Source organism: Terrabacter terrigena, assembly GCF_042676085.1.
Lineage (GTDB): Bacteria > Actinomycetota > Actinomycetes > Actinomycetales > Dermatophilaceae > Terrabacter > Terrabacter terrigena.
Genome location: NZ_JBHTKH010000006.1, coordinates 57672 through 115342 on the forward strand (window position 1 = coordinate 57672; position 57671 = coordinate 115342).

The 57671-nt window shown below is 72.0% G+C and carries 54 protein-coding genes, 1 tRNA gene and 1 riboswitch (2 of these 56 cut by a window edge); of the genes, 50 read left to right on the forward strand and 5 right to left on the reverse strand.

What is annotated here, in order from left to right; translation table 11 throughout:
- The 29 genes from ACFQ2V_RS10770 to ACFQ2V_RS10910 form a co-directional block, all read left to right on the forward strand.
- Positions 1-445, forward strand: partial view of a dihydroorotate dehydrogenase gene (locus ACFQ2V_RS10770; protein ID WP_386052692.1) — the 3' portion only. 506 nt of this gene lie to the left of the window's left edge; 445 of the gene's 951 nt are visible here — the last part of the coding sequence; its start codon lies beyond the left edge, outside the window; it ends in the stop codon at positions 443-445.
- Positions 446-503: 58 nt separating this feature from the next.
- A complete protein-coding gene (gene pyrF / locus ACFQ2V_RS10775; protein ID WP_386052693.1) occupies positions 504-1346 on the forward strand; it encodes an orotidine-5'-phosphate decarboxylase in 843 nt (280 codons plus the stop codon).
- Between the two features lie 127 nt (positions 1347-1473).
- A complete protein-coding gene (locus tag ACFQ2V_RS10780) occupies positions 1474-1935 on the forward strand; it encodes a hypothetical protein (protein WP_386052694.1) in 462 nt (153 codons plus the stop codon).
- Positions 1936-2001: 66 nt separating this feature from the next.
- Positions 2002-2388, forward strand: coding sequence for a hypothetical protein (locus ACFQ2V_RS10785; RefSeq protein WP_386052695.1), 387 nt, complete (start codon positions 2002-2004; stop codon positions 2386-2388).
- Positions 2389-2523: 135 nt separating this feature from the next.
- Positions 2524-2841, forward strand: coding sequence for an integration host factor, actinobacterial type (gene mihF / locus ACFQ2V_RS10790; RefSeq protein WP_386052696.1), 318 nt, complete (start codon positions 2524-2526; stop codon positions 2839-2841).
- Complete coding sequence (gene gmk / locus ACFQ2V_RS10795) at positions 2841-3524, forward strand: guanylate kinase (protein ID WP_386052697.1); 684 nt, start codon at positions 2841-2843, stop codon at positions 3522-3524. The genes mihF and gmk overlap by 1 nt, the downstream gene beginning before the upstream one ends.
- Positions 3525-3623: 99 nt before the next feature.
- Positions 3624-3887 carry a DNA-directed RNA polymerase subunit omega gene (gene rpoZ, locus ACFQ2V_RS10800; RefSeq protein WP_386052698.1) on the forward strand — a complete coding sequence of 88 codons (264 nt, stop codon included), beginning with the start codon at positions 3624-3626 and terminating at the stop codon, positions 3885-3887.
- Positions 3888-3916: 29 nt separating this feature from the next.
- The gene (gene coaBC / locus ACFQ2V_RS10805) at positions 3917-5176 is read left to right on the forward strand and encodes a bifunctional phosphopantothenoylcysteine decarboxylase/phosphopantothenate--cysteine ligase CoaBC (protein ID WP_386052699.1); all 1260 of its coding nucleotides are present in this window, start codon (positions 3917-3919) and stop codon (positions 5174-5176) included.
- 80 nt (positions 5177-5256) lie between these two features.
- A complete protein-coding gene (gene metK, locus ACFQ2V_RS10810; RefSeq protein WP_386052700.1) occupies positions 5257-6480 on the forward strand; it encodes a methionine adenosyltransferase in 1224 nt (407 codons plus the stop codon).
- 16 nt (positions 6481-6496) lie between these two features.
- Positions 6497-8530, forward strand: a complete 2034-nt coding sequence (locus ACFQ2V_RS10815) for a primosomal protein N' (protein WP_386052701.1) — start codon at positions 6497-6499, stop codon at positions 8528-8530.
- 73 nt (positions 8531-8603) lie between these two features.
- Positions 8604-9911, forward strand: a complete 1308-nt coding sequence (locus ACFQ2V_RS10820; protein ID WP_386052702.1) for a saccharopine dehydrogenase family protein — start codon at positions 8604-8606, stop codon at positions 9909-9911.
- A 1-nt stretch (position 9912) separates the two neighbouring features.
- The gene (locus tag ACFQ2V_RS10825; protein WP_386052703.1) at positions 9913-10455 is read left to right on the forward strand and encodes a dihydrofolate reductase family protein; all 543 of its coding nucleotides are present in this window, start codon (positions 9913-9915) and stop codon (positions 10453-10455) included.
- Between the two features lie 64 nt (positions 10456-10519).
- A complete protein-coding gene (locus ACFQ2V_RS10830; protein ID WP_386052704.1) occupies positions 10520-11071 on the forward strand; it encodes an ArsR/SmtB family transcription factor in 552 nt (183 codons plus the stop codon).
- On the forward strand, positions 11068-12357 hold the full coding sequence (locus ACFQ2V_RS10835; RefSeq protein ID WP_386052705.1) for an MFS transporter: 1290 nt from the start codon (positions 11068-11070) through the stop codon (positions 12355-12357). Before ACFQ2V_RS10830 ends, ACFQ2V_RS10835 begins: the two co-directional genes overlap by 4 nt.
- A gap of 43 nt (positions 12358-12400) precedes the next feature.
- On the forward strand, positions 12401-12946 hold the full coding sequence (gene def, locus ACFQ2V_RS10840) for a peptide deformylase (RefSeq protein ID WP_386052706.1): 546 nt from the start codon (positions 12401-12403) through the stop codon (positions 12944-12946).
- 1 nt (position 12947) lies between these two features.
- A complete protein-coding gene (gene fmt, locus ACFQ2V_RS10845) occupies positions 12948-13895 on the forward strand; it encodes a methionyl-tRNA formyltransferase (RefSeq protein WP_386052707.1) in 948 nt (315 codons plus the stop codon).
- A complete protein-coding gene (locus ACFQ2V_RS10850; RefSeq protein ID WP_386052708.1) occupies positions 13888-15480 on the forward strand; it encodes an RsmB/NOP family class I SAM-dependent RNA methyltransferase in 1593 nt (530 codons plus the stop codon). Before fmt ends, ACFQ2V_RS10850 begins: the two co-directional genes overlap by 8 nt.
- 48 nt (positions 15481-15528) lie before the next feature.
- Positions 15529-16305, forward strand: coding sequence for a class I SAM-dependent DNA methyltransferase (locus tag ACFQ2V_RS10855; protein ID WP_386052709.1), 777 nt, complete (start codon positions 15529-15531; stop codon positions 16303-16305).
- 193 nt (positions 16306-16498) lie between these two features.
- Positions 16499-17086 carry a hypothetical protein gene (locus ACFQ2V_RS10860; RefSeq protein ID WP_386052710.1) on the forward strand — a complete coding sequence of 196 codons (588 nt, stop codon included), beginning with the start codon at positions 16499-16501 and terminating at the stop codon, positions 17084-17086.
- Between the two features lie 35 nt (positions 17087-17121).
- Positions 17122-17778 carry a ribulose-phosphate 3-epimerase gene (gene rpe / locus ACFQ2V_RS10865; protein ID WP_386052711.1) on the forward strand — a complete coding sequence of 219 codons (657 nt, stop codon included), beginning with the start codon at positions 17122-17124 and terminating at the stop codon, positions 17776-17778.
- A 77-nt stretch (positions 17779-17855) separates the two neighbouring features.
- Positions 17856-17984: riboswitch (FMN riboswitch) on the forward strand.
- Between the two features lie 116 nt (positions 17985-18100).
- Positions 18101-18862 carry a nicotinamide mononucleotide transporter family protein gene (locus tag ACFQ2V_RS10870; protein WP_386052712.1) on the forward strand — a complete coding sequence of 254 codons (762 nt, stop codon included), beginning with the start codon at positions 18101-18103 and terminating at the stop codon, positions 18860-18862.
- Between the two features lie 2 nt (positions 18863-18864).
- Positions 18865-19959, forward strand: a complete 1095-nt coding sequence (ribD, locus tag ACFQ2V_RS10875) for a bifunctional diaminohydroxyphosphoribosylaminopyrimidine deaminase/5-amino-6-(5-phosphoribosylamino)uracil reductase RibD (RefSeq protein ID WP_386052713.1) — start codon at positions 18865-18867, stop codon at positions 19957-19959.
- A 33-nt stretch (positions 19960-19992) separates the two neighbouring features.
- Positions 19993-20598, forward strand: a complete 606-nt coding sequence (locus tag ACFQ2V_RS10880) for a riboflavin synthase (protein WP_386052714.1) — start codon at positions 19993-19995, stop codon at positions 20596-20598.
- Positions 20595-21839: a 3,4-dihydroxy-2-butanone-4-phosphate synthase gene (gene ribB, locus ACFQ2V_RS10885; RefSeq protein WP_386052715.1), complete on the forward strand. Its 1245-nt coding sequence runs from the start codon at positions 20595-20597 to the stop codon at positions 21837-21839. The genes ACFQ2V_RS10880 and ribB overlap by 4 nt, the downstream gene beginning before the upstream one ends.
- The gene (gene ribH / locus ACFQ2V_RS10890; RefSeq protein ID WP_386052716.1) at positions 21836-22321 is read left to right on the forward strand and encodes a 6,7-dimethyl-8-ribityllumazine synthase; all 486 of its coding nucleotides are present in this window, start codon (positions 21836-21838) and stop codon (positions 22319-22321) included. Before ribB ends, ribH begins: the two co-directional genes overlap by 4 nt.
- A 44-nt stretch (positions 22322-22365) precedes the next feature.
- Positions 22366-22629 carry a phosphoribosyl-ATP diphosphatase gene (locus ACFQ2V_RS10895; protein WP_028785574.1) on the forward strand — a complete coding sequence of 88 codons (264 nt, stop codon included), beginning with the start codon at positions 22366-22368 and terminating at the stop codon, positions 22627-22629.
- Positions 22630-22643: 14 nt separating this feature from the next.
- Positions 22644-23489, forward strand: a complete 846-nt coding sequence (hisG, locus tag ACFQ2V_RS10900) for an ATP phosphoribosyltransferase (RefSeq protein ID WP_386052717.1) — start codon at positions 22644-22646, stop codon at positions 23487-23489.
- Complete coding sequence (locus ACFQ2V_RS10905) at positions 23486-24049, forward strand: PH domain-containing protein (RefSeq protein WP_386052718.1); 564 nt, start codon at positions 23486-23488, stop codon at positions 24047-24049. The genes hisG and ACFQ2V_RS10905 overlap by 4 nt, the downstream gene beginning before the upstream one ends.
- A complete protein-coding gene (locus ACFQ2V_RS10910) occupies positions 24046-24585 on the forward strand; it encodes a flavin reductase family protein (protein ID WP_386052719.1) in 540 nt (179 codons plus the stop codon). Before ACFQ2V_RS10905 ends, ACFQ2V_RS10910 begins: the two co-directional genes overlap by 4 nt.
- Before the next feature lie 11 nt (positions 24586-24596).
- On the opposite strand, the gene ACFQ2V_RS10915 is transcribed toward ACFQ2V_RS10910, so the two are convergent.
- The 4 genes from ACFQ2V_RS10915 to ACFQ2V_RS10930 all read right to left on the reverse strand — a co-directional run bounded on the left by ACFQ2V_RS10915 (position 24597) and on the right by ACFQ2V_RS10930 (position 30977).
- Entirely contained in the window at positions 24597-25079 is a 483-nt protein-coding gene (locus ACFQ2V_RS10915) for a group II truncated hemoglobin (RefSeq protein WP_386052720.1), read from the reverse strand.
- 82 nt (positions 25080-25161) lie between these two features.
- The gene (locus tag ACFQ2V_RS10920) at positions 25162-29022 is read right to left on the reverse strand and encodes an IPT/TIG domain-containing protein (protein WP_386052721.1); all 3861 of its coding nucleotides are present in this window, start codon (positions 29020-29022) and stop codon (positions 25162-25164) included.
- A 168-nt stretch (positions 29023-29190) separates the two neighbouring features.
- Positions 29191-30387 carry an MFS transporter gene (locus ACFQ2V_RS10925; protein ID WP_386052722.1) on the reverse strand — a complete coding sequence of 399 codons (1197 nt, stop codon included), beginning with the start codon at positions 30385-30387 and terminating at the stop codon, positions 29191-29193.
- Between the two features lie 2 nt (positions 30388-30389).
- Positions 30390-30977, reverse strand: coding sequence for a hypothetical protein (locus ACFQ2V_RS10930; RefSeq protein WP_386052723.1), 588 nt, complete (start codon positions 30975-30977; stop codon positions 30390-30392).
- Positions 30978-31021: 44 nt separating this feature from the next.
- On the opposite strand from ACFQ2V_RS10930, the gene hisF reads away from it, so the two are divergent.
- On the forward strand, positions 31022-31795 hold the full coding sequence (gene hisF / locus ACFQ2V_RS10935) for an imidazole glycerol phosphate synthase subunit HisF (protein ID WP_386052724.1): 774 nt from the start codon (positions 31022-31024) through the stop codon (positions 31793-31795).
- A gap of 3 nt (positions 31796-31798) precedes the next feature.
- Here the strand turns inward: hisF and ACFQ2V_RS10940 are convergent, their stop codons facing one another.
- Complete coding sequence (locus ACFQ2V_RS10940; protein ID WP_386052725.1) at positions 31799-32440, reverse strand: TIGR03085 family metal-binding protein; 642 nt, start codon at positions 32438-32440, stop codon at positions 31799-31801.
- A gap of 81 nt (positions 32441-32521) precedes the next feature.
- Between ACFQ2V_RS10940 and ACFQ2V_RS10945 the strand changes: the two genes are divergently transcribed.
- The 20 genes from ACFQ2V_RS10945 to ACFQ2V_RS11040 all read left to right on the forward strand — a co-directional run.
- A complete protein-coding gene (locus ACFQ2V_RS10945) occupies positions 32522-33547 on the forward strand; it encodes a GNAT family N-acetyltransferase (protein ID WP_386052726.1) in 1026 nt (341 codons plus the stop codon).
- 60 nt (positions 33548-33607) lie between these two features.
- The gene (locus ACFQ2V_RS10950; protein WP_386052727.1) at positions 33608-35488 is read left to right on the forward strand and encodes an ABC transporter ATP-binding protein; all 1881 of its coding nucleotides are present in this window, start codon (positions 33608-33610) and stop codon (positions 35486-35488) included.
- Positions 35485-37296: an ABC transporter ATP-binding protein gene (locus ACFQ2V_RS10955; RefSeq protein ID WP_386052728.1), complete on the forward strand. Its 1812-nt coding sequence runs from the start codon at positions 35485-35487 to the stop codon at positions 37294-37296. The genes ACFQ2V_RS10950 and ACFQ2V_RS10955 overlap by 4 nt, the downstream gene beginning before the upstream one ends.
- A 114-nt stretch (positions 37297-37410) precedes the next feature.
- Positions 37411-37851 (forward strand): phosphoribosyl-AMP cyclohydrolase, encoded by a 441-nt coding sequence (hisI, locus tag ACFQ2V_RS10960; protein ID WP_386052729.1) that lies wholly within the window; start codon positions 37411-37413, stop codon positions 37849-37851.
- A gap of 109 nt (positions 37852-37960) precedes the next feature.
- Positions 37961-39544, forward strand: coding sequence for an anthranilate synthase component I (locus ACFQ2V_RS10965; RefSeq protein WP_386052730.1), 1584 nt, complete (start codon positions 37961-37963; stop codon positions 39542-39544).
- Positions 39541-40134, forward strand: coding sequence for a Trp biosynthesis-associated membrane protein (locus ACFQ2V_RS10970; protein ID WP_386052731.1), 594 nt, complete (start codon positions 39541-39543; stop codon positions 40132-40134). The genes ACFQ2V_RS10965 and ACFQ2V_RS10970 overlap by 4 nt, the downstream gene beginning before the upstream one ends.
- A gap of 58 nt (positions 40135-40192) precedes the next feature.
- Complete coding sequence (locus tag ACFQ2V_RS10975) at positions 40193-40462, forward strand: HGxxPAAW family protein (protein WP_386052732.1); 270 nt, start codon at positions 40193-40195, stop codon at positions 40460-40462.
- A gap of 5 nt (positions 40463-40467) precedes the next feature.
- A complete protein-coding gene (gene trpC, locus ACFQ2V_RS10980; protein WP_386052733.1) occupies positions 40468-41283 on the forward strand; it encodes an indole-3-glycerol phosphate synthase TrpC in 816 nt (271 codons plus the stop codon).
- 2 nt (positions 41284-41285) lie between these two features.
- Complete coding sequence (gene trpB, locus ACFQ2V_RS10985) at positions 41286-42542, forward strand: tryptophan synthase subunit beta (protein WP_386052734.1); 1257 nt, start codon at positions 41286-41288, stop codon at positions 42540-42542.
- Positions 42539-43339: a tryptophan synthase subunit alpha gene (gene trpA / locus ACFQ2V_RS10990; RefSeq protein ID WP_386052735.1), complete on the forward strand. Its 801-nt coding sequence runs from the start codon at positions 42539-42541 to the stop codon at positions 43337-43339. The genes trpB and trpA overlap by 4 nt, the downstream gene beginning before the upstream one ends.
- Positions 43336-44382: a prolipoprotein diacylglyceryl transferase gene (gene lgt / locus ACFQ2V_RS10995; RefSeq protein ID WP_386052736.1), complete on the forward strand. Its 1047-nt coding sequence runs from the start codon at positions 43336-43338 to the stop codon at positions 44380-44382. Before trpA ends, lgt begins: the two co-directional genes overlap by 4 nt.
- A gap of 198 nt (positions 44383-44580) precedes the next feature.
- Positions 44581-49146 (forward strand): glutamate synthase large subunit, encoded by a 4566-nt coding sequence (gene gltB / locus ACFQ2V_RS11000; protein WP_386052737.1) that lies wholly within the window; start codon positions 44581-44583, stop codon positions 49144-49146.
- Positions 49139-50596: a glutamate synthase subunit beta gene (locus ACFQ2V_RS11005; protein WP_386052738.1), complete on the forward strand. Its 1458-nt coding sequence runs from the start codon at positions 49139-49141 to the stop codon at positions 50594-50596. The genes gltB and ACFQ2V_RS11005 overlap by 8 nt, the downstream gene beginning before the upstream one ends.
- Positions 50597-50761: 165 nt before the next feature.
- Complete coding sequence (gene pyk, locus ACFQ2V_RS11010) at positions 50762-52219, forward strand: pyruvate kinase (RefSeq protein WP_386052739.1); 1458 nt, start codon at positions 50762-50764, stop codon at positions 52217-52219.
- A gap of 154 nt (positions 52220-52373) precedes the next feature.
- Positions 52374-52459, forward strand: a tRNA-Leu gene (locus ACFQ2V_RS11015).
- 93 nt (positions 52460-52552) lie between these two features.
- Positions 52553-53233, forward strand: a complete 681-nt coding sequence (locus tag ACFQ2V_RS11020; RefSeq protein WP_386052740.1) for an ANTAR domain-containing response regulator — start codon at positions 52553-52555, stop codon at positions 53231-53233.
- Positions 53234-53385: 152 nt separating this feature from the next.
- Positions 53386-54528, forward strand: coding sequence for a branched-chain amino acid ABC transporter substrate-binding protein (locus ACFQ2V_RS11025; RefSeq protein ID WP_386052741.1), 1143 nt, complete (start codon positions 53386-53388; stop codon positions 54526-54528).
- A 113-nt stretch (positions 54529-54641) separates the two neighbouring features.
- Entirely contained in the window at positions 54642-55631 is a 990-nt protein-coding gene (locus ACFQ2V_RS11030; protein WP_386052742.1) for a branched-chain amino acid ABC transporter permease, read from the forward strand.
- Positions 55628-56776: a branched-chain amino acid ABC transporter permease gene (locus ACFQ2V_RS11035; RefSeq protein ID WP_386052743.1), complete on the forward strand. Its 1149-nt coding sequence runs from the start codon at positions 55628-55630 to the stop codon at positions 56774-56776. The genes ACFQ2V_RS11030 and ACFQ2V_RS11035 overlap by 4 nt, the downstream gene beginning before the upstream one ends.
- Positions 56769-57671, forward strand: the 5' portion of a protein-coding gene (locus ACFQ2V_RS11040; protein ID WP_386052744.1) for an ABC transporter ATP-binding protein. Its footprint extends 108 nt past the window's final position; 903 of the gene's 1011 nt are visible here — the first part of the coding sequence; the start codon lies at positions 56769-56771; the stop codon falls past the right edge of the window. The genes ACFQ2V_RS11035 and ACFQ2V_RS11040 overlap by 8 nt, the downstream gene beginning before the upstream one ends.

Here is a 57671-nt window from a genome sequence, read left to right on the forward strand (position 1 = left end):
CGCCAAGCTGAGCCCCGACGTCACCGACATCACCGCTATCGCGGCCGCGTGCGTCAAGGCCGGCGCCGACGGCCTGACCATGATCAACACGCTCCTGGGCATGGTCATCGACACCGACCGGATGCGTCCGCAGCTCGGCGGCGTCACCGGCGGCTTGTCGGGGCCGGGCATCAGGCCGGTCGCGGTGCGGGCGATCTGGCAGGTGCGACAGGCGATGTTCGAGGGCCGCATCCCCACCGTGCCCATCATCGGCGTCGGAGGAGTGCGCACCGGCCGCGACGCCCTGGAGCTGGTCGCCGCCGGGGCCAGCGCGATCCAGGTCGGGACCGTGGTCTTCAACGACCCGTCCGCGCCCGTCCGGGTGCTGCGCGAGCTGTGCGAGCTGCTCGAGGCCAAGGGTTACGACCGCTTCACCGACGCCGTCGCCGTCGCCCACGGCCGCTGAAGGCCGCTGACGGCCGGCCACCCCTGCACCTTCCACGACCGCGGAGCGGAGAACGACCATGACGCAGCCCTTCGGAGCGCGCCTGCACGACGCCATGCGATCCCATGGGCCCCTGTGCGCGGGCATCGACCCGCACCGCGGGCTCGTGGAGTCGTGGGGCCTGACCTACGACGTCCGGGGACTCGAGCGCTTCGCCCTGACCTGCGTCGAGGCGTTCGCCGGCCGGGTGGCCGCCGTCAAGCCCCAGTCGGCCTTCTTCGAGGTGTTCGGCAGCCGCGGGGTCGCCGTGCTCGAGCGCGTGCTCACCGAGCTGCGTGAAGCGGGCACGCTGACGATCCTCGACGCGAAGCGCGGCGACATCGGGTCGACGATGACGGCATACGCGGAGGCGTACCTCGGTGAGGGCGCCGTCGCGCCACCCGACGCGCTGACCGTGAGCCCCTACCTCGGCTACGAGTCGCTCCGCCCGGCGATCGACCTCGCCGATCGGACCGGCCGGGGCCTGTTCGTGCTCGCACTGACCTCGAACCCCGAGGGCGCGAGCGTGCAGCACGCGACGCGCGACGGCGAGGTCGTGGCGGCCTCGATCGTGCGTGGAGCCGCGGGTGACAACGCCGCAGCCCACGGCCGTGGCGAGCTCGGCAGTGTCGGCCTCGTCATCGGCGCGACGGTCGGCACCGCCGTGCAGGACCTCGGCCTCGACCTCGTCGGTGCAGCCACCCCGGTGCTGGCTCCGGGCTTCGGCGCCCAGGGCGGCACGGTCGCTTCGCTCGGCTCGACGTTCGGGGCCGCCCGCGGGCAGGTGCTCGCTGCGTCGAGCCGGGAGATCCTCGCGGCGGGCCCCGAGCCACGCCGCCTCGTCGCGCAGACCACCCGCGTGGCCGAGTCGTTGCGCGCCTGAGCCGGCTGACGGGCTGGCCAGCCCGGCCGGTCGGCACCTGCACACCGGCACGGGACTCCGGCACGGGACCACCGGCACGGGACTCCCGCGCGGGACTCCGGCCCGGCCGACCGGGTACGTCACCCGTATGACCCACACGACGTCCGTGCGCCGAACCCTCGCCACCTCGGCCGTCGCGGCGGTGATCCCGTTCGTGGCGGCCTGTGGTTCCGGCACCACGCCACCGGCCGCCACCGACGGCTCCGCGTCCAGTACGGCCACGACCTCCTCCTCCGCACCGTCCGCCACGGGAGGGGCGGGTGCCTCGGCCTACTGCGACGCCCTCAAGAGTGGCCAGAAGGAGCTCGAGTCGATGTCGGCGAAGATCACCGACAAGGCGGCGCTCGAGCAGGGCCTCGGCGTGCTGCAGAAGATCGAGGCCGCGGCGCCGGCCGAGGTGAAGTCCTCCTGGGACGACTTCATCGACTTCGTCAAGACCGCGGCCGCGGGCAACACGAGCGCGATGGCCGGCGCCCTGGAGAAGATGCAGTCGGCCAGCACGAAGATCGCCACGCACGCCAAGGCGACCTGCAACCTCGACATGTCCTGACCTGCGGCCCGGACAGCCGTCCGACCACCGCTCGTCAACTCCTCGACGACCCCTACGGTGTGGCCCATGCGAACGACCACCAGCAGCTCCGCTCGGTCGCTCGCGGCCGCGCTGGTCCTGCTGGCGAGCGCCCTCGGGGCCTGCTCGTCGTCACCCGGCGGTGCGTACTGCGACGCGCTCGTCTCGGCCCAGGCCGAGTGGAAGGACGCCGGCGCCTCGCTCGCCGACCCGGCAGCCGCCACGCGGTTCCTGGGCACCGTCACGCGAATCGAGCAGGAGGCGCCCGACGAGGTGCGGGCGGACTGGCGGGCGCTGCACACCCTGTTCGCCACGTTCACGGTCGCCAACCCCGATCTCGGTGCGCTGACGAAGCAGCTCCAGGGGTTCGAGAGCTCCGCCAAGCGCATCGAGACCCACGCACGCGAGACGTGCGGCGTCGATCTCGGCAGCTAGCCCGGCGGGTCGTCTTGCCCCCGCGTTGCGGCACGCACCGGCAGATCGCTAGGTTCGGGCGGAGACAACACGTGAGACGTGACGAACGGCGGGGGAGCAAGGGCATCCCCGCGGGCAGCGAGGAGACCGAAGACCGTGGCGCTACCACCGCTCACCCCCGAGCAAAGGGCCGCAGCACTCGAGAAGGCTGCAGCCGCACGACGGGAGCGGGCAGCGGTCAAGAACCGGCTCAAGTACTCCAGCGGCTCGCTCGCGGAGGTGCTCGAGGACGGCAAGGCCGATGCGGTCATCGGCAAGATGAAGGTCACCGAGCTGCTCGAGTCCATGCCCGGTGTCGGCCGCGTGCGTGCCAGGGCGATCATGGCCGAGGTGGGCATCGCCGAGTCGCGCCGCGTCCGCGGTCTGGGGGCCAACCAGGTCGCTGCGCTGCTGCGCCGCTTCGAGAAGCCGTGATGTCGGCTGACCCGACGCCCACCGCGAGCCCACAGCACGACGCAGCCGAGCGCCTCGAGCGTCCCCAGAGCCCCGAGAGCCCCGACAGCTTCGAGAGCGCAGAGAGCCCAGAGCGTCCACGTGGCCGGCTCACCGTGCTCGCCGGCCCGACCGCGGTCGGCAAGGGCACCATCGCTGCCTACGTGCGCACGCACTTTCCCGGTGTGTGGTTCTCGGTCTCGATGACGACTCGCCGCCCGCGCCCGGGCGAGGTCGACGGTGTGCACTACCACTTCGTCGACGACCACGAGTTCGACCGGCTCGTCGAGGCGGGGCAGTTCCTCGAGCACGCCGTCGTGCACGGCGCCGCGAAGTACGGCACGCCACGTGGACCCGTCGAGCGGGTCATCCGCGAGGGACGCGACGCTCTGCTCGAGATCGACCTGCAGGGCGCCCGCCAGGTGCGCGAGACCTGGCCCGACGCGCTCTTCGTCTTCCTGGCCCCGCCGAGCTGGGACGAACTCGTGCGCCGGCTCGTGGGCCGAGGCACCGAGGACGAGGCCGAGCGCGAGCGTCGGCTCACCACCGCCACGGCCGAGATGGCCGCGCAGAGCGAGTTCGACGAGGTCGTCGTCAACGACGATGTTCGTCGCGCCAGCGAAGAACTCGTATCATTGATGAGATCGGGACGCGCCGAGAGGTGAGTCCCGACGTGATGTGTGCCGCGTGACGGGTCGCCACCGCGCCCCACCCGACCCGCAGCACGCACCAGAGACCGCTCAAACCAACGAAACGAGATCACTGTGTCCGGTACCCAGGCAGCTCCCATCGGCATCACCAACCCGCCGATCGACGACCTCCTGACCGCCGCCGACTCGAAGTACGCGCTCGTCATCTACTCGGCGAAGCGCGCCCGCCAGATCAACGCGTACTACTCGCAGCTGCAGGAGGGCCTGCTCGACTACGTCGGCCCGCTCGTCGAGACCGAGGTCCACGAGAAGCCGATGTCGATCGCGCTGCGCGAGATCAACGCGGGCCTGCTCACCTCCGAGCCGACCGAGGCCTGAGCACCTACCCGGGCCGGCCGGTGCCGCAGATGCGTGTCGTCCTCGGTGTGAGCGGCGGGATCGCCGCCTACAAGGCGGCGTCCCTGCTGCGCCTCTTCACGGAGAACGGCCACGACGTCACCGTCGTGCCCACCGCGGCGGCGCTCCACTTCGTGGGGGCGCCTACGTGGTCGGCCCTCTCGGGCAAGCCCGTCAGCACCGAGGTGTGGTCGTCGGTGCACGAGGTGCCGCACGTGCGCATCGGCCAGTCGGCCGACCTGGTCGTCGTGGCTCCCGCCACCGCCGACCTGCTGGCCAAGGCCGCGCACGGCCTTGCCGACGACCTCCTCACCAACACCCTGCTCACCGCCCGGTGCCCCGTCGCGTTCGCGCCCGCCATGCACACGGAGATGTGGGAGCACCCGGCCACGCAGGCCAACGTCGCGACGCTGCGCGCCCGCGGCGCGCACGTCATCGACCCGGCAGTGGGCCGCCTCACCGGCAAGGACACCGGCTCGGGTCGCCTCCCGGAGCCCGAGGAGCTGTATGCCGCGTGCCTCGCCATCGTCGAGCGCGGCGCGGCCGAGACGGCCGCCTCGCGGTCCGAGCCTGCCGAGGCCACGGTGCGCGACCTCGACGGGCGGCGGGTCGTCGTCTCCGCGGGTGGCACCCGCGAGCCCCTCGACCCGGTGCGCTTCCTCGGCAACCGCTCGTCGGGCAAGCAGGGCATCGCGATCGCCCGGGCCGCCGCCGACCGCGGCGCCAAGGTGACCCTCGTGGCGGCCAACGTCTCGCTCCCCGTGCCCGACGGCATCGACCTCGTGCCGGTCGAGACGACGCTCGAGCTGCAGCAGGCGGTCGAGGCGGCGGCCGACGGCGCCGACGTCGTCGTCATGGCGGCAGCCCCCGCCGACTTCCGACCCGCCACGGTCAGCAGCAGCAAGATCAAGAAGTCGTCCGACCCCGATGCGGGCCTTCGGGTCGAGCTCGTCGCGAACCCCGACATCGTCAAGGGCCTGGTCAGGGCTCGCGCCGAGCGCGGCTCGCAGGCGCCCTTCATCGTCTCGTTCGCGGCCGAGACGGGTGACGTCGACGGCTCGGTCATGGACCACGCGCGCGCCAAGTTCGCCCGCAAGGGCAGCGACCTGCAGGTGGTCAACGAGGTCGGTCGCGACCTCACCTTCGGCAAGGACGACACGACCGTTCACCTGCTGCGCCGCGGCAGCGACGACGTCACGACCGTCGGCCCGACCACCAAGGACGCCGTCGCCGACGCCCTCTGGGACGCCATCTCGCCGTCGTTGGGCTGAGCACTAGACTTTCACCCCAATGCGGCTGCGCCACCGGCGCACGACCCCAAACCACCACGCACCCGAGCTAGGGAGAGCAAGTGTCCGCACGTCTGTTCACGTCCGAGTCCGTCACCGAAGGTCACCCCGACAAGATCTGTGACCAGATCAGCGACTCGATCCTCGACGCCCTGCTGTCCGAGGACAGGCACGCTCGCGTCGCCGTGGAGACTCTCGTGACGACCGGTCTGGTGCACGTCGCGGGCGAGGTGTCGACCACCGGCTACGTCGAGATCCCCAAGCTCGTGCGCCAGACGATCCTCGACGTGGGCTACGACGGCTCGCAGAAGGGCTTCGACGGTCGCACGTGCGGCGTCTCCATCTCGATCGGTGCGCAGTCGCCCGACATCGCGCAGGGTGTCGACACGGCGCACGAGCACCGCACGGGTGCCGACGACGACCACCTCGACAAGCAGGGCGCCGGCGACCAGGGCCTCATGTTCGGCTACGCGTGCGACGACACCGCCGAGCTCATGCCGCTGCCGATCTTCCTGGCGCACCGCCTCTCGGAGCGGCTGACCACGGTGCGCAAGTCCGACGAGCTCGCCTACCTGCGTCCCGACGGCAAGACCCAGGTCACCATCGCGTACGAGGGCGACCGTGCCGTCAAGCTCGACACCGTCGTCCTGTCCACGCAGCACGCGCCCGACGTGTCGCTCGACGGCATGCTCGAGCCCGACATCAAGGCGCACGTCATCGACCCCGTCCTGGCCGAGCTGCGCGACAGCGGCACCGACCTCGACGTGAGCTCCTACCGTGCGCTCATCAACCCCACCGGTCGCTTCGAGATCGGTGGGCCCATGGGCGACGCCGGCCTCACGGGCCGCAAGATCATCGTCGACACCTACGGCGGCATGGCCCGCCACGGTGGTGGCGCGTTCTCCGGCAAGGACCCCAGCAAGGTCGACCGATCGGGCGCGTACGCCATGCGCTGGGTCGCGAAGAACATCGTCGCCGCGGGCCTCGCCCGCCGCTGCGAGGTCCAGGTCGCGTACGCCATCGGCAAGGCTCAGCCGGTCGGTCTCTACGTCGAGACGTTCGGCACCGAGACCGTGCCGGTCGACAAGATCCAGTCGGCCATCCTGTCGGTCTTCGACCTGCGCCCGGCCGCGATCGTCGACGCGCTCGACCTGCTGCGCCCGATCTACAAGCCGACGGCCGCCTACGGCCACTTCGGCCGCACCAAGGCCGACGGCGTCGAGAACCCCTTCACGTGGGAGCGCACCGACCGCGTCGAGGCCCTGCGGGCCGCCGTCGCCGGCTGAGGCTAGGGTCGCCCCCGTGGGCGACGACGACGAGACGACGCAGCGACCGGCCCCGGGGCCGGTCGCTGCGGTCGTGGTGGAGACCCCGCTCGCCCACCTCGACCGCGTCTTCGAGTACTCCGTCCCCACCGAGCTCGACGCCGACGCCGTGCCGGGCGCGCGCGTGCGGGTGCGCTTCTCGGGGCGCGAGCTCGACGGCTTCGTCGTCGAGCGCCGTGAAGCCCCGCAGCACGACGGGCGCCTCACGCCGCTGCGCCGCGTCGTCAGCGCCGAGCCGGTCCTGACCCCTGAGGTGCTGGCGCTCTCGCGTGCAGTCGCCGACCGGTATGCCGGCACGCTGAGCGACGTGCTGCGCCTGGCCGTCCCCAAGCGCCACGCCACCGCCGAGAAGGCACTGGCGCTCGAGTGCCCGGCGCCGGAGCCGGTGCCGACGCCCGACCCCGGTGCGTGGGCCGCCTATCCGGCCGGGCCGGCCTGGCTGCGCAGGGTCGCGGCCGGCGAGGGCCCCGCCGCGGCCTGGAGCGCCCTGCCCGGACGCTCCGGTGACGCCGACTGGCCGGCCGCGCTCGCGGTCGCCGCTGCGACGGCCCTCTCGGGTGGGCGGGGGGCCCTGCTCGTCGTGCCCGACCATCGCGACGTCGACCGGCTCGACGCCGCGCTCACGGCACTGCTGGGCAAGGGCCGCCACGTCCGACTCACGGCCGACCAGGGGCCGCAGGCGCGCTACACCGCGTGGCTCAAGGTGCTGCGTGGCCACGTCAAGGTCGTCATCGGCACCAGGGCGGCGGCGTTCGCGCCGGTGCACGACCTCGGTCTGGTGGCCTGCTGGGACGACGGCGACGACCTTCTGGCCGAGCCCCGCGCGCCCTACCACCACGTCGGCGTCGTGCTCGCGCTGCGCGCGGCGGCGACGGGTGCGGCGCTGCTCACGGGTGGCTTCGGGCGGAGCCTGCGCGTGCAGGTCGACGTCGAGGCCGGCGCCCTCGTGCCCGTCGACGCCGATGCGCCGACCCTGCGGTCCGCCGCGCCCCGGGTGACCATCGCCGGCGAGGGTGCCGACGAGGAACGCGACGGCCCGTCGGCCCGTGCCCACATCCCGTCACGCGCGTGGCGGGTGGCCAAGGACGCCCTCGTCGACGGGCCGGTCCTCGTCCAGGTGCCGCGCCGTGGCTACCAGCCGTCGCTCAGCTGCGCCGAGTGCCGCACTCCGGTTCGGTGCGGGCGGTGCCAGGGACCGGTCGCCGTCGGGGCGTCGAAGGCCGCCCCCGCGTGTCACTGGTGCGGTCTGACCATTCCGGCCCACGGCTTCTCGTGCGGGCACTGCGGGTCGAACCGGCTGCGGTCGTCGGTCACGGGCGCGCGCCGCACGGCGGAGGAGATCGGTCGCGCCTTCCCGGGCTTCCCGGTGCACACCTCCGGGTCGGGCGAGGTCCTCTCGACCGTCGGACGCGAGTCGGCGCTCGTCATCGCCACCCCCGGTGCCGAGCCGGTCGCCGACGGCGGCTACACGGCGGTCCTGCTCCTCGACGCTTGGGCGAGCCTGGACCTTCCGGTGCTCGACGCGCCGCTCGAGGCGCTTCGTCGCTGGATGGCCGCGTCGGCGCTGGCGCGCGAGGGCCGGGCCGTCGTGCTGTGCGGGGCGCCCGAGGCGGTCGCGCTGCCGGCCGTCGAGGCCCTCGTGCGGTGGGATCCCGCGTGGCTCGCCGCGCGTGAGCTCGCCGAGCGTCGCGAGCTCGGCCTGCCACCGGCTGCTCGCGTCGCGCAGCTGACGGGTGGGCGTCGCGCCCTGGAGGAGGCCCTCGACCAGGCCGACCTGCCGCCCAGCGCCCAGGTGCTCGGGCCGGTGCCCCTGGTCGGTGGCGGGGTGCGCCGCGGCTCCGGCGACGGCGAGGCCGAGCGTGGGGGCGCCGACCACCACGTCCTCGTCCGCGTGCCTGCGGCAGAGACGGCCGCCCTCACCCGGGCGATGCTCGCGCTCAAGGCTTTTCGTTCGGCCCGCAAGGAGACCGATGTCGTGTCGGTGCGCGTCGACCCGCTCGACACCTTCTGAACGCGTCTGACGCGAGGTGCGTCACGTCCCGGCGCGCGGTCACCCGCGTCCCTCGCGTGGCAGCATGACGACCATGGCCGCACGCGAGCTCGACATCGTCCTGTACGGCGCGACGGGTTTTGTCGGCGCCCTCACCGCGGAGCACCTCGCCCGCCGCGCGGGCCCGGAGATCCGCGTGGCCCTCGCCGGTCGTTCGCGCTCGAAGCTCGAGGCCCTGCGGGGCGAGCTCGGCGGACGTGCCGCGTCGTGGGAGGTCGTGGCGGTCGACGCCACCGACGCCCCCGGGCTGCGCGCCCTCGCCGCCCGCACCCGGGTCCTCGCCAGCACCGTCGGCCCCTACCTCACCCATGGAGCCGAGGTGGTGCGCGCCTGCGCCGAGGAGGGCACCCACTACGCCGACCTCACGGGCGAGGTGCTCTTCGTCCGGTGGTCACTCGACGAGGTCGACGCCCGGGCGCGCGAGACCGGGGCAGCCATCGTGCACGCGTGCGGCTTCGACTCGATCCCGTCCGACCTCGGCGTCCTCACGACGGCCGAACGGGTGGCTGCCGACGGCGAGGGCACGCTGGGCGAGACGACGCTCCTCGTGCGCTCGATGAAGGGCGGCTTCTCGGGCGGCACCGTCGACTCAGCCCGGCAGCAGGCGATCACGGCCCGTTCCGACGCCTCGGCCCGGCGCGTGCTGGCGGACGCGTACGCTCTGAGCCCGCGCCGCTCCGAGGAGCCGTCGCAGGGTCGCCGGTCGCCCGCAGGGCTGCTCGGCCGGCTGCGCCGCCTCGTGCCCGTCGACCGCGACCCCGCCACCGGACGGTGGACCGGGCCGTTCGTCATGGCCTCGTTCAACACCCGCATCGTGCGGCTGTCCAACACGCTGGGCGACTGGTCCTACGGACGGGAGCTGTGCTACCGCGAGGTGACCGACTTCGGCTCCGGTCCGATGTCGCCCCTCATGGCGAGCGGCATGGCCGTCGGTCTGGGCGGTGTCGTCGCCGGGCTCTCCTTCACGCCGACCCGCGCCGTGCTCGACCGCTTCCTGCCGAGACCGGGGGAGGGCCCCGGCCCCGAGGCTCGTGCGGCGGGACGCTTCCGGATGGACATCCGCACCACGACGACCACCGGCGCGCGCTACCGCACCAGGGTCGGCGCCGACTACGACCCCGGCTATGGCGGCACGGCCATCATGTTCGGCGAGGCGGCCCTGGCCCTGGCGACCGACGACGGCATCCCGCGCCGCACCGGGGTCTGCACCCCGGCGACCGCGGTCGGTGACGTGCTCACCGACCGGCTCCGCGCCCAGGGCTTCACCTTCGACGTACGACGTGAAGACATCGGCGGTGGCACCGAACCCAGCAGGCGTGGACGCACGGAGGAAGGGGAATGACATGGGACGCATCGAGGTCCACGAGTTCATCTCGCTCGACGGGGTCTACGAGAGCCCGAGCTGGACGGCGGAGTACCCCTTCGACCCGAAGATGGGCGAGGCGATAGGCCGGCTGACGGGCCCGGGTTCGGAGCTGCTCCTGGGACGCCGGACCTACGAGATGTTCGCTCCCGCGTGGTCGGCGCGCTCCGACGAGGACGACCCCGGGGCCTCCTTCTTCAACGGCGCGCGCAAGAATGTCGTCTCGGCCACCCTGCGCGACCCCGACTGGAACAACACCCGGGTCCTCGGCCCCTACGACCCCGACACGATCAGGTCGCTGCGCGACGAGGTCGAGGGGTCGCTCTACGTCAGCGGCAGTGGAACGCTCGTCCGGGCGATGCTGCGCGACGGGCTCGTCGACGGCCTGCACCTGTTCGTGTTCCCCGTGGTGCTCGGGGCGGGGGAGCGGCTCTTCACCGACGACGAGCAGGTACGCCTGAGCCTGGCCCGGACCGAGGCGTACGACAGTGGCGTGGTGCACCTGGAGTACTCGCAGACCTGAGTCCCGGAGCAACCCCCAAAGAGACGCTTGACGGTTGAGGCGACGGAAGCGCATACTCCCAAACATGTCTTTGGAGGAAGGGCGCATCAGCGAGCTGCGCGCCACGGCACACCCGCTGCGCCTGCAGATGCTCTCGCTGCTCACCGGCGCCGAGCTGAGCGCCGCCGAGGTCGCCCGTGAGCTCGACGTCACCCAGGCCAACGCCAGCTACCACCTGCGCCTGCTCGAGTCGGCCGGGCTGCTCGAGATCGCCGGGGAGGAGACCGTCCGCGGTGGCCGGGCCAAGAAGTACCGTCACCGGTGGGACGCGCCCGTCGCCCACCCGCACGCCGGCCACGACGACGAGCGGCTCGCGTACGTGCGAGTGCTCGCCGACATGATCCCGCGACGCTTCGTCGAGCGTGAGTCGGGCACGAGGAGCCGGTTCACCGATGCCGACCTCTGGGTCGAGCCGGAGGTGTGGGACCGCGTCACGGCCCTCGTCGACGAGGCCAGCTCCCTGCTGCACGCCTCAGCGCGCCCGCCGCGCACCGAGGGGACCGTCAGGACGGCCCTGTCCGTCGCAGCCTTCCGGCTCAAGGGCGGGCCGACGAGCGGTCACGGGGCAACCCGATGAAGGTGCAGGAGTCCTTCGGCGCCCTCGGCGACCGGCGGTTCGCGTGGTACTTCACGGCGCGCACCGTCTCGACCGCGGGCTCGGTCATGGCACCGGTCGCGCTCGCCTTCGCCGTGCTCCACATCGACCAGTCCGCGGGGGCCCTGGCCCAGGTGCTCGGCGTCCGGACCCTCGTGCTCGTCGGCTTCCTGCTCGTCGGAGGCGTCGTCGCCGACCGGTTCTCGCGCATCGTCGTGCTCCAGGTGTCGCACGTGCTCACCTGCCTCACCCAGGCGCTCGCCGCGTCCCTCATCATCAGCGGCCACGCGACGCTGACCCAGCTCACGGTCATCGAGGGCATCAACGGCGCCGTGTCGGCCTTCACGATGCCGGCGATGATGGGCGTCGTCCCGCTCGTCGTCGACCGGTCGCGCCTGCAGCAGGCCAACGCGCTGCTCTCGTTCAGCCGAAGCGGGCTGTCGATCATCGGCCCGGCCGTCGCCGGCCTCCTCGTCGTCGGGGTGGGCCCGGGGTGGGCGCTCGCCGTCGACGCCTTCACATATGCCGTCGCCGTCGTCTGCCTGGCCCGTGTCGGCCTGCCGAAGCGCTCGGAGGAGGGCCGGGCGCGACAGCACTCCATGGTGCGAGAGCTGCGTGAGGGCTGGGGGGAGTTCTCCCGGCGCGAGTGGCTCTGGGTCGTCGTGCTCGCCTTCGGCCTGACCAACGCGATCCACACCGGCGTCATCGGCGTGCTCGGGCCGCTCGTCGCCAAGTCCACCGAGGCGATCGGTGAGGCCGGCTGGGGTCTCGTGCTCAGCGCCGAGGCGGCCGGCACCGTGCTCATGACGATCGTCATGATGCGCCTGCGGCTGCGCCACCCGCTGCGTGCCGGAATGGTCGCTATCTGCGTGCTCGCCGTGCCGATGGTGCTGCTCGGGGTCGCCCCGGCGCTCGTGCCCGTCGCCGTCGGCTTCTTCCTCGCCGGCGCTGCCACGGAGATCTTCGGTGTCGGCTGGAACACCGCGCTCCACGAGCACGTGCCGGTGCCGGTGCTCTCGCGCGTCTCCAGCTACGACGCCCTCGGGTCGTTCGTCGCCATCCCGATCGGCACGTTCCTCTACGGCTGGCTCGGGACCGCGGTCGACGTCGAGACGCTCATGGTCGTCAGCGCCGGTGTCTACGTCGTGATCTCGCTCGGGGCGCTGCTCTCGCGGTCGGTGCGCGACCTCGGCCGCTCGAGTGAGGACCCGACGGAGGCGGCAGCCGGAGCGTCGGCCGCGACGGACGACACCCACGCCCGGTCCTAGACTGGCGGGCGCACCCCCACCCCGAGCGCTCGTCAGGAGACCCGTGTCGATCAAGGACATCCGCCTCTTCGGTGACCCGGTGCTGCGCACCGCGGCCGCCGAGGTCGTCGACTTCGACAAGCAGCTGCGGGTGCTCGTCAAGGACCTCGAGGACACCATGCTCGACGCCCCGGGTGCCGGGCTTGCGGCGCCGCAGATCGGCGTCGGGCTGCGGGTCTTCACCTACTGGGTCGACGGCGTGCTCGGCCACCTGGTGAACCCGGTCCTCGACCTCTCGGACGAGGAGCAGGACGGCCCCGAGGGCTGCCTGTCGATCCCTGGGCTCGCGTTCGACACGAAGCGGGCCCTCAAGGTCGTGGCCAAGGGGCAGAACATGCACGGCGAGCCGGTGGTCCTCGAGGGCACCGAGCTGCTCGCCCGCTGCGTCCAGCACGAGACCGACCACCTCGACGGCATCCTCTTCGTCGACCGGCTCGACCCCGCGGCGCGCCGTGAGGCGATGCGGGCGATCCGCGAGGCCGAGTGGTTCGCCGACAACCCGCCCGAGGTACGCATCAGCCCCCACTCCACCTTCGGCCGGGCGATGTGACATGAGAGTCGTCTTCGCGGGCACTCCCGACGCGGCGGTGCCGAGCCTCGATGCCGTCGCGTCCTCGAGCCACGACCTCGTCGCCGTCGTCACCCGACCCGACGCGCCGTCCGGACGCGGTCGTCACCTCGAGCCCTCCCCGGTGCGCCGCCGGGCCCAGGAGCTCGGGGTGCCCGTGCTCACGCCGACCAGGGTGAAGGACCCCGACTTCCTCGATGCGCTCGGTGAGCTGGCCCCGGACGCCTGCCCGGTCGTGGCCTACGGAAACCTCATCCCCGCGGACGCGCTCACGATCCCTCGGCTCGGCTGGGTGAACCTGCACTTCTCCCTGCTGCCTGCCTGGCGTGGTGCCGCGCCCGTGCAGCACGCCGTCATGGCCGGCGACGAGGTCACCGGGGCGTCGACGTTCGTCATCGAACGGGGCCTCGACACCGGCCCCGTCCTCGGGGTGATGACCGAGACGATCCGCCCCACCGACACCGCGGGCGACCTGCTCGAGCGTCTGTCGGTTGCCGGCGCCGGGCTGCTCGTGGCCACCCTCGACGGGCTGGAGGAGGGTCGTCTCGTCGCGCAGCCGCAGCCGTCCGAGGGTGTGTCTCTCGCGCCGAAGATCGAGGTCGACGACGCCCGCATCTCCTGGGAGCGGCCCGCCCTGGCCGTCGACCGGCTCGTGCGCGGCTGCACGCCGGCACCGGGTGCGTGGACGACGTTCCGCGGCGAGCGCCTCAAGGTCGCTCCCGTGACCGTGGCGACGGTGGACGACCTGCCGGCAGGCGGGCCGCTCGAGCCCGGCCAGCTGCTCGTGACGAAGAAGGACGTCTTCGTCGGCACGGGCTCCGGACCCGTTCGGCTCGGTCGGGTCCAGGCGCACGGCAAGAAGGTGATGGCCGCTGCCGACTGGGCACGAGGCACACGCATCGAGGCGGGGGAGCGAGTCGGCGATGAGTGACGACCGCCGGGAAGACGCCCGACACGGCGAGCACGGCCCCGGACGTGGCGAGGGTCGTGGCGAGGGTCGTGGCGCCGGACGTGGTGAGGGGCGTCGTGGCGACCGGCAGCGACCGCAGGCGCGGGAGCGATCCGCCGGCCACCGTTCCGAGCTGCGCCCCTCCGAGCGTGCACGCCGCACCGACCCGGCGCGACTTGCCGCCTACACGGCGATGCGGGACGTGGCTGACGGTGGCTACGCCAACCTCGTCCTGCCGAGGCTCTTGCGCGACAAGCAGATCCGCGGACGCGACGCGGGCTTCGCCACGGAGCTCGTCTACGGTGCGACCCGGCTCTCCGGCCTCTACGACGCGATCATCGCCTCGGCCGCCGGCCGGCCGGTGAGCAAGATCGACGGGAACGTGCTCGACACCCTGAGACTCGGCGCGCACCAGCTGCTCGGCATGCGTGTCGCCACCCACGCGGCGGTCGACGAGACGGTCGCCCTCGCGCGGCAGGTCAACGGTGCCGGCGCCTCGGGCTTCGTCAACGCCGTGATGCGCCGCATCAGCGAGCGCGCCCCCGACGAGTGGGTCGCGATCGTGACCGACGGGATCGCCGACCCCGTCGAGCGGCTCGCCGTGCGCACGTCCCACCCCGTGTGGGTCACCAAGGCCCTGCGCGCGGCGCTGATCGGTCACGGCGCAGCGACGGCGGCGACCGTCGACGAGTCCCTGACCGCGCTCCTCGAGAGCGACAACGAGCCGGCCAAGGTCTCCCTCGTGGCCCGCCCCGGCCTCGCCTCACTGGACGAGCTCGAGCACGACGGCGCCCTGCGCTCGGGCCTCAGCCCCGTCGGCGCCACCCTGGCGGAGGGCGACCCCGGGGCGATCGCCGCCGTGCGCGACGGGCGTGCCGCGGTGCAGGACGAAGGCTCCCAGCTGCTCGTCCTCGCCCTCGCTGCCGCAGAGGTCGTCGGGCAGGCCGCCGCGCACGAGCGGTGGCTCGACCTGTGTGCCGGTCCGGGTGGAAAGGCCGGACTGCTCGCAGCCCTCGCTATCCAGCGACGAGTTCCCTTCGTGGCCAACGAGATCAGCGAGCACCGCGCCGATTTGGTCTGGCAGACCCTCTCCGCGGCCCGGGCCGCGGCGCGCGACGCCGACGTCAGCCTCAAGGTGCGACAGGGTGACGGCCGCGACCTCGGCGAGGTCGAGCCGGAGGGCTTCAGCCGGGTGCTCATCGACGCGCCGTGCACCGGGCTCGGCGCCCTGCGCCGACGGCCCGAGGCGCGCTGGCGACGCACTCCCGACGACGTCGCCGCCCTCGCCGGCCTCCAGCGCGAGCTGCTCACCTCCGGCATCGACGCCACGGCGCCCGGGGGGCTCGTCGGCTACGCGACGTGCAGCCCCCACCTCAACGAGACGCGCTTCGTCGTCAGCGACATCGTCAAGAGGCGGGGCGACGTCGAGGTCGTCGACGCACGAAGCCTTTTCGTCGACGCGTCCGGGCGCCCGCTCGGCGACCTCGGCGACGGTCCGTTCGTGCAGCTGTGGCCCCACCTGCACGGCACCGACGCGATGTTCTTCGCCCTGCTGCGCAGGCACTGACCCGAAACTCCCTCGACCCACGAGCCCCGGGCTGGGCAGGGTGGGGGAGTGACGGCATACGCGATGGACGACCTGTCTCCCAGCCCCTTCGACGAGCGCGTGGCGCCGACGTACGACGCGGGGTCGGCGCACCTGTTCGACCCGGAGGTCCTCGGCCCCACGGTCGACCTGCTCCACGAGCTCGCCGGCGCGGGCCCGGCCCTCGAGCTCGCGGTGGGGACGGGACGCGTGGCTCTTCCGCTGCAGGAGCGCGGCGTGGAGGTGCACGGCATCGACTTCTCGGAGGCCATGGTCGCCGAGCTGCGGCGCAAGCCGGGCGGCGACCGCATGCCCGTCACGATCGGCGACATGGCGACGACCCGCGTCGGCAGCGGCTACCGGCTGGCGTACCTCGTGTACAACACCATCACCAACCTGCTCACCCAGGACGAGCAGGTCGAGTGCTTCCGCACCACCGCCGAGCAGCTCGCTCCAGGAGGTGCGTTCGTCATCGAGGTCTTCGTCCCGCAGCTGCGGCGCATGCCGCCGGGGCAGCACGCGGTCCCCTTCCACGTGGGGGAGCGCCACGTCGGGCTCGACACCGTCGACGTCGTGACCCAGCGCTCGGTCTCGCACCACTTCACGCAGGCGGGCCTCGACGCACGCGGAAGGCGGCTCGCGACCTACGGCGCGACCGCGCACCGGTACGTGTGGCCCTCCGAGCTCGACCTCATGGCGCGTCTCGCGGGCCTGACGCTGCGCGACCGGTGGGCCGACTGGACGCGGGCGCCGTTCACCGCGGAGTCGGAGTCGCACGTGTCGGTGTGGGTCAAGGCGACCGGCTGAGAGGCTCGGACCGCCCAGACACGAGTCCTGACAACGACATGGTGGCTACCCGCGAAAGTCCTTCTCATCCGGAGGCATTCGCCCAAGTCTGGGAGCTTCCCGGGCGATCCCTGAATTCAGAATTGCTGGAGGTCGCCCGGGCACCCTGAGGTTGTCCTGCTCGTTGCGGACCTCGGACCAAGGGGATGACGACGTGTTTTCGAAGCCCACCAACTTCATGCTCCACGCTGACAGGGCCCGGGTCCGGCACACGGCGCCCCCCGTCTCCCTCGGGGTGCCCAGGGTCGGCCCTGCCGTCGGCTTGTCGGCTCTCGTCCGTGACGTGGAGGGCCGCGCCGTGGCCGCCCTCGACCCGCTCGTCGTCCCGCTGCTGCGAGGCGTGCTCGGGGTTCTGTTCGTGTGGTTCGGGCTGCTCAAGGTGATGAACCAGTCGCCGGTGGGCCCGCTGGTCGCGGCGACGCTGCCGTGGGCACCGCCCTCGGTCGTCGTGCCGGTTCTCGGCGCGGCCGAGGTCCTGCTCGGCGCGGGCCTCGTCACCGGCATCATGCTCCGTGTCGTCCTCCCGGTGATGGTCCTCCACCTCGGCGGTACGTTCATGACGTTCGTCATGGTTCCGAACCTGTTGTTCCGACAGGCGGATCCGCTCCTGCTGACGCAGACGGGGGAGTTCGTCGTCAAGAACCTCGTGCTCATCAGCGCCGCCCTGGTGCTCATGGTCCACACGCGGAGAGGCCCGGCCGACAGGTCCCCCGGCCGCGCCCCCCGCAGCGCTGGCGCCTGACTCGGTCGATCGGTGCGCGGCCCTAGGCTGTGCGCGTGCAGATCTCACCGAGCATCCTCTCCGCCGACTTCGCGAACCTCGAGGCCGAGCTGGGCCGCATCGCCAACGCGGACTGGGCGCACGTCGACGTCATGGACGCCCACTTCGTGCCCAACCTGACGCTCGGGCTGCCCGTCGTCGAGGCGCTGCTCAAGGTGAGTCCCGTCCCGATCGACGCGCACCTCATGATCGAGGACCCCGACACGTGGGCGCCGATGTACGCCGAGGCGGGCTGCCAGTCGGTCACCTTCCACATCGAGGCCGCCCGCGACCCCCGAGCCCTCGCCCGGGCGCTACGGGCGGCGGGGGCGCGCGCCTCCATGGCGGTCAAGCCCGGCACCGACTTCGCCCCGTACGCCGATCTGCTGCCCGAGCTCGACATGGTGCTCGTCATGACGGTCGAGCCGGGCTTCGGCGGCCAGTCGTTCATGGCCGACCAGATGCCGAAGGTCGCGCAGGTGCGCGAGGCCGTGCGCCGGCACGGCGGCGAGATCTGGATCCAGGTCGACGGTGGCGTGAGCGCCGACACGATCGAGCAGTGCGCCGACGCCGGCGCCGACGTCTTCGTGGCAGGGTCGGCCGTCTACGGGGCCGAGGACGCCGCCGCCGCCGTGGACGAGCTGCGCGCGCTCGCCACCGCGCACCGGCACTGACCCGGCCGCGCCACACGTGGTGGCCGTCACGTGGGACGCGATGTGTGCACCCGACCCGGGCGGGTGCATACTGGCCGTACGTGCTCCGGGGTCGGTGTAATTCCGAGCCGGCGGTTACAGTCCGCGACCCGGCCGCATCCAGCGGCCGGTTGACCTGGTGAAACTCCGGGACCGACGGTGAAAGTCCGGATGGGAGGCAGCACGAGACAGGCCGTCGTGGCCTGGGGCTTCGGCATCCGCCGTCCGCTCCGGTCCGCGTGGGGCGTGTGGAGTACCCCGGAGTTCGTCCGTGCACCGACGAACGACCAAGGACGAACACCACATGCAGGCTCTTGCTCTGGCCGACCAGACGAAGAACGTCTTCCAGCAGGCCATCGACGCCGCCATCCCGATCGGGCCCTACCAGCTGCACTGGCTGGAGCTGATCGGCGTGCTCATCGGGCTCGCGTCCGCCTACCTCGGCATGCGCCGGTGGGTCTGGGCGTGGCCGGTCGGCATCCTCGCCAACATCATGCTGTTCTTCGTCTACCTGGGGGCGGTGTTCGGTGCCGACGAGCGCATCCCGCTCTTCGGGCAGGCCGGCCGCCAGGTCTTCTTCATCATCACGAGCATCTACGGCTGGTGGCGCTGGTCGCAGGTGCGTCGCCTCAACCACGCCGACGACGCGAGCGGCGTCGCCATCACGCCGCGCTGGGCCACGCCCCGTGAGCGTGTGGCGGTCATCGTCTTCTGGCTCGTCGGCACCGTCGTCGTGCACCAGGCCTTCGTGTGGCTCTGGAACCTCTCGCCGAACCCGTTCTTCACGCCCGAGTGGTGGTTCTACTGGTGCGACGCGTGGATCTTCGTGGGCTCGATCGTCGCGACCTACGCCATGGCCCGCGGCTGGAACGAGTTCTGGCTCGCGTGGATCGGTGTCGACCTCGTCGGCGTGCCCTTCGGCTTCGCGACCAACTACGTCCCGACGGCGGTGCTCTACACGTTCTACGGCCTGTTCGTGGTCTACGGCTTCACGCAGTGGGTCAAGGCCTCCCGGGTCGACCGCCAGGACGTCGAGCCCCAGCTGGCCGGGACGACGACGGCCTGACCATGGGCGACTCCACGGCACCGGGCTGGATGCGGCGGGCGCTGCAGCTCGCCGCGTCCGGGCCGTGGCCCGACCCCAACCCGCGCGTCGGGTGCGTCGTCGTCGGACCCGACGGCAGCGTCGTGGGGGAGGGTCACCACCACGGGGCCGGGTCGCCGCACGCCGAGATCGAGGCGCTGGAGGTGGCGGGTGAGGGGGCGCGGGGGGCCACGGCGTACGTGACGCTCGAGCCCTGCTCGCACACCGGCCGCACCGGGCCGTGCACCGAGGCCCTCATCGACGCCGGCGTCTCGCGCGTCGTCTTCGCACAGTCGGACCCCAACCCCGATGCCGCCGGCGGCGCCGAGCGGCTGCACGCCGCCGGCGTCCACGTGACGGGCGGGGTGCTGGCCGACGAGGCGGAGGCCCTCAACGCCAGGTGGGCGCGCACGGTCGCGCTGGGTCGGCCCCTCGTCACCTGGAAGCTGGCGACGACGCTCGACGGGCGCAGCGCGGCCGCCGACGGCACGAGCCAGTGGATCACGGGAGAGGCTGCTCGCGCCGACGTGCACGTGCTGCGGGCCAGTCGCGACGCAGTCCTCGTGGGCACCGGCACGGTGATCGCCGACGACCCGCGCCTCACGGTGCGTACGCCGGATGGCCGGCTCGCGGCCGACCAGCCCCTTCGCGCCGTGATGGGCCTGCGTCCGGTGCCGCCGGACGCGCGGGTGCGGGCGGCGCCGGGAGAGGTCGTCCGCCTCGAGACCCGTGATCCGCGAGCGGCCCTGGACTCGCTGTGGCACAGGGGAGTCCGTGACGTGTGGCTCGAGGGCGGGCCGACTCTCGCCGCAGCGTTCCTGCGCGCCGGCCTCGTGGACGACGTCTACGCCTATGTCGCGCCGGCCCTGCTCGGAGGGGGTCGGCCCGCCGTCGCCGACCTCGGCGTCGGGTCGATCGGCGACGCGCACCGTCTCGACCTCGACGAGGTCGTCGTCGTCGGCAACGACGTGCGCATCCACGCCGTGCCACGGGCCGACGGCCCGGACCCGCTTCCTGCACCGGTGTCGGGCAGCACCGACACCCCCGAGCCGCTCGCACCGGCGGCCTCGAGCCGCTGACGCCCAGGTGCGCAGAACCCATAGGAGACGAGCATGTTCACCGGAATAGTCGAGGAGCTCGGCACCGTCGCGGGAATCGAGCTCGGCGCAGAGTCCGCGGTCCTCCGCATCGAGGGGCCGCTCGTCGTCAGCGACGCCACCCACGGGGCCTCGATCGCGGTGAACGGAGTCTGCCTCACCGTCACCGAGCACGACTCCACCGGCTTCACCGTCGACGTCATGGCCGAGACGCTCGGCCGCAGCAGCCTCGGCGCGCTGCGTCAGGGCGACCGCGTGAACCTCGAGCGGGCGATGCCCGCCGACGGCCGGTTCGGTGGCCACGTCGTCCAGGGTCACGTCGACGGCACCGCGACCATCACCGGGCGTACTCCCGGGGACCGCTGGGAGACCGTCGACTTCACGCTGCCGGTCGGCCTTGCGGCATACGTGGTCGAGAAGGGCTCGATCACCGTCGACGGCGTCTCGCTGACCGTCGCGCACGTCGGCGACGACTCCTTCGGCGTCTCGCTGATCCCGACGACTCTCGACCTCACGACGCTGGGCCAAAAGGGAGTCGGTGACGTCGTCAACCTCGAGGTCGACGTCATCGCCAAGTACGTCGAGCGACTGCTCACCCACCGACAGGAGGTCGGATCATGACCGCACTCTCGACCGTCGAAGCCGCCCTGGAGACACTGCGTGCGGGGCGCCCCGTGCTCGTGCTCGACAGCGAGGACCGCGAGAACGAGGGCGACCTCGTGCTCGCCGCCGAGACGGCCACGGAGGACTGGATGGCGTGGACGATCCGCCACTCGTCCGGTTACCTCTGCGCACCGGTACCCGACGAGGTCGCCGACCACCTCGAGCTGCCGCTCATGGTCTCGGAGAACCGCGACCCGCTGCGCACCGCCTACACCGTCTCCGTCGATGCCGCCACCGGCGTCACGACCGGCATCAGCGCCGCCGACCGGCTCCGCACGGTCCAGGTCCTGGCAGACCCGGAGGCCACGCCCGACGACCTCATCCGACCCGGGCACATCCTCCCGCTCCGGGCCCGCCACGGTGGGGTGCTCACCCGACCCGGGCACACGGAGGCCGCGGTCGACCTGGCTCGCCTGGCCGGGCTGGCCCCGGTCGCAGTCATCGGCGAGCTGGTGCACGACGACGGCACCATGATGCGCTTCGACGCGGTCGTCGACCTCGGCCGCGAGTTCGGTCTGCCCGTCATCACGATCGAGCAGCTCATCGACCACCGGCAGCGCCTCGACCGCGTCGAACGGCTCGCGACGACCCGGATCCCCACCGTCCACGGGACGTTCACGGCGTACGGCTACCGCGACACGCTCACCGGCGACGAGCACGTCGCCCTCGTCAGCCCGCGCGGTCTCCAGGGGCTGAGCTCGTCGGGACCGGTCGTGACGCGGCTGCACTCGGAGTGCCTGACCGGCGACGCCTTCGGCTCGCTGCGGTGCGACTGCGGACCACAGCTCCAGTCGGCCCTGGCACGCATCGGGCGCGAGGGCGGGGTCGTCGTGTACCTCGGGGGCCACGAGGGCCGCGGCGTCGGCCTCGTCGACAAGCTGCGCGCGTACGCCCAACAGGACCGTGGCGCCGACACCGTCGACGCACAGACGGCGCTCGGGCTCCCGGTCGACGCGCGCGAGTACGCCGCCGGGGCGGCGATCCTGCACGACCTCGGCGCCACCGAGGTCGTGCTGCTGACGAACAACCCGAAGAAGGTGTCCGCGCTGCGCCACCTCGGGCTCGACGTCGTCGCGGTCGAGCGGCTGCACGGCCCCATGGGCCAGGACAACGAGCGCTACCTGGTCACCAAGCGCGACCGGTTGGGCCACGACATCCCGGTCGCGAACGAGCGGCACGGCGGCAAGGAGACGGCATGAAGGACGGCGCCCCCACCATCGACGCCGACGGCAGCGGCCTGCGCGTCGCGGTCGTCGCGGCGAGCTGGCACGAGCAGGTGATGGACGGCCTGCTCGACGGGGCACGTCGCGGACTCGCCGACGCCGGCGTGACCGATGTCGAGGTGGTGCGCGTGCCCGGCACGTTCGAGCTGTCGGTCGCCTGCGCCGCCCTCGCCGGGCGGTTCGACGCCCTCGTGGCGCTCGGGGTCGTGATCCGCGGCGGCACTCCGCACTTCGACTACGTCTGCCACGCGGCGACGTCGGGCATCACGGAGGTCTCGGTGCGCACGGCCACGCCGATCGGGTTCGGCGTGCTCACCTGCGACGACGAGCAGCAGGCGCTCGACCGTGCCGGGCTGCCCGGCTCGGCCGAGGACAAGGGCCACGAGGCTGCGAGCGCTGCGGTCGCCACCGTGGTCGCGCTCCGGGCGGTGCCGTCGACCCCGGCCGCCACGACGTGAGCACTGGTCAGGTCGACGCGGAGCGGCCCGTAGGCTGGGCGACCGTGAAGAGCTTTGAGCAGCTGTATGCCGAGCTGGCCGAGAAGGCACAGACGCGACCCGAGGGCTCGGGCACCGTCGCGCAGCTCGACGCCGGCGTCCACGCGATCGGCAAGAAGATCGTCGAGGAGGCGGCCGAGGTGTGGATGGCCGCCGAGTACCAGTCGAACGACGAGGCCGCCGAGGAGATCAGCCAGCTCCTCTACCATCTGCAGGTCCTCATGCTCGCCAAGGGCATCTCGCTCGACGACGTCTACTCCCACCTCTGAGGACTGTTCACGCCATGCTGCGAATCGCCGTGCCCAACAAGGGCTCTCTGTCCGATGCTGCCGTCGAGCTGCTGCGCGAGGCGGGCTACCGCACGCGCCGCGACACCAAGGAGCTCGTGGTCACCGACGTCGAGAACGACGTCGAGTTCTTCTACCTGCGACCCCGTGACATCGCCGTCTACGTCGGCTCCGGCACCGTCGATGCCGGTGTCACCGGGCGCGACCTGCTGCTCGACTCCGGCTCGTCCGCCGTGGAGGTCATGGCGCTCGGCTTCGGAGCGTCGACGTTCCGCTATGCCGGCAAGCCGGGACACGTGGGCACCGTCGCCGACATCGCCGGCAAGCGGGTGGCGACGTCCTACGCCGGTCTCGTGCGTGCCGACCTCGCCGCACGGGGTCTGTCCGCCGACGTCGTGCGCCTCGACGGCGCCGTCGAGACCGCCATCACCCTCGGTGTCGCCGACTGCATCGCCGACGTCGTCGAGACCGGAACCACGCTGCGCCAGCAGGGCCTCGAGGTGTTCGGCGAGCCGATCCTGCGCTCGGAGGCCGTGCTCATCCGCGGTGACCGGCCGGGCGAGGCCCAGGCGATCGAGGTGCTCCAGCGCCGCGTCGCGGGTGTCATCACGGCGCGCACCTACGTGATGCTCGACTACGACTGCCCGAAGGACCTCGTCGACCGGGCCTGCGAGCTCACGCCGGGCCTCGAGTCGCCCACGGTCTCGTCGCTGCAGGACGACGCCTGGGTCGCCGTGCGCGCGATGGTGCCGAGGATCGGGCGCAACCGTCTCATGGACGAGCTCTACGACCTCGGAGCCCGGGCGATCCTCGTCACCGACATCGCTGCCTGCCGGCTGTGACCCACGGCGACGACGGTGACGACCAGATGACGGGCCAGCCGGTGGAGCCCCACGAGCCCGGGGACGCCCCAGACCCGTTCGCGCCGTTCCGCCCGCGCCGCGGACGGGCGGTCGCCCTCGGCGTCGGCTGGGCGTCCCTGGCGGTCTTCGGTGCCATCGCCGTCGTCATGCCCGCGCAGGCCGACGGCCGCTGGGGTCTCGGTGACCGTCTCATGTTCTTCGGCCTCGGTGTCGTCGTCGCGTTCGTCGCCTGGCGCTACGCCTCGATCGCCGCGGTGCCCAGCCGCGAGGGCCTCGTCGTGCGCAACCTCGTGCTGACCCGCACCCTCGAGTGGGCCGAGGTCGTCGGTGTGCAGTTCGGTGGCGGTGAGCCGTGGGTGAGCCTCGACCTCGAGGACGGCGACACGGTGGCGGTCATGGCGATCCAGAAGGCCGACGGAGACGTCTCCGGTCGCGAGGCCTCTCGCCTCGCCGCCCTCGTCCAGGCCTTCGGCGAGACGGCCGAGCCGGGCGGCCCCGACGGTGCGGACGACCGCGACCGGCCGGAGGGGGACGCGTGACCGGCGAGCCGACTCCCGAGCGCATGCGGCACGCCCTCGGGCACTTCGCGACCGGAGTCACGGTCGTGACGGGCTTCGCCGACGACGGCTCACCGGTCGGGTTCGCCTGCCAGTCGTTCGCGTCGGTGTCGCTCCACCCACCTCTCGTCCTCTTCTGCGCCGACCACCGCGGCCGGTCCTGGCCGCGCATGCGCGACCGGGGGCGGTTCACCGTCAACGTGCTCCGGCACGAGCAGCGTGAGCTCATCGGGCGGTTCGGCTCGACGGCGGGCGCCCGCTTCGACGGACTCGAGTGGGAGCGGTCGGCGAGCGGCGGCCCGAGCCTGCCCGGTGTGCTGATGCGCATCCACTGCGCCGTCGAGCAGGTGCACGTCGCCGGCGACCACGACGTCGTCATCGGTCGCGTGCTCGAGCTCGAGGACGGCGAGTCCGGGCGGCCGATGCTCTTCTACCGCGGCCGCTTCACGGTCACGGAGCGGCGTACGTCCACGGGCGTCGACGAGGGCCCGGAGCCGATGGACGACTACTGGGGCTGAAGGCCGCCCACCTACCCGGTGTGTTGCCGAGGCCGGGAGTCGGTGCCACCGACGAGCCCCTGCCACGACCACTTCGGCACGGTCAGCGCGTCCGGCACGTCGTCCGCCGACCCGTGGTAGGTCCCCATGTACGCCGTGGCCCACGTGAAGTACGCGACGAGCGCGTCGCGTACGACGGGGTCGTCGCCCAGCCCGGCTTCGTCGACGGCGTCGGCGAAGCAGGCCACCGCCCGCTCGTCCATCTCGACGTGGGGGCCGTTGCCGGAGTGCATCCGCACCACCTCGCTCTCGCTGGCGAGGTGTGCGGTGTAGGCGGGCGGTCCGCCGAGGGCCTCGGCCCAGTAGGCTGCGAGGCGCGCAGTGTGGTCAGGGTGGTAGCCGTGCGAGAAGGCATGCGACACAACGGGATCCGCCAGGCAGCGCTCGTGCCAGGCGTGAGCGAGTGCGGTCAGCGCCCGCATGCCGCCGACCGCATCGTAGATCGAGGTGGCCACCGGGGCAGGGTCCCACCTCGGGATGGGCCCGGCAAGGCCCGGGAGCGGCCGGGGTTGGCGCGGCCCCGGAGCCGTCCGTCCGTCAGCGGAAGTGGATGAAGTTCGACGGCCAGGACGAGCTGGTGCGGGCGATGATGCGGCGACCGCTCATCGACGTGTAGGTCCGGCCGAGCACCGTGCCGCCGTAGCCGCTCTCGGAGATCGCGATCTGGTTGCCGTCGGCGCTCACCCAGTCCACGTACGCGACGTGGTTGGAGTTCCACTGTGCGATGTCACCGACCCGCGGCGACTGGTCGACCGCGAAGCCCTTCGCCCGCGCGTTGTTGTCCCAGCTCTCGGCGTTGCCGAGGTTGCCCGGGTTCCGGATGCCGTCGAGTGAGAGTCGGTACGCCGAGAAGTTCGTGCAGTTGTTGCCCCAGGCGTCCACCGGGTAGTTCCAGGCCCGCTGGCCGTAGTAGCCGAAGCGGCTGATGCAGTTCTGGGTCGCCCGTGAGTAGCACGACCAGTCCTGCGGACCCGGACCGCCGGTGACCGCCCAGGTGACGGTCGACCCGCGGTAGACCACCGCGTTGCCGGTGCCGAGCACGCGCAGGAACGACCCGGTACCGGTGCTCTTCGACGACCACTGCGTCGCACCGGCGGCGTTGCGCACCACGAAGTTGCCGTCGGTCTGCATGGCGGCCGTGTTGCCGGCGCCGGACGTGAACGAGGCCCACTTGCGCACCCCCGACGCCGAGGTCAGCACGAGGTTGCCGTCGGTGCGCATCGTCATCGACCAGCCCTGGCTCGTCGAGGTGATCGACTCGCCGGAGCGGAGCAGCTGGTTGGACAGCAGGCGGTCGTACCTGATCCCGCGGTGGTCCCAGACGGTCGTGCTGCCCTGGCGCAGCTGGAGCAGCCCGTCGTCCGTGATCGTGGCGACGGCGCCGGTCCAGCCGTTCGTGCCGGCGGTCCAGGCCAGGCTGCCGTCGGGACGCATGATCGCGAGGTTGCCGTCGGAGCGGACGAAGAGGCGGTTGCCGACCCCGGTCGTGCCGCTGGCCCAGCGCCGCACGCCGCCGGAGACGATGACGAGGTTGCCGTCGGTCTGCATCCCCGCCTTGTAGACGCCGTTGGGGGAGACCAGCGCGGTGCCGCCGAGGAGGACCTGACCCGGCTTCAACGTCGTGCCGGCGATGTACGTGTAGGCGTTCGCCCTGGTGACCGTGCCGGCCCGCGTCGTCACCTTCACCGGCACGTAGCCGGTCGCCATCCTTGCGGGCACCACGGCGGTGAGCTGCGTGGCGGACACGCGGGTCACGCTCGTCGCCGGGGCCCCGTTGATCCAGACGCCCGTGACCACCGTGAACGACGTGCCGCGCAGCGTCACGACGTTCCCCCCGGCGAGCAGCCCCGAGGACGGGGACACGGAGGTGATGACCGGGGCGTCCTGGTAGGCGAAGCGTCCGGCCGCGACCACGAGCGACGTGCCACCGGGAGTGGTGACGCGCACGTCGACGTCGGCCTCGGCGTGCGCCGGGATGGTGACCCGCAGCTGCGTCGCGGAGAGGCGCGTCACCGTCGTGGCCGGCACACCCCCGAACGTGACGCGGTCGACGCGGTCGTAGCCGGTGCCGGTGAGGGTCACGACGCTGCCACCCTTGGTCGGCGCGAGCGCCGGGGTGAGCGCCGTGACGGTAGGCACCGGCTGGTAGGTGAACCTGGCCGCCGCGACGACGGGTGATGTGCCACCCGGGGTGGTGACCCTGACGTCGACCGTCCCCACGACGTGGCCCGGGACCGTGACCCGGATCGTGGTGGCCGAGACCCGGACGAGGCCGGTCGCCGGCCGGCCGCCGAAGTCGACCCCCGAGGCGAGGGACAGGCGGGTGCCGTTGATCGTCAGGATGCCCCCACCCGTCAGGGGACCGGCAGGTGCGGACAGCGCCGTGACGGCGGGTGCGCCGACGTACTCGAAGGTCGTGCGGGCCGTCTCGGGGCTCGTGCCGTTGGCGTTCGTCGCGCGCACGGCGACGACACCCTCCGCGTGCGCTGGTGCGGTGACGCGGAGGGTCGTGTCGGACACGCGGACCAGGCCCTTTCCGAGCGTGGTGCCGAAGCGGACCTCACCCACCTCGGCGAGGTGCGTGCCGGTCAGCGTCACCACCGTGCCGCCCTGCAGCGGGCCGGCGGAGACGGACAGCCCGCTGATCGCCGGCGGGGAGCCGTAGGCGTACCTGGACCCGACGCCGGCGGCCGAGGTGCCGCCCGGGGTGGTGACGCGCACGTCGACCGGTCCCGAGGCGTGCGGCGGGGTGGTCACGCGCAGCGTCGTCGACGAGACGCGCACGATCTTGGTGGTCGTGGTGGCGCCGAAGCTGACGGCGGTCGCGCGGCCGAAGCCCGTGCCCGTCAGCGTGACGACGGTGCCTCCGGCCGGGGGACCGGTGACCGGCGTCAGGCCGGTGACGGTCGGGACGGCCTCGTACTCGTACGCGGTCGCAGCGGTTGCGGCCGACGTGCCGTTCGGGTTGGACACGCGGACGCTCACGACCCCTGCGGAGTGGGCGGGCGCCGTCGCGCGGATGTAGGTCGGCGACAGGATCGTGAATCGAGTGAGGGTGTCGCCGAACGTGAGCCGCGTCGAGCCGGTGAACCGCGCGCCCGTCAGGTAGACGAGGGTGCCACCGCTGACCGGGCCGGAGGGCACCGAGAGCCGCGTGACGGCGGGCGGCAGGTAGAAGGTGTACCGCGTCGAGGCGGTGACGGCAGTCGTGCCGCCAGGGGTCGTGACCCGGACGTCGACGGCTCCGAGGGCGTGCGCCGGGGTGGTGACGCGCAGGGTCGTCGCGGAGACCCGGGTGATCGACGGAGCGGGGGTCGTGCCGAAGAGGACCGCGGACGCCCGCGTCAGGCCCGTCCCGGTCAGCGTGACGGTCGCCCCGCCGCCGGTGCCGCCCGACGCCGCTGACACGCGGGTCAGGGTCGGCACGGCGTCGTAGGTGAAGGTCGGGCTGCTGCCGGACGTGCCGACCGGGGTCGTGACGCGCACGTACACGGCGCTCGCCGGGCGCGCCGGGGTGGTGACCCGCAGCTGGGTGCTGGAGACGACCGCGAGCTGCGTCCCGAGCAGGCCGCCGAACGTCACCTTGGTGGCCCCGGAGAAGCCCGTACCGGTCACCGTGAGCACGGTGCCCCCGCGAACCGGCCCGGCAGGGACCGAGAGCGAGGTGACCGTGGGCGGGAGCACGACCGGGGGCGCGGTGTAGGTGAACCGGGCGACGGACGTCACCGGTGACGTGCCGCCGGGGGTGACGACCCGTACGTCGACCGGGCCGGCGGCGTGCGCCGGGACGGTGACGCGGAGCTGGGTCGCGCTCACCCGGGCCAGGGCGGACCCGGGGGTGGTGCCGAAGAGGACCGCGGTGGCCCGAGTGAAGCCGGTCCCGTCGACGGTGAGCACGGCGCCGCCGGCGGTCGGGCCGGAGCGGGTGGACAGCGACGCCACCGTCGGGACGGCGTCGAAGGCGAAGCTCGAGCGCGTCGAGACGGGTGAGGTGCCCGACGGCGTGGCGACCTGCACGCTGACGACCCCGGCGGCGTGCGCGGGGGTGACGACGCGGACCCGTGTGTCGGAGACCTTGGTGACGGCGGTGACCGCCGACGTGCCGAACAGGACCTTGGTCGTCGCACCGACCCCGGTGCCCGAGAGGTCGACGGCGGTTCCGCCGCTCATCGGACCTGCCACCACCGAGAGGGCGGGAGCCGCCGGCGGGGCGGCGGTCACGGCGAGTGCCGTGGGGCTCGCGGTGGAGGCCCACGGTGCTGCCGTCGCGGACGGCGCCGCCGCCAGACCCGGGATGCCCGCGAGGACCGCCAGGGAGACCGTCGTGGCCAGGGCGCGCCCTCCGACACGCGGATGGAGGGCTCGGTGTCGGGCGTTCGGCGTCTTCGGTGGCATCATTCGTCGGTTCTCCTTGCAGTCAGCACGTCCGCGGAGAAGTCTGCAATGGCAAATGTCGCCTTGTACGCGGTTTCGCCCTAATTGGCGCGCCCCAACTGCAACATCAGTCCCAGATGTGGTGTCCGGCGACCGCGCCGGGATGGCCGGCGAGAGGTGGAGAGGCTCGGTTCAGCCGACCCGGGAGAGGTCCGGTCTCAGCCGCAGCACGACCAGCCCCTGCACGGCGCCGATGACCGCCAGCACCAGCCAGACCAGCGAGAGGCTGCCGCTCACGTCACGTACGAGTCCCATGGCGAGCGGGCCCACCGAGGCGATCCCGTAGGAGATGAGGAACGCCATCCCGGTCAGGCGACCGCTCGCGTCGGGGGTGCGGGCGTAGCGCACGAGCAGCACCAGCGCGAGCGAGAACGCGGCGCCCTGCCCGAGCCCGGCGACGACCGCCCAGACCCACGGTGCGGCGAGCGGTGCGAACAGGATGCCGAGGCAGCCGAGCACGCCGAGGGCGGCGGCGGGCAGGAGCAGGCGACGCATGTCGGGGGTCTTGTCGCTGAGCACCGGCCCCAGCAGTCCCGACACGATCTGGGCGCCGCTGAAGGCCGCGGCGAGGTAGCCGGCCGACCCACGGGACCAGCCCTGCTCGACATACGTGGGGGCCAGCCAGGTGACGGCCGAGTAGAAGCACCAGGACTGCAGGGCGAGGTAGCCGGCGACGAGCCACGCCGTGCTGTGGCGCCAGGGGAGCCGACCGGGCCCTTCCTCGTCGGGAGTGTGGTGCGGGTTGGCGCGGACGGTGAACGGCGCCCAGGCGAGCACGCCCACGACCGCGACGACGGTCCAGGACCCGAGCGAGGCCTCCCAGCTGCCGAGACGGTCGGCGAGCGGCACGGCGACCGCGGAGCTGAGCGCGGCGCCGCCCATCATGGCCAGCATGTAGAGGCCGGTGACGAGGCCCGTCCGCTCGGGCGGGAAGAACGTCTTGACGAGGCGGGGCAGCAGCGTGCCCGCGACGGCGATGCCCACCCCGCACAGGAACGTGCCGACGTAGAGGACGACGACGTTGCCCCCTGCGAAGCGGCCGGCCGTGCCCGCGACGATGCTGAGGGCAGCGGCCAGCACCGCGCCGGCGGCGCCCATCCGGTGGGCGATGCGGCTCGCGACCGGTGCGAAGAGTCCCATGCAGAGCACCGGCAGCGTCGTCAGCGCCCCGGCGGCCGCGTGGCTCAGGCCGAGGTCGGCCGAGATCGCGTCGAGCAGGGGCGGGACGCTCGTGATGGCCACGCGCAGGTTCGCGGCCACGGACACGAGCGCGACCGCCATGACCCAGACGGGTGGGAGGGGCCGGATCGCGGGGTCTGGTCGGAGCACCCTCAGAGAGTAGATGTGTCGATGACGAGGTCAGCGAGGCCCCTCGTCGAGTCGGCCGCGAAGAGAATTGCCTCCTGGTCGGCCCACCGCTGCCAGTGCGGCCCGTAGGCGTCGCCGTCGCGGGCGATGCCGCGTCTGCGGCGTAGGTTGACGTCGGCGTCGACGAAGACGGTCACGGCGGCATACGGCCGGGCGGGGCCGGCGCTCGCACCGCAGCCCTCGACGACCAGGAAGCGGCACGGGGGCACGCCCTGCGTGCCGGCCCAGCGGTCCCGGACCCAGCTCCAGAGGCGGTACTCCGCGTGCTCCCCGCGTGAGAGCGGCTCGAGCACCTGCCGGGTGAGCAGGCCCGGGGCCTGCGCGAGGCCGTCCCAGCCGGGGTAGAGGTGGTCCATGTGGAGCACGGCGACCGGACCGGCCGACGCCAGGGCGAGCTCGACCCCGCGGGCCAGGGTCGTCTTGCCCGCTCCGCTCGGCCCGTCGACGGCGACGACCACCACGTCGCCGCAGCGCGGTTGGGCGCCGAGTGCGAGGGACACGACGGCGGCGACGTGCTCCTCGCGCGGCGGCGTCGTCACGTCGTCCCACATGGGCGCGACCCTAGCCGGTCGCGGCGCTGGCCTAGCCTTGTCGCATGCCGGTCGCCACGAGAGTCATCGCCTGCCTCGACGTCGACGCGGGCCGCGTCGTGAAGGGGGTCAACTTCGAGAACCTCCGCGACGCCGGTGACCCCGTCGAGCTCGCCAAGGTCTACGACGACCAGGGCGTCGACGAGCTGACCTTCCTCGACGTCACGGCGAGCAGCGGCAACCGCGAGACGACCTACGACGTGGTGCGACGCACCGCCGAGCAGGTCTTCATCCCACTGACCGTCGGCGGCGGCGTACGCACCGCCGAGGACGTCGACCGCCTGCTGCGTGCCGGCGCCGACAAGGTCGGGGTCAACACGGCGGCGATCGCCCGCCCCGAGCTCATCGCCGAGATCGCGAGCCGCTTCGGGGCGCAGGTGCTCGTCCTGTCGGCCGACGTGCGACGCCGCCGCGGCGACGACGGCCGGCCGACCGACGACTTCGTCATGACGACGCACGGCGGGCGCACCCCCGTCGACCTCGACGCCGTCGAGTGGTGCGCCCGGGCGGCCGAGCTCGGAGCCGGCGAGATCCTGCTCAACTCCATGGACGCCGACGGCACCAAGGACGGCTTCGACGTCGAGCTCATCCGACGGGTCCGTGCAGCCGTCTCGGTGCCGGTCATCGCGAGCGGCGGCGCGGGCAGGGTCGAGCACTTCGCGCCGGCCGTCGCGGCCGGCGCCGACGCCGTCCTCGCCGCGAGCGTGTTCCACTTCCGCGAGCTGACGGTCGGGCAGGTCAAGGAGGCGCTGCGAGCGGCGGGGGTCACCGTCCGCTGACGATCAGCTGATGCCGAGCTCGGCCCCCTGGAGGGCGGCGATGTCGTCGGCGTCGCCCTCGAACCCCACCCGCGCGACGCCCTTGCGGCCGTACGCGTAGAGGACGAGCTCGCCGACGGGCGCGCGCAGCACCACGGTGCCGTGGGCGTCGGGCAGCTTGGCGGCATACCGGCCGCGGCCGTCGGCGATGAGCACGATGCCGGTGGGCGCCTTGCGGAACATCAGGCGCGCGGAGCGGCGCAGCGCCGACCACAGCTTGCCCTCGAGCTGCGGCGCGAGCTCGCGCGGCGCCCACCCCGCCTGCGCCCGGCGGACGTCCTCGTGGTGCACGAAGAACTCGATGAGGTTGGTGATCTCGTCGACCTTGGCGTTGGACATCGGGTTCCAGGCGGGAGCGCCCCGACGCACCCGGTCGACGACCGCGGCGTAGTCGCCGTTCGCGATCCTGCGCTGCTCGCGGTCGAGGTGGCCCCCGAGGAAGGGCACGAAACGGCCGACCGAGAGATCGGGGCGGTTCTCGCGCACGAGCAGGTGGGCGGCGAGGTCGCGCGTCTGCCAGCCCTCGCACAGGGTCGGCCGGTCGGGCCCGAGACGGTCGAGCTCGTCGCAGAGCAGGAGGCGTTCGGACCTGGCGTGGCGCGTCATGTCCTCATCCTGTCAGGGTCGCCGGCGAGGCCACGAACAACTCGTTGGATCGCGGGGCCCTCGCCTCCGTAGGGTCGGACGGTGATCGAGCTCGTGCGCCCCACCGTGGACCTCCGCGACGGCTGGTGGGAGCTGGTCGACGACTTCGGCGGCGCGACGATCCACGGGTCGGGCTACCACGCGAGGGACCGCGAGGTGCTCGGTGAGGCCAGGGTCTTCGCGGAGTGGGTCGACTGGCTCGGTCGGCAGCAGGAGCACCCAGACGAGCCGCTCCCGCCCGAGCGCGTGCCGTCCTCGTACCGCTGGGTCCTCGACGACGGACACCTGGTCGGCACCATCGCGGTCCGCCACGCCCTCACCCCGTCGCTCGTCGCCGAGGGCGGCCACATCGGGTATGCTGTCCGCCCCGCCGCGCGTCGCCGCGGGGTCGCGACCGCCGCCCTCACCCAGGCGCTGCGCATCGCAGCGCGCCGGGGCATCGACCCGGTTCTCGTGACGTGCGACCGCAGCAACATGGCGTCCGCGCGCACCATCACCGCCTGTGGCGGGGTGCTCGAGGACTCGCGCGACGGGGTGCTGCGCCACTGGCTGCGCACGGGCGCGCCGGCAGCGCCCATCGGATCCGGCCCGATCGAGACGCACCTCGCCACCCTCGTGCCGGTCACGTGGGACGAGGCGCGCGCCATGGTGGCCGGCTCACGGCATCGCGGCTGGGCCCCGGGCTACCCGCGCGAGGACGACCTCGACGCGGTGCGCACCATGACGTCGGACGGCCCCGACCCGTGGACGCCGCGGCACGTCGTGCGGCGCTCCGACGGGCTCGCGGTCGGCACCATCGGCTGCTTCGGACCGCCCGTGGACGGCGTCGTCGAGGTCGGCTACGGCCTCGTCGAGCCGGCCCGCGGCACCGGTCTGATGACCGACGTCCTCTCGGGGATGGTGCGGGCGATCGAGGCCGCCGGGCTCCGCGTCGTCGCGCACACCCTGCCCGACAACGTCCCGAGCCACCGGGTCCTCGCCCGGCTCGGTTTCGTGCGCGAGGACGAGACCGGGCCGGAGTGGCTCTGGGTGAGGCGAAGCGGTGCAGGCGTTGTCGGCACTGCGTGAGAGGCTGAGGGGTCGACCGGAGAGCAGAGCACCAGCAGAGCACCAGGGGAGCCGAACAGCGTGAACGTCCCGACCACCTCGACCCTGCGGGAGGGTCTCGCCGTCATCGGCCGGGGCATCAAGGGGCAGCCCCGGTGGTTCGCCCTCGCCGTCGTGGGCAGCGTCGTCTACGGCGTCATGACGAGCCTCACGGCAGCGGCCATCGGCTACGTCGTCAAGCGGGCGGTCACCCCCGCGATCGAGGCCCGTCACGTCACCTCGTCGCAGCTGTGGTTCATCGGCGGCGTCATGGCGGCCGTCGTCCTCACCACCACCGTCGGTGTCATCGGGCGACGCCTCGCCGGCGGCGTCGCGATGTTCAACCTCGGCGCGATGTACCGCCGCCGGGTCACACGCCAGTACCTCCGGCTCCCGCTCAGCTGGCACCACAAGCACCCCTCGGGGCAGCTGCTGTCCAACGCCAACGCCGACGTCGAGGCGACGTGGAACATCTTCGCGCCCCTGCCGATGGCGCTCGGCGTCGTCGTCATGCTCGTCTTCGGCATCGTCCAGATGGTCGTCGTCGACCCCTGGCTGGCACTCGTCGGTCTCACCGTCTTCCCGATGCTCTTCCTCGCCAACGTCGCCTTCCAGCGCGCGATGTCACCACGGGTCACGCGGGCCCAGCAGCTGCGGGCCGACGTCTCCGAGGTGGCCCACGAGAGCTTCGAGGCGGCGCTCATCGTCAAGTCCCTCGGCCGCGAGGACCACGAGGCCGAGCGCTTCCGCACGGTCACCGACGAGCTGCGCGACGCCAACATCGACGTCGGACGCACCCGTGGCAGGTTCGACCCCGCCATCGAGGCCATCCCGACCATCGGCACGCTCGCCGTCCTCTTCGTCGGCACGCTGCGGGTGAGCAGCGGGCTCCTGTCGGCTGCCGAGGTCGTCCAGATCGCCTACCTCTTCTCCATCCTCGCCTTCCCCGTGCGGGCGCTCGGCTGGGTGCTCGCCGAGCTGCCACGTGCGGTCGTCGGCTGGAACCGCGTCTCCGCCGTGCTCGACGCGACCGGCAGCATGCAGTACGCCGAGCGCTCGCTGCCCACCGGCGCCCCGAGCCACCTGCAGGCCGAGCGCCTCGCGTACGCCTACGAGATCGTGACCGAGGACGGCGCGGCCGACCTCAACCCGGCGATCGTCGACGTCACCCTGGACGTGGCGCCCGGGTCGACGGTCGCGATCGTGGGCCCCACCGGCAGCGGCAAGTCCACCCTCACCAACCTCGTGATGCGCCTCGTCGACCCCGACAGCGGGGCCGTGCTGCTCGACGGCGTCGACCTGCGCGAGGTCCGTCACGGGGGCATCAGCCAGGTCGCGGCCCTCGTGGCTCAGCAGACCTTCATGTTCGACGACAGTGTCCGCGGCAACATCACCCTGGGCGCGGCCCACGACGACGACAGCGTCTGGCGAGCCCTCCACGTCGCGCAGGGGGCGACCTTCGTCGAGCGGCTGCCCGACGGCCTCGAGACCCACGTCGGCGAACGCGGGGCGAGCCTCTCCGGCGGCCAGCGTCAACGCATCGCCCTGGCCCGCGCGGTGATCCGCCGGCCGCAGCTGCTCATCCTCGACGACGCCACGTCGGCGGTCGACCCGAGTGTCGAGCAGGCGATCCTCGGCGGGCTGCGCGAGGCGAGCTCGGGCACCACGGTCCTCGTCGTCGCCTACCGCATGGCGACGATCCTGCTCGCCGACGAGGTCGTGTACGTCGAGGACGGCCGCGTCGTCGACCACGGCTCGCACGCCCAGCTGCTCGGCCGGTGCGCCGGCTACGAATGGCTCGTGACGGCATACGCCCGCGAGGCCGCCGAGCGCGAGGCCATCGCCGCCGACGAGGAGTTCGGCGACGACCTGCGCCTCGACGACGACCCCGGGCGGGGCCCGGCCGAGGAGGTCTCCCGATGAGCCTGCGGTCCCAGGTCCTCGTCGAGCACCACGGCGTCGCCACGGGCAAGGACATGTCGACGTGGCAGACCCTCAAGCGCGGGGTCGAGCTCTCACCCGAGCTGCGCAAGGGCATCTGGGTCACCGTCGCCCTGGCCGTGCTGTCGACCCTCGGGCGCGTGCTCGTCCCGTTCGTCGTCCAGCGCATCACCGACGAGGGGCTGCTCTCTGCGGGTGGGCCCGACGCCGGCGTCGTCGCGGTCTACGTGGGCATCGCGCTGGTCGGGGTCGTCGTGACCGCGCTGTCGGCGTACTTCGTCAACGTCCGTCTCTTCCGCTCGTCCGAGAGCGGGCTCGCGACGTTGCGGCTCAAGGCGTTCCGTCACATCCACGACCTCGCCATGCTCACCCAGAACACCGAGCGTCGTGGGTCGCTCGTCTCGCGCGTGACCTCCGACGTCGACACGATCTCGATGTTCGTGCAGTTCGGCGGGCTCATGCTCATGATCAACCTCGCGCAGATCACCCTCGCGACCGTGCTGATGTTCGTCTACAGCCCGCTGCTCGGCCTCGTCGTGTGGCTCTGCTTCGTGCCGCTGTTCCTCATCATCCGCAAGTTCCAGGGCATCGTCGGCCGCGCCTACACGAGGGTGCGCGAGCGCGTCGGAGACATGCTCGGCGCGATCTCCGAGGCCGTCGTCGGGGCCCAGGCGATCCGCGCGTACGGCGTCGAGGACCGCACCGCCGAGCGCATCGACGCCGCGGTCGAGGCGCACCGCAAGGCCGCCATCGGCGCCCAGGCCCGGTCGGTCATCGCCTTCACCTCGGGCCAGCTCGTCTCGGGGCTCACGACCGCGGTCGTCCTCGTCGTCGGCACGGTCCTCGCCGCGCGCGGCAGCCTGACCCTGGGCGAGCTCCTCGCCTTCCTCTTCCTCGTCAACCTCTTCACGATGCCGGTGCAGCAGGCCACCGAGATCCTCAACGAGATGCAGAACGCCGTGGCCGGATGGCGCCGGGTCATCGGCATCATCGACACGCCGGCCGATGTCTCCGACCCGGGCGAGTCCGGTGTCGCGCTGCCGCGAGGGCCGATCACCGTGCAGTTCAACGGTGTCGGGTTCGCCTACCCGGGCGGTGAGCCCGTGCTCCACGACGTCGACCTGACCATCGCGCCGCGCAGCCGGGTCGCCATCGTCGGAGAGACCGGTTCGGGCAAGTCGACGCTGGCCAAGCTGCTGACCCGCCTCATGGACCCCACCAGCGGGCAGGTGCTGCTCGACGGCGTCGACCTGCGCACGGTGCGCTTCTCGTCGCTGCGCTCCCGGGTCGTGCTCGTGCCGCAGGAGGGCTTCCTCTTCGACGGCACGCTGCTCGACAACGTCCGGTTCGGCCGGCCCGAGGCGAGCGAAGAGGACGTCCGACTCACGCTGACCGAGCTCGGGCTCGACGCCTGGGCCGCGACGCTGCCGCTCGGTCTGGCAACCGACGTCGGCCAGCGGGGCGAGTCGCTGTCGGCGGGGGAGCGGCAGCTCGTCGCGCTCGCCCGCGCCTACCTCGCCGACCCCGACCTGCTCGTCCTCGACGAGGCGACCTCCGCCGTCGACCCGAGCACCGAGGTGCGGCTCCAGCGCGCCCTCGACTCGCTGACCCGCGGTCGCACCTCGATCGCGATCGCGCACCGGCTCTCGACGGCCCAGGCGGCCGACGAGGTGATCGTCGTCGACGCCGGACGCATCGTCGAGCGCGGGCACCACACCGAGCTCGTCCGTCTCGGTGGCGTGTACTCACGGCTGCACGCCTCGTGGGTCGCCCAGCAGCAGGCCGTCTGACCCGGGCGGGCGTCCCGTGCGCCCGCACGCCGCGTTGGGTGCCGAACACGCTGTTCTGACGGTGCTTTCGAGACCGAGCGCTGAGCTGGACGGGGGCGACGGCACAATGGCGGCGTGACCGACTCCACCGTCCCGACCGACCCGACCGACCCGGCTGACCCGACCGACCCGGCTGACCCGACGCCGGATCCGACCGCGCTCGACCCGAACGTCGCCACCCTGCTCAAGCGCGACCCGCACGGGCTCGTGGCGGCGGTCGTGCAGCAGCACGACACCGGTGAGGTGCTCATGGTCGGCTGGATGGACGACGAGGCGCTCCGGCGCACGCTCACCGAGGGCCGCGTCACGTTCTGGTCGCGCAGCCGGCAGGAGTACTGGCGCAAGGGCGACACGAGCGGGCACGTGCAGTGGGTCAAGGGCGTGCGCCTCGACTGCGACGGCGACGCGCTGCTCGTCAGCGTCGACCAGGTCGGGGCCGCCTGCCACACCGGCGACCGCACCTGTTTCGACGCGCGCGTGCTGCCGGCCGCTGTCGGCGAACCCGACCCCGCCTGACCCCCCAACCGTCACGAGAGGCCGTCTCCGGCCCCTCGTGACGGTCGGCTGGCCTCTCGACGGTCGAGCCGGCGACGCGGCACCCGGGGGCGTGGGCCAGAATGGGCCGGTGCCCGACTCGAACACCTCGCTCGCTGCCGCGCCCGCGCCACACGCAGACCTCGCGTGGGGCCGCACCTGGCCGAGCCTCGAGGTCTTCACCGAGCTCGCGCTCGAGCACCGTCGCGTCATCCCGGTCGTACGCCGGGTGCTCGCCGACGCCGAGACCCCCGTGGGCGTCTACCGCAAGCTCGCGAAGGACGCTCCGGGCACCTTCCTGCTCGAGTCCGCAGAGCACGGCGGCGTGTGGTCGCGCTACTCGATCGTCGGGGCACGGAGCGCGGCGACGCTGACCGAGCGCGACGGCGCGGCCCACTGGATCGGCGACCCGCCGGTCGGGCTGCCGGTCGACGGTGACCCGACGGCTGCGATCCGCGACACGGTCGCCGCGCTGGCCACACCGCGTACGCCCGGGTTGCCACCTCTGACGGGCGGGCTGGTCGGCGCGATCACCTACGACGCCGTGCGCCACTGGGAGAAGGTCCCCGACGGCGGACGCGACGACCTCGGGCTGCCCGAGGTCGCGATGATGCTCGCCACCGACCTCGCGGTGTTCGACCACAGCGACGGCTCGCTGCTGCTCGTCGCGAACGCCGTCAACCACGACGCGACCGACGAGCGCATCGAGGACGCCTGGGCCGACGCGGTCGCCAGGCTCGACCGGATGACCGACGAGCTCGCCGCGCCGGCGCCCAGCACGGTGGCGACCATCGAGCCGCTCTCGAGCGAGCCGACGAGCAGCCACACGCGGGCCGCGTTCGAGGACATGGTCGAGGAGGCCAAGGAGGCGATCCGCGGCGGCGAGGCCTTCCAGATCGTCGTCTCGCAGCGCTTCACCGTGCCGTGCGCCGCCGACTCGCTCGACGTCTACCGGGCGCTGCGGGTCAGCAACCCCAGCCCCTACATGTACCTGCTGCGCCTGCCGCACCCCGACGGCTCGTCGTACGACATCGTCGGTTCGAGCCCCGAGGCCCTCATCAAGGTCACCGGCCGGCAGGCGATCACGCACCCCATCGCCGGCTCGCGTCCGCGCGGGAAGAGCCCCGACCACGACGCGCACCTCGCCGAGGAGCTGCTCGGCGACGCCAAGGAGCGGGCCGAGCACCTCATGCTCGTCGACCTGGCACGCAACGACCTCCAGCGGATCTGCCGGGCGGGCACCGTCGACACCGTCGACTTCATGTCGGTCCGGCGCTACAGCCACATCATGCACATCGAGTCGACCGTGGTCGGTGACCTGCGCGACGACCAGAGCGCCTACGACGCCCTCGTCGCGACGTTCCCGGCGGGCACGCTGAGCGGGGCGCCGAAGCCGCGGGCGATGGCGCTCATCGACGACTACGAGGGCCTGCGCCGCGGTCTCTACGGCGGCGTCGTCGGCTACCTCGACTTCTCCGGCGACCTCGACATGGCCATCGCCATCCGCACGGCCCTCATCAAGGACGGCCGGGCCCACGTGCAGGCCGGGGCCGGGATCGTGGCGGACTCGGTGCCGCACCTGGAGTACGAGGAGACCATCAACAAGGCAGCCGCCGCGCTGCGGGCCGTCGCCGCGGCCGGGGGACTGCGACCGCTGGGAAACCACCGGGCATGACCGCTCTCGCCCTCGACAAGAAGTGGGCCACGCTCGTGGTCCTCGTGCCGGCCGTGCTGCTGCTCGGCCTGACGACGCGCACGTGGGCCAGCGGTGAGTCCCGCGACGTGCTCAGCCGCGCGGTCACCGAGGTGAGCGGCGGCGCAGCGGCCCCCGGGGTCGTGGGGCTGTGTGCCGTCTGCGTGGTCGCCCTGCTCGGCCTCATGACCGGCGGACGCGTCATCCGCGCGATCTCGGCGGGCGTCCTGGTGCTCGCGGCACTCGGGGCCGCGCTCATGACGCTGTTCGTCGCGCTGCGCCCGGTCACGACGGTCGCCGACGCCGTAGCGCGCGAGCTCGCCCGCACCACCGCGCCCGCCGCCACCGGGACCACCACCGTCTGGGCCTGGCTGGCGGTGGCGACGGCCGGACTGCTCGCCGTCGGCGCCGTGCTCACCGCGGCCTCGAGCCGCTCCTGGGCCGGCCTCTCGGGCCGCTACGAGCGCGGCACCAAGCCGGCCAGCGGCCCCCGCGGAGAGGTCCGCACGACGTGGGACGAGCTGAGCGAGGGCCACGACCCGACCCTGCGCGACGCCCCTGACGAGACCTGACAGAATGAGCAGCGTCGGCCCGCACGGGCGTGGAGCCGACCGGACGAGAGAGGACGCCATGGAAGAGCAGCACGAGGACCACGGTCACAGCACCGCCGCCTGGACGGGGGTCGGGGTCATCCTGCTCGGCACGGCGATCGCGTCGGTCGCGGTCGTCATCCCCAGCCTCGTCCTCGGCATCATCGGCGGGGTCGTCATCGTGGCCGGCATCGTCGCCGGCAAGGTCCTGTCGATGGCCGGCTACGGCGCCGACAAGCACCACGCGCAGGCCGGGTCGGTCGTCGACGCCCCCGACGAGGCGGGCGCCGAGACCCTCGGCAAGAGCTGAGAGCAGTGCCGACCGTTCTCGACGAGATCATCAGCGGCGTCCGCGAGGATCTTGGGCGTCGCCGCGCCACCGTGCCCCTCACCGAGCTCGAGGCACGCCTCACCTCCGTGGCGCCGGCGCTCGACCCGATGCCCGGCATCCGCTCCGCCGAGGGCGTGGCGGTCATCGCCGAGGTCAAGCGGTCGAGCCCCAGCAAGGGTGCCCTGGCCGACATCCCCGAGCCGGGCCGTCTCGCGGGGGCGTATGCCGCCGGGGGAGCGAGCGCCATCAGCGTGCTCACCGAGCAGCGCCGGTTCTCAGGCAGCCTGGCCGACCTCGACGAGGTGCGCGCGGCCGTGCGAACTCCCTTGCTCCGCAAGGACTTCATGGTCGACGCCTACCAGGTCACCGAGGCTCGGGCGCACGGCGCCGACCTGATCCTCCTCATCGTCGCCGCTCTCGACGACGCGCTCATGCGCGACCTGCACCAGCAGGCCCGTGAGCTCGGCATGACGGCGCTCGTCGAGGTGCACGACGCCGCCGAGCTCGACCGCGCCCTCGCCCTCGACCCGGTGCTCGTCGGCGTCAACGCCCGCAACCTCAAGACCCTCGAGGTCGACCCCCGCACCGTTACCGACCTGCTGCCCCGCGTCCCCGAGGGCATCGTCGGCGTCGCCGAGAGCGGCGTGACCGGTCCCGACGACGTCGTGACCTACGTGCGAGCCGGAGCCGGAGCCGTGCTCGTCGGCGAGGCACTCGTGCGCGACGGCGCACCGGAGCACGCCGTCCGTGCGTTCATCGAGGCAGCGGCCGCAGCGCGCGCCGGCGCCGACCAGGAGTGAGCATGACGACGTCCAAGGCACCGGCGCACGGCCGGTTCGGCGAGTTCGGTGGCCGCTACGTCCCCGAAGCCCTCATCCCCGCCCTCGAGCAGCTCGAGGAGGTCTGGCACAAGGCGGTCGTCGACCCCGAGTTCGTCGGCGAGCTCGAACTCCTCCAGCGCACCTACACCGGCCGTCCCAGCATCATCACCGAGGTGCCGCGTTTCGCCGAGCACTGCGGCGGGGCCCGCGTCATCCTCAAGCGCGAGGACCTCAACCACACGGGCTCGCACAAGATCAACAACGTCCTCGGCCAGGCACTGCTCACCAGGCGCATGGGCAAGACCCGCGTCATCGCCGAGACCGGCGCGGGTCAGCACGGCGTCGCCACCGCCACCGCCGCGGCGCTGCTCGGCCTCGAGTGCGTCATCTACATGGGCCGCAAGGACACCGAGCGACAGGCCCTCAACGTGGCCCGCATGCGGCTGCTCGGCGCCGAGGTGGTCCCCGTCGACCACGGCAGCAAGACGCTCAAGGACGCCGTCAACGAGGCGTTCCGCGACTGGGTCACCAACGTCGCGACCACGCACTACGTCCTCGGCACCGTGACCGGGCCGCACCCTTTCCCCGAGATGGTCCGCGACTTCCACCGCGTCATCGGGGTCGAGGCCCGCCAGCAGGTGCTCGACCTCGTCGGCCGACTGCCCGACGTCGTCTGCGCCTGCGTCGGGGGCGGATCCAACGCGATGGGCATCTTCCACCGCTTCATCGACGACGCATCGGTGCGCCTCGTCGGCTTCGAGGCAGGTGGCGAGGGCGTCGAGTCGGGCAAGCACGCCGCGCGGTTCGCCTCCGGCATCCCCGGGGTCCTGCACGGCGCCTACACCTACGTGCTCCAGGACGACGACGGCCAGACCATCGAGTCGCACAGCGTCTCGGCGGGCCTCGACTACCCGAGCGTCGGACCCGAGCACGCGTACCTGCTCGAGTCGGGCCGGGCCGAGTACCGCCCCATCACCGACGTCGAGGCCATGGAGGCGTTCTCGCTGCTCTCGCGCACCGAGGGCATCCTGCCGGCGATCGAGAGCTCGCACGCGCTCGCCGGGGCCATGAAGCTCGGCCGTGAGCTCGGTCCCGAGGCCGTCATCCTCGTCAACCTCTCGGGTCGCGGCGACAAGGACGTCCACACCGCCGCACGGTGGTTCGGCCTCATCGACGACGACGGCGGCACGCGCCTGCCCGACGACCCGGGTGCCAAGGGCGTGGGGGAGCAGCTGTGAGCGTCGGTCCCGTCCTCGAACGGTGCCGTGCGGAAGGTCGCGCGGCGCTCATCGGCTACCTCCCGGTCGGCTTCCCGACGGTCGAGGGCTCGATCGCGGCGATGCGGGTGCTCGTCGAGTCCGGTGTCGACATCGTCGAGATCGGCGTGCCCTACAGCGACCCCGTCATGGACGGGCCCGTCATCCAGGACGCCGCGGTGCGCGCGCTCGCCGGTGGGGTGCGCCTGTCCGACATCTTCACCGCCGCCCGTGCGGTCTCCGACGCGGGCGCCGGTGCCCTCGTGATGACCTACTGGAACCCCGTGCTGCGCTACGGGGTCGACCGGTTCGCCGGTGACCTCAAGGCAGCCGGCGGCGCCGGTCTCATCACGCCCGACCTCATCCCCGACGAGGCAGGCCCGTGGATCGCGGCCGCCGACGCGAACGACCTCGACAAGGTCTTCCTCGTCGCGCCCAGCTCCACCCCCGAGCGCCTCGCCGCCGTGACGGCGGCAAGCCGCGGCTTCGTCTACGCCACGGCCGTCATGGGCGTCACAGGCGCCCGCGCCAGCGTGGGCGAGGCCGCCGACGCGCTCGTCTCCCGCACCCGCGAGCACACCGACATCCCCATCTGCGTGGGGCTCGGGGTCTCGACCGGCGACCAAGCCGCACAGGTGGGCCGCTTCGCCGACGGTGTCATCGTCGGGTCGGCGCTCGTGCGCTGCCTCACCGAGGCCGACTCCGAGCAGCAGGGACTCGACGCGCTCGGCGCGCTGGCCCGCGAGCTGGCCGGCGGCGTACGCCGGAGTCGACCGTGAGCCTGCTCGCCGCCGTGCCGGCGGGGCTGGGCACCGTGCTCCCCGCCGAGCTCCCGTCGCCCAGCGTCGGGGTTTGGCACCTGGGCCCCCTGCCGATCCGTGGCTACGCCATGTGCATCCTCGCCGGCATCGTCGTCGCCGTCTGGCTGACCCAGCGACGCCTCGAAGCGCGCGGGCACCGCAAGGGCATCGCCATCGACATCTCCGCCTGGGCCGTCCCGTTCGGCATCCTCGGCGGACGCCTCTACCACCTCATCACCACGCCGCAGCCGTACTTCGGCGAGGGCGGCGACCCGTGGAAGGCCTTCGCCATCTACGAGGGCGGCCTCGGCATCTGGGGTGCGGTGGCGCTCGGCGCCGTGGGCGCGATGATCGGCTGCCGCAAGAACGGGGTCGCCTTCCGCGACTTCGTCGACGCGGCCGCGCCGGGGCTGGCGCTCGCCCAGGCGATGGGCCGCTTCGGCAACTGGTTCAACAACGAGATCTACGGCGCGCCCACCGACCTGCCGTGGAAGCTCAAGATCTACGAGTGGGACACCTCGGCCGGGCGTGCGCTCGTCGACGGGCAGGGCAACCCGGTCGTCAAGGGCTACTTCCACCCGACCTTCCTCTACGAGGCGCTCTGGTGCCTCCTGCTGGCGGCCTTCCTCGTCTGGCTGGGTCGCCGTCACACCCCGCGGTCGGGACAGGTCTTCGCGGCCTACGTCATGGGCTACCCCGTGGGCCGCATCGTCATCGAGAACATGCGCAGCGACTCGGCCAACCTCATCCTCGGCCAGCGCGTCAACACCTGGGTCTCGATCCTCGTGTTCCTGCTCGGCGTCCACCTGTGGCGGCGCTTCGGCGGCATGGAGCCGCCGCCGCAGCCCACTCCCGAGGGTGACGAGAAACACCCTTCGGCGCGGGAGTCCGAGGCCGACGACGAGCCAGACCACGACACCGCCGCCGGGCCCGCCGAAGATCCTGCGGCAGGTGAGACCGCCGACGGGTCAAACGACAGCGCAGTTGCGGCGACGGAGGCGGACCGTCCCGCACAGTCCTGACGGCACCGCAGACCGCCCGACCGTTCGGATGTGAGCACGACGTCTCACGATTCGGAATACGCCGTATCAACAGGTAGGACGAGCGGCCACTCCGATATCGTCGTCCAGCAAGCCTGTGGCCAGCGCCGTCCACATGCCCTGAGTCATGTCGTGTGGCCGGTCGCGGTCGCGGTCAGGTCCCAGCAGAAGGACGGTGAAATGTCGCCGCACACCCGCACCCGCGCCCTCTTCAGTGCGCACCCGGAGAGCTCCGGCCTCTACCGACGCGAGTTCGAGCACGACGCCTGCGGCGTCGCCCTCATCGCGACCATGCGGGGGACGGCGGGCCACGACATCGTCGACCACGCCCTGACGGCGCTGCGCAACCTCGACCACCGGGGCGCCACCGGTGCCGACCCGTCCGTCGGTGACGGCGCCGGCATCCTGACGCAGATCCCCGACGCCTTCTTCCGGGCCCACGTGCCCTTCACGCTGCCCAACAACGGTGCGTATGCCGCCGGGCTGGCGTTCCTTCCCCGCGACGCCGACGAGCGCGCGGCCGCCAAGGCCCGCATCGAGGAGATCGCCGTCGCCGAGAACCTCAAGGTGCTCGGCTGGCGCGAGGTGCCCGTCGAGGCCGAGCTCGTGGGCGAGGTCGCCCGCGCGTGCATGCCGGCCTTCGAGCAGCTCTTCGTCAGCAGCGCCATCGGCCGCCAGGTCGCCCTCGGGCTCGACCGGCTCGCGTTCTGCCTGCGCAAGCGCGCCGAGCACGAGGTCGACGTCTACTTCGCGTCGCTGAGCTCGCGCACCATCGTCTACAAGGGCATGCTCACCACCGGGCAGCTCGAGCCGTTCTTCCCCGACCTCTCCGACCCGGCCTTCGCCACCGAGCTCGCGCTCGTGCACTCGCGCTTCTCGACCAACACCTTCCCGTCGTGGCCGCTCGCGCACCCGTACCGCCTCATCGCGCACAACGGCGAGATCAACACCGTCAAGGGCAACCGCAACTGGATGCACGCCCGCGAGAGCCTGCTGACCTCCGACATCATCCCGGGCGACCTCGAGCGGCTGTTCCCGATCTGCACGCCTGACGCGTCCGACTCGGCGAGCTTCGACGAGGCGCTCGAGCTGCTCCACCTCGGTGGCCGCTCGCTGCCGCACGCCGTGCTGATGATGATCCCCGAGGCGTGGGAGAACCACGCCACGATGGACCCCGCCCGCAAGGCCTTCTACGAGTTCCACTCGACGTTCATGGAGCCGTGGGACGGCCCGGCCAACGTCTGCTTCAGCGACGGCACGCTGGTCGGTGCGGTGCTCGACCGCAACGGCCTGCGGCCCGGTCGCTACACCGTGACGAACGACGGCCTCGTCGTCCTGGCCTCCGAGTCCGGGGTGCTCGAGCTCGAGCCCGAGACCATCGTCCAGCGCGGGCGGCTCCAGCCCGGGAAGATGTTCCTCGTCGACACCGAGCACGGCCGCATCGTCAGCGACGAGGAGATCAAGAGCCAGCTCGCGGCGGCGAAGCCGTACGCCGAGTGGCTGCACGCCGGCCTCATCCGGCTCGAGGACCTCCCCGAGCGCGAGCACATCGTGCACACGGCCGCGTCCGTCGCGCGGCGCCAGCAGACGTTCGGCTACACGGCCGAGGAGCTGCGCATCCTGCTGACCCCGATGGCGAAGTCCGGGGGAGAGGCGCTCGGCTCCATGGGCACCGACACGCCCATCGCCGTGCTGTCCTCGCGGCCGCGCCTGCTTTTCGACTACTTCACCCAGCTCTTCGCGCAGGTCACCAACCCCCCGCTCGACGCCATCCGCGAAGAGCTCGTCACCTCGCTCGGCACCTACATGGGCCCCGAGGGCAACGCCCTGTCGGCATCGCCGTCGCACGCCCGCCAGCTCGTCCTCGACTTCCCGGTCATCGACAACGACGAGCTGGCCAAGATCGTGCACATCAACGCCGACGGCGACCTGCCCGGCTACGCCACCCACGTGGTGCGCGGCCTCTACGACGTCACCGGCGGCGCGGCCGCCATGCGTGAGCGTCTCGACGAGATCTTCGCCGAGGTGTCGCAGGCGATCCGCCGGGGCGCGCGCTTCGTCGTGCTCTCCGACCGCGACTCCGGCCGCGACCTCGCGCCCATCCCGTCGCTCCTGCTCACGGCCGCGGTGCACCACCACCTCATCCGCGAGAAGACCCGCACCCAGGTGGGCCTGCTCGTCGAGGCGGGCGACGTGCGCGAGGTGCACCACGTCGCGCTCCTCATCGGCTACGGCGCCGCAGCCGTCAACCCCTACCTCGCGATGGAGACGGTCGAGGACCTCGTGCGCTCGGGGGAGATCGAGGGAGTGACCGCCGAGAAGGCGGTCCGCAACCTCATCAAGGCGCTCGGCAAGGGCGTGCTCAAGGTCATGTCGAAGATGGGCATCTCGACGGTCGCCTCCTACCGGGGCGCCCAGGTGTTCGAGGCCATCGGCCTGTCGCAGGCCCTCGTCGACCGCTACTTCACCGGCACCGTCAGCCAGCTCGGCGGCGTCGGCCTCGACGTCATCGCCCGCGAGGCGGCAGAGCGCCACGCCCGGGCCTACCCGACCGACGGCGTCCACCAGCCGCACCGGGTGCTCGAGGTCGGTGGCGAGTACCAGTGGCGCCGCGAGGGCGAGCCGCACCTCTTCGACCCGGAGACGGTCTTCCGGCTCCAGCACTCCACGCGCCAGCGCCGCTACGACATCTTCAAGCAGTACACCGACCGCATCGACGACCAGACCTCGCGCCTGATGACGTTGCGCGGCCTGATGGGCTTCCGCCCGACCGGTGTCACCGGCCGCCTGCCCGTCCCGATCGACGAGGTGGAGCCGGTCAGCGAGATCGTCAAGCGCTTCAACACCGGGGCGATGAGCTACGGCTCCATCTCGAAGGAGGCGCACGAGACGCTCGCCGTCGCGATGAACCGTCTCGGCGGCCGCTCCAACACCGGCGAGGGCGGCGAGGACATCGACCGCCTGCTCGACCCCGAGCGCCGTTCGGCCGTCAAGCAGGTCGCGTCCGGCCGGTTCGGTGTGACGAGCCTCTACCTGACGCACTCCGACGACATCCAGATCAAGATGGCGCAGGGCGCGAAGCCCGGAGAGGGTGGGCAGCTGCCCGGCCACAAGGTCTACCCGTGGGTGGCGAAGACGCGGCACTCGACGCCGGGCGTCGGTCTCATCTCGCCGCCGCCGCACCACGACATCTACTCGATCGAGGACCTGGCCCAGCTGATCCACGACCTCAAGAACGCCAACCCGGCGGCCCGCATCCACGTCAAGCTCGTCTCCGAGATCGGCGTCGGCACGGTGGCCGCGGGCGTGTCGAAGGCGCACGCCGACGTGGTGCTCATCTCCGGCCACGACGGCGGCACCGGCGCGAGCCCGCTCACCTCGCTCAAGCACGCCGGGGCGCCGTGGGAGCTCGGCCTCGCCGAGGCGCAGCAGACGCTCGTGCTCAACGGGCTGCGCGACCGCATCGTCGTGCAGGTCGACGGCCAGCTCAAGACCGGGCGCGACGTCGTCATCGCCGCGCTGCTCGGCGCCGAGGAGTTCGGCTTCGCCACCGCGCCGCTCGTCGTCTCGGGCTGCATCATGATGCGCGTCTGCCACCTCGACACCTGCCCCGTCGGCATCGCGACCCAGAACCCCGAGCTGCGCCAGCGCTTCTCCGGCAAGCCGGAGTTCGTCGAGACGTTCTTCGAGTACATCGCGGAGGAGGTGCGCGAGCACCTCGCGTCGCTCGGCTTCCGCTCCATCGAGGAGGCCGTCGGCCAGGTCAGCAGCCTCGACCTCGACAAGGCGATCGCGCACTGGAAGGCGTCGGGCCTCGACCTCAGCCCGATCCTCGCCGTGGCGGACAACCCGAGCGGCGGAACCCTCTACCAGTCCGCCACCCAGGACCACGCCCTCGACAAGGCGCTCGACAACGAGCTGCTGAGCCGGGCCCTGCCCGCCATCGAGAGCGGCGAGCAGGTGCGCACCGAGATCGCGGTCCGCAACGTCAACCGCACCGTCGGCACCATGCTCGGTCACCACGTGACGAAGGCGCACCCCCACGGCCTCGCCGACAACACCATCGAGCTGACCATGACGGGGTCGGGCGGCCAGTCCTTCGGCGCCTTCCTACCGGCCGGCGTGACGATGCAGCTGTTCGGCGACGCCAACGACTACGTCGGCAAGGGCCTCTCGGGCGGCCGCGTCGTCGTGCGCCCGCACCGCGACGCGGCCCTCGTCGCCGAGCAGAACGTCATCGGCGGCAACGTCATCGCCTACGGCGCGACGACCGGCCAGCTCTTCCTGCGCGGCATCGTCGGCGAGCGTTTCTGCGTGCGCAACTCCGGTGCGCACGCCGTCGTCGAGGGCGTCGGTGACCACGGCTGCGAGTACATGACGGGCGGCGCGGCCGTCGTCCTGGGCCCGACCGGGCGCAACTTCGCGGCCGGCATGTCGGGTGGCGTCGCGTACGTCCTCGACCTCGACCCGGCCCTCGTCAACCCCGAGATGGTCGACCTGCTGACCCTGCGCGACGAGGACGACGCACCACTCAGGGAGCTGCTCGAGGGGCACGCCCGGTGGACCGAGTCCCCGGTTGCCCGCGGGCTGCTCGACGACTGGGCGACGGCTCGCGAGCGGTTCACGCTCGTGCTCCCGCGCGACTACCAACGTGTCCTCGACGTCCGTGCCGAGGCCGAGGCCCAGGGCCTCGACCTCGACGGACCCGACGTCTGGCACCGGATCATGGAGGCTTCCCGTGGCTGATCCCCAGGGCTTTCTCACCACCCGCGAGCGCGAGCTCCCGACCCGCCGCCCCGTCCCGGTCCGCATCCGGGACTGGAAGGAGGTCTACGAGGAGCAGCAGCTCGGACAGCTCCAGCGCCAGGCAGGGCGCTGCATGGACTGCGGCATCCCCTTCTGCCACTCGGGCTGTCCGCTCGGCAACCTCATCCCCGAGTGGAACGACTTCGCCTGGCGGGGCGACTGGTCCGACGCCATCGAGCGCCTCCACGCCACGAACAACTTCCCCGAGTTCACGGGCCGGCTCTGCCCCGCGCCGTGCGAGACGGCGTGCGTGCTCGGCATCAACCAGCCGGCCGTGACCATCAAGCAGGTCGAGGTCACGACCATCGAGCGTGCCTTCGACGAGGGCCTGGTCAAGCCGCTGCCGCCGGAGCGTCTCTCGGGCAAGACGGTCGCCGTCGTCGGCTCCGGGCCGGCCGGTCTCGCCGCGGCCCAGCAGCTGACCCGCGCCGGGCACACGGTCGCCGTCTTCGAGCGCGCCGACAAGGCCGGTGGTCTGCTCCGCTACGGCATCCCAGAGTTCAAGATGGAGAAGGCCGTCCTCGACCGGCGCCTCGCGCAGATGGAGGCGGAGGGCACCCGCTTCCGCAACGGCATGGACATCGGCGTCGACATCACCGGCCGCCAGCTGCGCGACCGCTACGACGCGGTCGTGCTGGCGCTCGGCGCCACCGTGCCCCGTGACCTCGACGTCGCGGGCCGCGAGCTCGGCGGCATCCACCAGGCGATGGAGTACCTCCCGCAGGGCAACCGCGCCGCACTCGGTGAACAGGTCGAGGACCAGATCCTCGCCACCGGCAAGCACGTCGTGGTCATCGGTGGCGGTGACACCGGTGCCGACTGCATCGGCACCGCCCACCGGCAGGGTGCCGCGTCGGTCACGAGCCTCGAGATCATGCCGCAGCCGGGGGAGGACCGCCCCTCCAACCAGCCGTGGCCGACCTACCCCATGCTCTACCGCGTCGCGAGCGCGCACGAGGAGGGCGGCGAGCGCGTGTACGCCGTCAGCACGACCGAGTTCGTCGGTGACGACGAGGGCAACGTCGCCGCGCTGCGCCTCACCGAGGTCGAGCTCGTCGACGGCAAGCTCACCGCGAAGCCGGGCACCGAGCGCGAGATCCCAGCTCAGCTCGTCCTCTTCGCCATGGGCTTCCTCGGTCCGCAGGGGCCGGGCGTCGTCGAGCAGCTCGGCGTCGACCTCGACGAGCGCAGCAACGTCCGCCGCGACAAGAACTTCATGAGCTCGGTTCCCGGCGTCTTCGTCGCGGGCGACGCGGGCCGCGGCCAGTCGCTCATCGTGTGGGCCATCGCCGAGGGCCGGGCCGCCGCCGCAGGCGTCGACGCGTGGCTCACAGGCTCGAGCGCCCTGCCCAGGCCGGTCGCGCCGACCGACCGTCCGCTCACCGTCTGATCGGTCGCCAGCACCCGCCCGTATGCCGTGCCGTCACCTCGACGACACGGCATACGGGCACTCTTTTTTCCACGATCCCTTACGGCCACAAGGGAACCCGTTCGGGTCGTCCCACAGGTCGAACCCCCGTGGTGACCCACGTCACAGCACCCATAAGGTTGAACCATGCGTCGCGCCAAGATCGTCTGCACGATCGGACCCAAGACATCGTCTCCCACCCAGCTGCGTGCCCTCGTCGACGCGGGCATGGACGTCGCCCGCCTCAACCTCTCGCACGGTGACCACGCCGTCCACGAGCAGGTCTACCGAGACGTGCGCGCGGCCAGCGACGGCTCCGGTCGCGCCGTCGGCATCCTCGTCGACCTGCAGGGTCCCAAGATCCGCACCGGCCGCTTCGCCAACGGCCCGGTCACGCTGAGCCAGGGCCAGCGCTTCACCATCACGACCCGCGAGGTCGAGGGCGACGACACCATCGTCGGAACCACGTATGCCGGCCTGCCCGGTGACGTCAGCCCGGGCGACGTCCTGCTCATCGACGACGGCAAGGTCATGCTCCGCGCGGTCGCGGTCGACGACTCGGACGTCGTGTGCGAGACCGTCGTCGGCGGTGACGTCAGCAACAACAAGGGCATCAACCTGCCGGGGGTCGCGGTCAGCGTGCCGGCCCTGTCCGACAAGGACCGCGAGGACCTCCGCTTCGCCATGCGACTGGGCGTCGACATGATCGCCCTGTCGTTCGTGCGCTCGGCCGACGACATCACCGACGTGCACGCGATCATGGACGAGTTCGGCACCCGCATCCCCGTCATCGCCAAGATCGAGAAGCCGCAGGCCGTCGAGAACCTCGAGGGCATCGTCGCGGCGTTCGACGGCATCATGGTGGCTCGCGGGGACCTCGGCGTCGAGATGCCGCTCGAGGACGTCCCGCTGGTCCAGAAGCGGGCGATCGAGCTCGCCCGCCGCGAGGCCAAGCCCGTCATCGTGGCGACGCAGGTGCTCGAGTCGATGATCGAGAACCCCCGCCCGACGCGCGCCGAGGCCTCCGACGCGGCCAACGCCGTCCTCGACGGCGCCGACGCCCTCATGCTCTCGGGCGAGACGTCGGTCGGTGCCTGGCCGATCGACGCGGTGCGCACCATGGCGCGCATCATCGAGTCCACCGAGGAGCACGGCTTCGACAAGATCGTCCGCATGACGACCAACCCCAAGACGGTCGGGGGAGCGGTGAGCAAGGCCGCTGTCGAGATCGGCGACGTCGTCGGCGCGAAGTTCCTCATCACGTTCACCGAGACCGGTGGGTCGGCCACTCGCATGGCGCGGTTGCGCCCGCGGCTGCCGATGCTGGCCTTCACGTCCGAGCCGCGCGTCCGCTCGCAGCTGTCGCTCACCTGGGGCGTCGAGACCTACCTCGTGCCGCGCATGCACCACACCGACCAGTTCGCGATGCAGGTCGACCTCAAGCTCATCCCCGAGGGCCGTGTCACCGAGGGCGACCGGGTCCTCATCGTGGCCGGCTCGCCTCCCGGCATCCCCGGCTCGACGAACGCGCTGCGCGTCCACCGCATCGGTGACGCCGTCAACCGCGCCGCCCCGGCCTACCGGCCCGAAGAGGTCACCAGCTGACCGGGCGCGCAAGGGCGTCGGGCACCCGACGCCCGCGCGCTGCCGTGACGTCCGTCGGTCGGGGCTGACAGGACGCCTCGACAGCCCACGTGGACGAGGCAGTGGACGCGGCAGGCGTGCACGGCATCCGTGGGTATGCTGGCGCGGCACTACCGCCGGGGTGGTGGAATGGCAGACACGGGGCACTCAAAATGCTCTGGCCGCAAGGCCGTGCGGGTTCGAGTCCCGCCCTCGGCACCACACGTGGACGGTCCGGCGACCGCACACGCCCGCCCGTCGCCCGTCCACGGTCCCGAAACGCGACGGAAACCTCGCCCCGGCTAGGCTTTGCCCGTGAGCACAGACGAGAGCACGACGCCGAAGCCCGCCCCCACCCCCGCCGCGCCCGAGGCCGCCACCACCGACGCCACCACGGCCGCCCCGGCGTCCCCGACGAGCGGTGCCACCCGCATCCTCGTCGCCGAGGACGAGGCGCTCATCCGCTTGGACCTCGTCGAGATGCTCGGCGAGCAGGGCTACGACGTGGTGGGCCAGGCGAGCAACGGCGAGCAGGCCGTCGAGCTGGCCAAGGAGGTCAAGCCCGACCTCGTCATCATGGACGTCAAGATGCCGGTGCTCGACGGTCTCTCCGCAGCTGAGCAGCTGCACGACGCGAAGCTCTGCCCCGTCATCATGCTCACCGCCTTCTCGCAGACCGAGCTGGTCGAGCGGGCCCGTGACGCCGGTGTCATGGCCTACATCGTCAAGCCGTTCACGGCCGACGACCTGCGGCCGGCCATCGACATCGCGACCTCACGGTGGCACGAGCTCAAGGCTCTCGAGGCCGAGATCGCCGACCTCGGTGAGCGTCTCGAGACCCGCAAGCTCGTCGACCGCGCCAAGGGGGTCCTGATGAGCCAGCTCAAGCTCACCGAGGCCGACGCGTTCCGCTGGATCCAGAAGACCGCGATGGACCGCCGCCTCGGGATGAAAGAGGTTGCCGAGGCCGTCATCAACGGCTTCCCGGCCTCCTGAGGGGCGACTCGCCGCAAAACGTCCGGTCATGACCGTCACCTAGGTCACGACACGGTCACCGATCGCCAGTTCCTGATGACCTCGCAGCGGGGTTGGGCCTAGTCTCCGTCTCAGCCCTCGACCGAGGGATGTGTGACATCAGGAGGACACCCGTGCGTTCTACCCTCAAGTTCGCTGTGCCGCTCGCGGTCGCAGCTCTTGCCCTCGGTGCGTGTGGCACCAAGGGCGGCGACACCCCCGCGCCGGCCGGCAGCGGAGGCGCGGCGGCCTGCAACGACTACAAGATCGGCATGTTCGGGGCCCTCACCGGTCCGAACGCCAACCTTGGCATCTACATCCAGAACGGCGTGAACCTCGCGATCGACGACTACAACAAGAAGCACGCCGACTGCAAGGTCACCCTCGAGAACTACGACTCCCAGGGCGACCCCACGCAGGCTCCGGCCCTCGCCAAGAAGGCCATCGACGACAAGAAGGTCGTCGGCATCGTCGGTCCCGCGTTCTCGGGTGAGTCCAAGGCCGCCGACCCGGCGTTCAACGAGGCCGGCCTCGTGACCATCACGCCGTCCGCGACCAACCCGACGCTGGCCGAGAACGGCTGGAAGACCTTCTTCCGCGCCCTCGGCAACGACGCCACGCAGGGCCCCGCGGCCTCGAAGTACATCAAGGACACGCTGAAGTCGACCAAGACCTTCGTCATGGACGACGCGTCCGAGTACGGCAAGGGCCTGGCCGACATCGTCCGCAAGGACCTCGGCTCGCAGGTCGTCGGCAACGACACCATCCAGCAGAAGCAGACCGACTTCAGCGCCTCCGTCACCAAGGTGACGAGCTCCGGTGCCGACGCCCTCTTCTTCGGCGGTTACTCGCCCGAGGCCGCGCCGCTCATCAAGCAGCTGCGCGACGGCGGCTGGAAGGGCACGTTCGTCGTGGCCGACGGTGTGAAGGACCAGTCCTTCATCGACAACGCCAAGGACGCCGCCGAGGGCACGATCATCACCTGCCCGTGCGTGCCGCCGGACGTCGCTCCCGACTTCCGGACCGCGTACAAGGCGAAGTACAACGAGGACCCCAACACCTACTCGGGTGAGGGCTACGACTCCGCCACGATCCTGCTCGACGGCATCGCCGCCGGCAAGGACCGCGCCGGCATGGTCGACTTCGTGAAGGCGTACGACAAGAAGGGCGTCACGAAGCAGCTCAAGTTCGACGCCAAGGGCGAGTCGGCCGACATCAAGGTCTTCGCCTACAAGGTCGAGGGCGGCAAGATCGTCTCGGTCGGCGAGATCAAGTAGTTCGACGTCATCGAAACGGGGGCGGTCGGAGCAGTAGGCTCCGACCGCCCTTCCGTTCGGTTGATGCTCGGACCCGTGATCCCGCCCACCGCACCCGGCCCAGGAGGTCTTGGATGCAGAACCTGATCGACAACTTCTTCTCGTACACCATCACGGGCCTCACGATCGGGGCGGTCTACGCCCTCGTGGCCCTCGGCTACACCCTCGTCTACGGCGTGCTGCGCCTCATCAACTTCGCGCACTCCGAGGTGTTCATGTACGGCACCTTCGCTGCCCTGTGGGTCGTGACGCTGCTCGGCGGCAAGTCCGGCGGAAGCGTGGGCCAGGTCGTCCTCTGGGTGGGCATGATGTTCGTGGCCGCCATGCTCTTCTCCGGACTCATCGCCGTCCTTCTCGAGCGAGTGGCCTACCGGCCGCTGCGCAAGCGCAACGCCCCACCACTCATCGCGCTCATCTCCGCCATCGGCGCCTCGTTCGTGCTGTCCGAGCTCATGGGTCTGCGCAGCCGGGTCGCAGCCGTGGTCGGTCTGGACGACAACCTGCGCGACTACGTGCGCAACTCGCGCAACAACGCCGGTATGCCGGCCATCATCCAGCCCCAGCCGATCTTCCAGGTCGGCGGCTACCACGTGACCAACGTCGACATCATCGTCATCGTCGGCGCCATCGTGATCATGGTCATCCTCGACCAGTTCGTGAAGCGGTCGCGCCTCGGTCGCGGCATCCGGGCCGTCGCCATGGACCCCGAGTCCGCCGCCCTCATGGGCGTCAACCGCGACCGAGTCATCCAGGTGACCTTCCTCGTCGGCGGTCTCATGGCCGGTGCGGCCGCCGTCTTCTACATGCTGAAGATCGGGATCACCCGCTACGACGCAGGCTTCATCCTCGGCGTCAAGGCGTTCACCGCGGCCGTCCTCGGCGGCATCGGCAACCTGCGCGGCGCGCTGCTCGGTGGCTTTATCCTCGGCCTCGCCGAGAACTACGGCTCCGCCGTCGTCGGCACGCAGTGGAAGGACGTCGTGGCGTTCGTCCTACTCGTCCTCATCCTGCTCTTCCGACCCACCGGCCTGCTCGGTGAGTCCCTCGGAAAGGCCCGCGCATGAGCACCACGAAGACGTCCGCCGGCGCACGCAGCACGTCGGGTCCAGGGTTCAAGGACCGCGTCAACAACCTGCCCAAGGGCGCGAAGATCGCCCTCTGGGTCGCCTTCGCGGTCTTCCTGTTCCTGCTGCCGCTGCTCAACATCCCGTTCATCACGACCGAGGGCTCCGACTTCGGTGGTGTCCTCTTCACCGTCGCGACGTACGTCCTCGTCGCGCTCGGCCTCAACATCGTCGTCGGCTACGCCGGCCTGCTCGACCTCGGGTACGTCGGCTTCTACGCCGTGGGTGCCTACACGGTCGGTGTGCTCACGTCCGAGCACGCCAAGCTGTCGTGGGTCGTGGTGGTGCCCGTGGCCATCGTCGCGGCCATGGTCTCCGGCGTCATCCTCGGTGCCCCGACCCTCCGTGTGCGCGGCGACTACCTCGCGATCGTGACCCTGGGTTTCGGTGAGATCGTGCGCCTCACGCTGGTCAACTCGGAGTGGCTCGGTGGTGCGCAGGGCATCTCCGACATCCCGAAGCCGCCCAGCATCGAGCTGTTCAAGGTGCCGAGCATCGACTGGAGCAGCGGGGCACCCGTCGTCGACCTCGACACGACGTCGACGTTCCTCAAGTTCGGCATCAGCGACTTCGTGCCGTACTACTGGCTCGCCCTCGGCATCATCGGCGTCGTCCTGCTCTTCGACGTCCTCGTCAAGAGCAGCCGCGTCGGCCGCGCCTGGGAGGCGACCCGAGAGGACGAGGACGCCGCCGAGCTGATGGGTGTGCCGACCTTCCGGTTCAAGCTGCTCGCCTTCGCCCTCGGCGCGGCGATCGGTGGTCTGTCCGGTGCACTCTTCGCGACGAAGGCAGGGTTCATCAACCCGCAGAGCTTCGAGCTGCTGCTCTCGATCCTCTTCATCGCGGCCGTCGTCGTCGGTGGTGCCGGCAACCGGTGGGGCGTCATCGTCGGTGCCATCGTGGTCAGCTACTTCCCGGAGCGGTTCCGCGAGTTCGCGGACTTCCGCGTGCTGGTCTTCGGCCTGGCGCTGATGCTGCTCGCGATCTTCCGTCCGCAGGGCCTGCTGCCGCCGCGCCGCACCGTCCGTGCCAAGCGCGCCGATGCCAGACAGGCCGTTCTCGAGGAAGGAGAAGCCAGTGCCTGAGTCGACCGAGCCCACCCCGCCCGCCGCGGCGGCCGAGCCCACGGCGGCCACCGAGCCCGCCACGGCCGCCACGGCCGCCACGCGGGACGACACCACGACCCGACCGGAGGTGACGCCGCACTCCGACGCCACGGCGCCGCTGGCCGACCCGGCCGACGAGGTCACCGAGATCCACCCCGACGTCGACATCACCCCCGACGACATCGGCGTGCCCGAGGTCGCCGAGGGCGAGAAGCTCCTCGAGGTCGACGACGTGACGCTGCGCTTCGGCGGCGTCGTGGCCCTCAACGAGGTCAGCTTCCACATCAACAAGGGCGAGATCCTCGGCCTCATCGGTCCCAACGGTGCCGGCAAGACGACGTGCTTCAACGTCATGACCGGCGTCTACCAGCCGACCGCAGGCGGCATTCGCTACCTCGGGAAGCCGCTGGGCAAGCGCAAGAAGTTCCAGATCACCAAGCTGGGCATCGCGCGCACGTTCCAGAACATCCGCCTCTTCGCCAACATGACCGCCCTCGAGAACGTCCTCGTCGGCGTCGACGCGCACCACCGCACGGGTATCGGCTCGGCGATGTTCCGCCTGCCGAGGCACCGGCGCGAGGAGGCACAGGGCTACGCCCGGGCGATGGAGCTGCTCACCTTCATGGGGCTCGACGGCAAGGCCGACGAGCTCGCGCGCAACCTCCCGTACGGCGACCAGCGTCGTCTCGAGATCGCGCGTGCGCTGGCCACCAGCCCGCAGCTGCTCTGCCTCGACGAGCCGGCCGCCGGCTTCAACCCGGCCGAGAAGGCCAAGCTCATGGAGCTGATCCGGACCATCCGCGACCAGGGCTACACCGTGCTGCTCATCGAGCACGACATGAAGCTCGTCATGGGCGTCACCGACCGGATCGTC

Bases quoted from the DNA above. Each gene is read 5' to 3' on its own strand.
- ACFQ2V_RS10920 (WP_386052721.1), bottom strand. From the start codon at position 29,022: ATGATGCCACCGAAGACGCCGAACGCCCGACACCGAGCCCTCCATCCG.
- ACFQ2V_RS11035 (WP_386052743.1), top strand. From the start codon at position 55,628: ATGAGCACCACGAAGACGTCCGCCGGCGCACGCAGCACGTCGGGTCCA.
- hisF (WP_386052724.1), top strand. From the start codon at position 31,022: ATGCCGGTCGCCACGAGAGTCATCGCCTGCCTCGACGTCGACGCGGGC.
- ribD (WP_386052713.1), top strand. From the start codon at position 18,865: ATGGGCGACTCCACGGCACCGGGCTGGATGCGGCGGGCGCTGCAGCTC.
- coaBC (WP_386052699.1), top strand. From the start codon at position 3,917: ATGCGTGTCGTCCTCGGTGTGAGCGGCGGGATCGCCGCCTACAAGGCG.
- ACFQ2V_RS10870 (WP_386052712.1), top strand. From the start codon at position 18,101: ATGCAGGCTCTTGCTCTGGCCGACCAGACGAAGAACGTCTTCCAGCAG.
- ACFQ2V_RS10830 (WP_386052704.1), top strand. From the start codon at position 10,520: ATGTCTTTGGAGGAAGGGCGCATCAGCGAGCTGCGCGCCACGGCACAC.
- ACFQ2V_RS10930 (WP_386052723.1), bottom strand. From the start codon at position 30,977: ATGTGGGACGACGTGACGACGCCGCCGCGCGAGGAGCACGTCGCCGCC.
- ACFQ2V_RS10880 (WP_386052714.1), top strand. From the start codon at position 19,993: ATGTTCACCGGAATAGTCGAGGAGCTCGGCACCGTCGCGGGAATCGAG.
- ACFQ2V_RS11030 (WP_386052742.1), top strand. From the start codon at position 54,642: ATGCAGAACCTGATCGACAACTTCTTCTCGTACACCATCACGGGCCTC.
- ACFQ2V_RS10940 (WP_386052725.1), bottom strand. From the start codon at position 32,440: ATGACGCGCCACGCCAGGTCCGAACGCCTCCTGCTCTGCGACGAGCTC.
- ACFQ2V_RS10850 (WP_386052708.1), top strand. From the start codon at position 13,888: ATGAGTGACGACCGCCGGGAAGACGCCCGACACGGCGAGCACGGCCCC.
- ribB (WP_386052715.1), top strand. From the start codon at position 20,595: ATGACCGCACTCTCGACCGTCGAAGCCGCCCTGGAGACACTGCGTGCG.
- ACFQ2V_RS10835 (WP_386052705.1), top strand. From the start codon at position 11,068: ATGAAGGTGCAGGAGTCCTTCGGCGCCCTCGGCGACCGGCGGTTCGCG.
- hisG (WP_386052717.1), top strand. From the start codon at position 22,644: ATGCTGCGAATCGCCGTGCCCAACAAGGGCTCTCTGTCCGATGCTGCC.
- ACFQ2V_RS10955 (WP_386052728.1), top strand. From the start codon at position 35,485: ATGAGCCTGCGGTCCCAGGTCCTCGTCGAGCACCACGGCGTCGCCACG.
- ACFQ2V_RS10780 (WP_386052694.1), top strand. From the start codon at position 1,474: ATGACCCACACGACGTCCGTGCGCCGAACCCTCGCCACCTCGGCCGTC.
- gmk (WP_386052697.1), top strand. From the start codon at position 2,841: ATGTCGGCTGACCCGACGCCCACCGCGAGCCCACAGCACGACGCAGCC.
- ACFQ2V_RS10975 (WP_386052732.1), top strand. From the start codon at position 40,193: ATGGAAGAGCAGCACGAGGACCACGGTCACAGCACCGCCGCCTGGACG.
- ACFQ2V_RS10825 (WP_386052703.1), top strand. From the start codon at position 9,913: ATGGGACGCATCGAGGTCCACGAGTTCATCTCGCTCGACGGGGTCTAC.
- trpB (WP_386052734.1), top strand. From the start codon at position 41,286: ATGACGACGTCCAAGGCACCGGCGCACGGCCGGTTCGGCGAGTTCGGT.
- gltB (WP_386052737.1), top strand. From the start codon at position 44,581: ATGTCGCCGCACACCCGCACCCGCGCCCTCTTCAGTGCGCACCCGGAG.
- fmt (WP_386052707.1), top strand. From the start codon at position 12,948: ATGAGAGTCGTCTTCGCGGGCACTCCCGACGCGGCGGTGCCGAGCCTC.
- pyrF (WP_386052693.1), top strand. From the start codon at position 504: ATGACGCAGCCCTTCGGAGCGCGCCTGCACGACGCCATGCGATCCCAT.
- ribH (WP_386052716.1), top strand. From the start codon at position 21,836: ATGAAGGACGGCGCCCCCACCATCGACGCCGACGGCAGCGGCCTGCGC.
- pyk (WP_386052739.1), top strand. From the start codon at position 50,762: ATGCGTCGCGCCAAGATCGTCTGCACGATCGGACCCAAGACATCGTCT.
- ACFQ2V_RS10820 (WP_386052702.1), top strand. From the start codon at position 8,604: ATGGCCGCACGCGAGCTCGACATCGTCCTGTACGGCGCGACGGGTTTT.
- ACFQ2V_RS10970 (WP_386052731.1), top strand. From the start codon at position 39,541: ATGACCGCTCTCGCCCTCGACAAGAAGTGGGCCACGCTCGTGGTCCTC.
- ACFQ2V_RS10785 (WP_386052695.1), top strand. From the start codon at position 2,002: ATGCGAACGACCACCAGCAGCTCCGCTCGGTCGCTCGCGGCCGCGCTG.